Annotated in this window: 56 protein-coding genes; 35 read left to right on the forward strand and 21 right to left on the reverse strand. The window is 49.8% G+C overall.

Translation table 11 applies throughout. The annotated features are described in order from the left end of the window. Positions 1-214: 214 nt before the first annotated feature. Positions 215-1708 carry a hypothetical protein gene (locus tag ACQ76X_RS31780; protein ID WP_438497747.1) on the forward strand — a complete coding sequence of 498 codons (1494 nt, stop codon included), beginning with the start codon at positions 215-217 and terminating at the stop codon, positions 1706-1708. Positions 1709-1933: 225 nt separating this feature from the next. Here ACQ76X_RS31780 and ACQ76X_RS31785 read toward each other — a convergent pair whose 3' ends face one another. Then, a complete protein-coding gene (locus ACQ76X_RS31785) occupies positions 1934-2281 on the reverse strand; it encodes a helix-turn-helix domain-containing protein (protein ID WP_438497748.1) in 348 nt (115 codons plus the stop codon). Positions 2282-2436: 155 nt separating this feature from the next. Between ACQ76X_RS31785 and ACQ76X_RS31790 the strand changes: the two genes are divergently transcribed. From ACQ76X_RS31790 to ACQ76X_RS31805, 4 genes are all read left to right on the forward strand, one after another. Then, complete coding sequence (locus tag ACQ76X_RS31790) at positions 2437-2799, forward strand: hypothetical protein (protein ID WP_438497750.1); 363 nt, start codon at positions 2437-2439, stop codon at positions 2797-2799. A 71-nt stretch (positions 2800-2870) separates the two neighbouring features. Next, positions 2871-3242 carry a hypothetical protein gene (locus tag ACQ76X_RS31795; RefSeq protein WP_438497752.1) on the forward strand — a complete coding sequence of 124 codons (372 nt, stop codon included), beginning with the start codon at positions 2871-2873 and terminating at the stop codon, positions 3240-3242. Between the two features lie 145 nt (positions 3243-3387). Further along, complete coding sequence (locus ACQ76X_RS31800; RefSeq protein WP_438497754.1) at positions 3388-3948, forward strand: GNAT family N-acetyltransferase; 561 nt, start codon at positions 3388-3390, stop codon at positions 3946-3948. A 181-nt stretch (positions 3949-4129) separates the two neighbouring features. Further along, positions 4130-4390: a RidA family protein gene (locus tag ACQ76X_RS31805; protein ID WP_438497755.1), complete on the forward strand. Its 261-nt coding sequence runs from the start codon at positions 4130-4132 to the stop codon at positions 4388-4390. Positions 4391-4504: 114 nt separating this feature from the next. Here the strand turns inward: ACQ76X_RS31805 and ACQ76X_RS31810 are convergent, their stop codons facing one another. Both ACQ76X_RS31810 and ACQ76X_RS31815 read right to left on the reverse strand, forming a co-directional pair. Next, the gene (locus tag ACQ76X_RS31810) at positions 4505-5638 is read right to left on the reverse strand and encodes an SMP-30/gluconolactonase/LRE family protein (protein WP_438497757.1); all 1134 of its coding nucleotides are present in this window, start codon (positions 5636-5638) and stop codon (positions 4505-4507) included. Between the two features lie 12 nt (positions 5639-5650). Next, positions 5651-6436, reverse strand: coding sequence for an SDR family NAD(P)-dependent oxidoreductase (locus tag ACQ76X_RS31815; protein ID WP_438497759.1), 786 nt, complete (start codon positions 6434-6436; stop codon positions 5651-5653). A 257-nt stretch (positions 6437-6693) separates the two neighbouring features. On the opposite strand from ACQ76X_RS31815, the gene ACQ76X_RS31820 reads away from it, so the two are divergent. Together ACQ76X_RS31820 and ACQ76X_RS31825 are read left to right on the forward strand one after the other, a co-directional pair. Next, positions 6694-7368 carry a TetR/AcrR family transcriptional regulator gene (locus ACQ76X_RS31820; RefSeq protein ID WP_438497761.1) on the forward strand — a complete coding sequence of 225 codons (675 nt, stop codon included), beginning with the start codon at positions 6694-6696 and terminating at the stop codon, positions 7366-7368. 185 nt (positions 7369-7553) lie between these two features. Continuing rightward, positions 7554-8309: a sugar phosphate nucleotidyltransferase gene (locus tag ACQ76X_RS31825; RefSeq protein WP_438497763.1), complete on the forward strand. Its 756-nt coding sequence runs from the start codon at positions 7554-7556 to the stop codon at positions 8307-8309. Between the two features lie 107 nt (positions 8310-8416). On the opposite strand, the gene infC is transcribed toward ACQ76X_RS31825, so the two are convergent. Then, on the reverse strand, positions 8417-8932 hold the full coding sequence (gene infC / locus ACQ76X_RS31830; RefSeq protein ID WP_438497764.1) for a translation initiation factor IF-3: 516 nt from the start codon (positions 8930-8932) through the stop codon (positions 8417-8419). A 259-nt stretch (positions 8933-9191) separates the two neighbouring features. Between infC and ACQ76X_RS31835 the strand changes: the two genes are divergently transcribed. The 11 genes from ACQ76X_RS31835 to ACQ76X_RS31885 all read left to right on the forward strand — a co-directional run bounded on the left by ACQ76X_RS31835 (position 9192) and on the right by ACQ76X_RS31885 (position 21962). Next, complete coding sequence (locus tag ACQ76X_RS31835; RefSeq protein WP_438497765.1) at positions 9192-10520, forward strand: Imm51 family immunity protein; 1329 nt, start codon at positions 9192-9194, stop codon at positions 10518-10520. A 237-nt stretch (positions 10521-10757) separates the two neighbouring features. Continuing rightward, entirely contained in the window at positions 10758-13214 is a 2457-nt protein-coding gene (locus ACQ76X_RS31840) for a hypothetical protein (protein WP_438497766.1), read from the forward strand. 182 nt (positions 13215-13396) lie between these two features. Then, positions 13397-14293, forward strand: a complete 897-nt coding sequence (locus ACQ76X_RS31845; RefSeq protein WP_438497768.1) for an ABC transporter ATP-binding protein — start codon at positions 13397-13399, stop codon at positions 14291-14293. Beyond that, positions 14290-15525 (forward strand): ABC transporter permease, encoded by a 1236-nt coding sequence (locus tag ACQ76X_RS31850; protein ID WP_438497769.1) that lies wholly within the window; start codon positions 14290-14292, stop codon positions 15523-15525. The genes ACQ76X_RS31845 and ACQ76X_RS31850 overlap by 4 nt, the downstream gene beginning before the upstream one ends. Before the next feature lie 12 nt (positions 15526-15537). Then, complete coding sequence (locus ACQ76X_RS31855; protein WP_438497771.1) at positions 15538-16380, forward strand: SDR family NAD(P)-dependent oxidoreductase; 843 nt, start codon at positions 15538-15540, stop codon at positions 16378-16380. Positions 16381-16476: 96 nt separating this feature from the next. Continuing rightward, positions 16477-17214: a hypothetical protein gene (locus tag ACQ76X_RS31860; RefSeq protein WP_438497772.1), complete on the forward strand. Its 738-nt coding sequence runs from the start codon at positions 16477-16479 to the stop codon at positions 17212-17214. After that, positions 17215-17415: a DUF4177 domain-containing protein gene (locus ACQ76X_RS31865; protein WP_438497774.1), complete on the forward strand. Its 201-nt coding sequence runs from the start codon at positions 17215-17217 to the stop codon at positions 17413-17415. It abuts the gene before it with no gap. A gap of 248 nt (positions 17416-17663) precedes the next feature. Beyond that, on the forward strand, positions 17664-18581 hold the full coding sequence (locus ACQ76X_RS31870; RefSeq protein ID WP_438497775.1) for a polyprenyl synthetase family protein: 918 nt from the start codon (positions 17664-17666) through the stop codon (positions 18579-18581). Positions 18582-18749: 168 nt separating this feature from the next. After that, positions 18750-18923 (forward strand): competence pheromone ComX, encoded by a 174-nt coding sequence (gene comX, locus ACQ76X_RS31875; RefSeq protein ID WP_438497776.1) that lies wholly within the window; start codon positions 18750-18752, stop codon positions 18921-18923. Positions 18924-18949: 26 nt separating this feature from the next. Continuing rightward, the gene (locus ACQ76X_RS31880; protein ID WP_438497777.1) at positions 18950-21325 is read left to right on the forward strand and encodes a sensor histidine kinase; all 2376 of its coding nucleotides are present in this window, start codon (positions 18950-18952) and stop codon (positions 21323-21325) included. Next, entirely contained in the window at positions 21303-21962 is a 660-nt protein-coding gene (locus ACQ76X_RS31885; protein WP_076113545.1) for a response regulator transcription factor, read from the forward strand. The genes ACQ76X_RS31880 and ACQ76X_RS31885 overlap by 23 nt, the downstream gene beginning before the upstream one ends. A gap of 5 nt (positions 21963-21967) precedes the next feature. Here ACQ76X_RS31885 and ACQ76X_RS31890 read toward each other — a convergent pair whose 3' ends face one another. Then, positions 21968-22423: a VOC family protein gene (locus ACQ76X_RS31890; protein WP_438497778.1), complete on the reverse strand. Its 456-nt coding sequence runs from the start codon at positions 22421-22423 to the stop codon at positions 21968-21970. A gap of 159 nt (positions 22424-22582) precedes the next feature. Here ACQ76X_RS31890 and ACQ76X_RS31895 point away from each other — a divergent pair, with 159 nt between their 5' ends. Together ACQ76X_RS31895 and ACQ76X_RS31900 are read left to right on the forward strand one after the other, a co-directional pair. Continuing rightward, positions 22583-23017 (forward strand): Lrp/AsnC family transcriptional regulator, encoded by a 435-nt coding sequence (locus ACQ76X_RS31895; protein ID WP_438497780.1) that lies wholly within the window; start codon positions 22583-22585, stop codon positions 23015-23017. Between the two features lie 816 nt (positions 23018-23833). Continuing rightward, the gene (locus ACQ76X_RS31900; RefSeq protein ID WP_438497781.1) at positions 23834-24205 is read left to right on the forward strand and encodes a RidA family protein; all 372 of its coding nucleotides are present in this window, start codon (positions 23834-23836) and stop codon (positions 24203-24205) included. Between the two features lie 67 nt (positions 24206-24272). Here ACQ76X_RS31900 and tlp read toward each other — a convergent pair whose 3' ends face one another. The 3 genes from tlp to ACQ76X_RS31915 form a co-directional block, all read right to left on the reverse strand. Further along, complete coding sequence (tlp, locus tag ACQ76X_RS31905; RefSeq protein WP_438497782.1) at positions 24273-24497, reverse strand: small acid-soluble spore protein Tlp; 225 nt, start codon at positions 24495-24497, stop codon at positions 24273-24275. A gap of 139 nt (positions 24498-24636) precedes the next feature. Then, positions 24637-25929: a sensor histidine kinase gene (locus tag ACQ76X_RS31910; protein WP_438497783.1), complete on the reverse strand. Its 1293-nt coding sequence runs from the start codon at positions 25927-25929 to the stop codon at positions 24637-24639. Next, positions 25929-26606, reverse strand: a complete 678-nt coding sequence (locus tag ACQ76X_RS31915) for a response regulator transcription factor (RefSeq protein ID WP_076113538.1) — start codon at positions 26604-26606, stop codon at positions 25929-25931. Before ACQ76X_RS31915 ends, ACQ76X_RS31910 begins: the two co-directional genes overlap by 1 nt. Positions 26607-26860: 254 nt before the next feature. Between ACQ76X_RS31915 and ACQ76X_RS31920 the strand changes: the two genes are divergently transcribed. From ACQ76X_RS31920 to ACQ76X_RS31930, 3 genes are read left to right on the forward strand one after another with little or no spacing between them, the layout of a single operon-like run. Beyond that, positions 26861-27604, forward strand: coding sequence for a polyphosphate polymerase domain-containing protein (locus ACQ76X_RS31920; RefSeq protein ID WP_438497784.1), 744 nt, complete (start codon positions 26861-26863; stop codon positions 27602-27604). After that, positions 27597-28280, forward strand: coding sequence for a DUF4956 domain-containing protein (locus ACQ76X_RS31925; protein WP_438497785.1), 684 nt, complete (start codon positions 27597-27599; stop codon positions 28278-28280). The genes ACQ76X_RS31920 and ACQ76X_RS31925 overlap by 8 nt, the downstream gene beginning before the upstream one ends. A gap of 22 nt (positions 28281-28302) precedes the next feature. Next, complete coding sequence (locus ACQ76X_RS31930; RefSeq protein WP_438497786.1) at positions 28303-30450, forward strand: carbohydrate-binding domain-containing protein; 2148 nt, start codon at positions 28303-28305, stop codon at positions 30448-30450. Positions 30451-30527: 77 nt separating this feature from the next. Here the strand turns inward: ACQ76X_RS31930 and ACQ76X_RS31935 are convergent, their stop codons facing one another. Further along, positions 30528-31442, reverse strand: a complete 915-nt coding sequence (locus ACQ76X_RS31935) for a phosphatidate cytidylyltransferase (RefSeq protein ID WP_038601130.1) — start codon at positions 31440-31442, stop codon at positions 30528-30530. A 96-nt stretch (positions 31443-31538) separates the two neighbouring features. On the opposite strand from ACQ76X_RS31935, the gene ACQ76X_RS31940 reads away from it, so the two are divergent. Further along, entirely contained in the window at positions 31539-32081 is a 543-nt protein-coding gene (locus ACQ76X_RS31940) for a hypothetical protein (RefSeq protein WP_438497787.1), read from the forward strand. A 31-nt stretch (positions 32082-32112) separates the two neighbouring features. Here ACQ76X_RS31940 and ACQ76X_RS31945 read toward each other — a convergent pair whose 3' ends face one another. Beyond that, positions 32113-33009 (reverse strand): diacylglycerol/lipid kinase family protein, encoded by an 897-nt coding sequence (locus ACQ76X_RS31945; protein WP_438497789.1) that lies wholly within the window; start codon positions 33007-33009, stop codon positions 32113-32115. 101 nt (positions 33010-33110) lie between these two features. Beyond that, complete coding sequence (locus tag ACQ76X_RS31950) at positions 33111-33968, reverse strand: alpha/beta fold hydrolase (RefSeq protein WP_438497790.1); 858 nt, start codon at positions 33966-33968, stop codon at positions 33111-33113. A 225-nt stretch (positions 33969-34193) separates the two neighbouring features. Here ACQ76X_RS31950 and ACQ76X_RS31955 point away from each other — a divergent pair, with 225 nt between their 5' ends. Beyond that, positions 34194-34952, forward strand: a complete 759-nt coding sequence (locus tag ACQ76X_RS31955) for a MerR family transcriptional regulator (RefSeq protein WP_438497791.1) — start codon at positions 34194-34196, stop codon at positions 34950-34952. A 75-nt stretch (positions 34953-35027) separates the two neighbouring features. Here the strand turns inward: ACQ76X_RS31955 and ACQ76X_RS31960 are convergent, their stop codons facing one another. Beyond that, complete coding sequence (locus tag ACQ76X_RS31960; protein ID WP_438497792.1) at positions 35028-35192, reverse strand: hypothetical protein; 165 nt, start codon at positions 35190-35192, stop codon at positions 35028-35030. Between the two features lie 254 nt (positions 35193-35446). Here ACQ76X_RS31960 and ACQ76X_RS31965 point away from each other — a divergent pair, with 254 nt between their 5' ends. Continuing rightward, a complete protein-coding gene (locus ACQ76X_RS31965; RefSeq protein WP_076113530.1) occupies positions 35447-36265 on the forward strand; it encodes a methyl-accepting chemotaxis protein in 819 nt (272 codons plus the stop codon). A gap of 19 nt (positions 36266-36284) precedes the next feature. On the opposite strand, the gene nudK is transcribed toward ACQ76X_RS31965, so the two are convergent. From nudK to ACQ76X_RS31985, 4 genes are all read right to left on the reverse strand, one after another. Further along, positions 36285-37247 carry a GDP-mannose pyrophosphatase NudK gene (nudK, locus tag ACQ76X_RS31970; protein ID WP_438497794.1) on the reverse strand — a complete coding sequence of 321 codons (963 nt, stop codon included), beginning with the start codon at positions 37245-37247 and terminating at the stop codon, positions 36285-36287. Between the two features lie 39 nt (positions 37248-37286). Continuing rightward, positions 37287-38495, reverse strand: a complete 1209-nt coding sequence (locus tag ACQ76X_RS31975) for a MerR family transcriptional regulator (RefSeq protein WP_438497795.1) — start codon at positions 38493-38495, stop codon at positions 37287-37289. A 444-nt stretch (positions 38496-38939) separates the two neighbouring features. Further along, positions 38940-39986, reverse strand: a complete 1047-nt coding sequence (locus ACQ76X_RS31980; RefSeq protein ID WP_438497796.1) for a stalk domain-containing protein — start codon at positions 39984-39986, stop codon at positions 38940-38942. Positions 39987-40081: 95 nt separating this feature from the next. Beyond that, positions 40082-40510, reverse strand: a complete 429-nt coding sequence (locus tag ACQ76X_RS31985; protein WP_438497797.1) for a MarR family winged helix-turn-helix transcriptional regulator — start codon at positions 40508-40510, stop codon at positions 40082-40084. A gap of 120 nt (positions 40511-40630) precedes the next feature. On the opposite strand from ACQ76X_RS31985, the gene ACQ76X_RS31990 reads away from it, so the two are divergent. Further along, the gene (locus ACQ76X_RS31990; protein ID WP_438497798.1) at positions 40631-41218 is read left to right on the forward strand and encodes an NAD(P)H-dependent oxidoreductase; all 588 of its coding nucleotides are present in this window, start codon (positions 40631-40633) and stop codon (positions 41216-41218) included. Positions 41219-41287: 69 nt separating this feature from the next. On the opposite strand, the gene ACQ76X_RS31995 is transcribed toward ACQ76X_RS31990, so the two are convergent. After that, positions 41288-41836, reverse strand: coding sequence for a hypothetical protein (locus tag ACQ76X_RS31995; RefSeq protein WP_438497799.1), 549 nt, complete (start codon positions 41834-41836; stop codon positions 41288-41290). A 269-nt stretch (positions 41837-42105) separates the two neighbouring features. Here ACQ76X_RS31995 and ACQ76X_RS32000 point away from each other — a divergent pair, with 269 nt between their 5' ends. Continuing rightward, positions 42106-42972, forward strand: coding sequence for an SDR family oxidoreductase (locus ACQ76X_RS32000; RefSeq protein WP_038597919.1), 867 nt, complete (start codon positions 42106-42108; stop codon positions 42970-42972). Between the two features lie 163 nt (positions 42973-43135). Here the strand turns inward: ACQ76X_RS32000 and ACQ76X_RS32005 are convergent, their stop codons facing one another. The 3 genes from ACQ76X_RS32005 to ACQ76X_RS32015 form a co-directional block, all read right to left on the reverse strand. Next, on the reverse strand, positions 43136-43807 hold the full coding sequence (locus tag ACQ76X_RS32005) for a hypothetical protein (RefSeq protein ID WP_438497800.1): 672 nt from the start codon (positions 43805-43807) through the stop codon (positions 43136-43138). A 91-nt stretch (positions 43808-43898) separates the two neighbouring features. Next, the gene (locus ACQ76X_RS32010) at positions 43899-44489 is read right to left on the reverse strand and encodes a hypothetical protein (RefSeq protein ID WP_438497801.1); all 591 of its coding nucleotides are present in this window, start codon (positions 44487-44489) and stop codon (positions 43899-43901) included. A gap of 94 nt (positions 44490-44583) precedes the next feature. Then, positions 44584-45672 (reverse strand): UvrB/UvrC motif-containing protein, encoded by a 1089-nt coding sequence (locus tag ACQ76X_RS32015; protein ID WP_438497802.1) that lies wholly within the window; start codon positions 45670-45672, stop codon positions 44584-44586. Positions 45673-45876: 204 nt separating this feature from the next. Here ACQ76X_RS32015 and ACQ76X_RS32020 point away from each other — a divergent pair, with 204 nt between their 5' ends. The 6 genes from ACQ76X_RS32020 (at position 45877) to ACQ76X_RS32045 (ending at position 52873) form a co-directional block, all read left to right on the forward strand. Then, the gene (locus ACQ76X_RS32020) at positions 45877-46683 is read left to right on the forward strand and encodes a MerR family transcriptional regulator (RefSeq protein WP_438497803.1); all 807 of its coding nucleotides are present in this window, start codon (positions 45877-45879) and stop codon (positions 46681-46683) included. Positions 46684-46884: 201 nt separating this feature from the next. After that, a complete protein-coding gene (locus tag ACQ76X_RS32025) occupies positions 46885-48873 on the forward strand; it encodes an FAD-binding protein (protein ID WP_438497804.1) in 1989 nt (662 codons plus the stop codon). Between the two features lie 199 nt (positions 48874-49072). Beyond that, the gene (locus tag ACQ76X_RS32030) at positions 49073-49765 is read left to right on the forward strand and encodes a DUF6033 family protein (RefSeq protein ID WP_438497805.1); all 693 of its coding nucleotides are present in this window, start codon (positions 49073-49075) and stop codon (positions 49763-49765) included. Between the two features lie 74 nt (positions 49766-49839). Further along, a complete protein-coding gene (locus ACQ76X_RS32035; protein WP_438497811.1) occupies positions 49840-51252 on the forward strand; it encodes a hypothetical protein in 1413 nt (470 codons plus the stop codon). 79 nt (positions 51253-51331) lie between these two features. Then, on the forward strand, positions 51332-51613 hold the full coding sequence (locus ACQ76X_RS32040) for a hypothetical protein (RefSeq protein ID WP_438497806.1): 282 nt from the start codon (positions 51332-51334) through the stop codon (positions 51611-51613). A 423-nt stretch (positions 51614-52036) separates the two neighbouring features. Continuing rightward, positions 52037-52873: an EcsC family protein gene (locus tag ACQ76X_RS32045; protein WP_438497808.1), complete on the forward strand. Its 837-nt coding sequence runs from the start codon at positions 52037-52039 to the stop codon at positions 52871-52873. 122 nt (positions 52874-52995) lie between these two features. Here ACQ76X_RS32045 and ACQ76X_RS32050 read toward each other — a convergent pair whose 3' ends face one another. After that, positions 52996-53307 (reverse strand): putative quinol monooxygenase, encoded by a 312-nt coding sequence (locus ACQ76X_RS32050; RefSeq protein ID WP_340896028.1) that lies wholly within the window; start codon positions 53305-53307, stop codon positions 52996-52998. A 343-nt stretch (positions 53308-53650) separates the two neighbouring features. Between ACQ76X_RS32050 and ACQ76X_RS32055 the strand changes: the two genes are divergently transcribed. Next, the gene (locus ACQ76X_RS32055; protein ID WP_438497809.1) at positions 53651-55168 is read left to right on the forward strand and encodes a nitric oxide synthase oxygenase; all 1518 of its coding nucleotides are present in this window, start codon (positions 53651-53653) and stop codon (positions 55166-55168) included. Positions 55169-55323 lie beyond the last annotated feature (155 nt).

A 55323-nucleotide genomic window follows, 5' to 3' on the forward strand; every position in this document is an offset into this window, starting at 1 on the left:
GTAAATTGAAAGAAAATATATCAAAATTATATGAAGAAGCTACAAATTATAACCCGATAACCATCAGATTTGAAGAGTCAGTTAATAATGAGGTTCCTAAGTTAAGTGTTATTGACAAAGGAGCTGGCATGGATAAGTGGATTATTGAAAACTATTTTTTAAAATAGGGAAATCATATTATAATTCTTATGAATTTAATCGAATCCGCAGTGAGTTGCGTAAGAAGAATATTGATTTTGCTCCAGTTTCAGAGTTTGGGATTGGTTTTTTATCATCCTTCTTAATCTCAGATAGAGTTGAGGTAGAAACAGCGATGTGGGAGTCAACCAGAGGTGACAAGCTTAAACGAATCTTACAAATTGATGGGCCAACTCGGTTGGTTAAATATAGTGAACAAATTAACGAGGGACCTGGTCGATATAAAGGAACTCGTGTCACTCTTTATTTAACTAAAGATTTTAGTACTAATAGTGAATCAAGTTGGGAGTTCATAAAAAATTATTTGGAAGAAGAATGTGTTGATTTACCTTATAACTTGGAACTTCAGTATGTTGATGAACAAGGGGAAATGTCAACTGAATATATTAATCCAATAAAAAAGAATATGGAATTTCCAGATATTCTTAAAGAAAGTTCATTAACAATTGAAGTAGATGATAATGATACCGGATTAAAGGGTGAAATTGTACTATTTAATACAGAAATCTTACAGATGGAAATTGAAAAACACGTTGGTGAAAACAAATTTATTCTTAGTGATGAAAAGAGTTTTTGGAACGATGTGAAAAGAGGTCCTTATGAGTACAGAGATAACCCTCCATCAATTCTTATTAGAGGTGGTTTCAAAATCAGTACGGTTCCAGGGTTACCACAGTCTAGTGTATATAATATCTATAATTCGATTGCTCAAATTTATTTAGACTGGAAAAAAACGGATGATTTAAAATATCCCTTAACTAATCTAGCAAGAGCAGCATTAGCCGACAATAGCATCGTTAAAGATAGTATCACTCGGATAATTGTTACTCACTTAATAGAAAATAGTAACAATATTCCTATTGACTTTTTATCAACAATTATTTATAGACAGAAAGAGATTGAAGATAGAAAGTATCTTGAAAATTATAATGCTTTTGATCTATTTAATATTTTTTTTAAATGCTTAATTCATGTGATGGAAATTCCATTTGAAGATTATATGGCTTGGAAAAATGGTGGACAAAAACTCTTGGTGTATTATCATTACAAAGCTAGAAAAGAAAGTGAGCATGGTCTATATAGAGTTATTCTGGATATGCTGTTGATAAATATTTCAAAACCTGTAGTTCGTGAAAATATGGTGCTTCTTAAACCTCCGATCAAAGATTGGGAGGATACTTTAAAGAATCTTGTCGGATTTCAAAGTCATAATGAAAAATGGGGGCTATTTGCAGAGTTTGATGAAGGTTATAAAGACGCACTATATATTAACACTTTAATGTATGAATTTTTTAATGAAAAGTATAGAACTGTTCTTGAAAGCAATTTTGATAAAAATGAGTTGCAATTATCTATGAGGATGCTGTCACGCTTAGATGATTATGTGAACCAGAAAGTAAGTCAAAAAGAACTAGAAGTGTTAAATCGATTAAAGAATTTAGTTGGAGACGTTAAAGTCATACCATTTTCTGGGAATAAAAAATGGACTTTAAATGAGAGATTAAATTAGTTTCAAAAATATTATAATATTTATAAAAAAATAAAATCAGAGGTCATTAGAAAATTCATGTTTTAATGTTTTTCTGTTCAATCTCCCATAGCAAGCAATCACTTTAGATTGACTCTAGTGATTGCTGCTATTTATGTTGTTGGCGTATCTCACAAACAAATCTTTTGGTAAAATGAAGGGAACGCTTTTATTTTTCTGGAAAGAGTGAACATCTCTATTCCGATTTTAATCCTCGAAAGCTCCCCGAACTTCTCTAACAACCCTCTTCAACGTATCAATTTGCTTCACACTCAACTCACTAACAGTAACCGCATATTCATCAAGTGCTCTACGCTGCGCAGCCTCTGTCTCACTCAAATCATCATGATTTTGAAATAATTCTGTTGGTTGGATTTTTAGTGCTGTAACTATTTTCTCCAGTGTATCAATAGAAAAATTCCGTTCGCCGCGTTCTACTGCCCCTATGTATGCATCATCCAAGTTGGATAGTTCCGCTAACTGTTGTTGTGTTAATCCCTTTGCTTTTCTTATAGCCCGAATTCTGTCTCCGACTGTATTCCGTAAGTCTGTCATGGTAATCACCTCTCCTAAAGGTTAGGAGAGTATAGGCATAAATAGCAGGGTTATAAAGGCGGTAAAATGTATTGATAATACTACTTTATAGTAGTATATTTGATTTATTGTACTACTTCTTAACTAATAGATAAAGAAAAAAGGAGGCCCCACCCGTGCGCCCTTCCATTCTGAAATCACTGAAGCCGGATATTATGGTTGAAATGCTGGAAATGGCTTATCGCTTCGAGGATTGGGACAAGATGCTGAATACGGCGGGTATTCTGTACAGCTATGCGCAGTGCATCTATGAGGAGCGGCAGTATCACAAGGCTAAGAATCTTCCGGTGCCAATTGTGGATATGGAGCGTCCGCTGGTTTATTATTTTGGGTTCAGTCATCTGATGCGGGGCATCGTGTGCCAGAAGCAGGGGAAGTATGATGAGGCCAGAGAATCCATATACCGCTATGCCGAGCTGGGCTGGATGGAGGATTTGGGGGAGGAGGGCAAGGGATTGCCGAAGAGTTTAGATGTCTAGCTCGTGCTAACCTGTATATCGTGGAGATTCTGTCTGGTAAGACGGAACTGCTGGAGGGGTACGTACGATTCTTGCAGGATAATCCCGAGGAGCTGCTGCCGGGCTTGGGGAATATTTTACAGGCTGCGGTACAGTACGGACTTGATGTGGACGATCTGCTGCATACGTTTGCGGAACAGAGTGCCGGGTTTGGGGACTATGAGGATGCAGGCAATATCTCGCATTATTTCAGCTATTGTTATCACTTGGCGTTATATCATGAACGGGCAGGTAGGCTGTCGGAGGCGCTGGACTGGACGATACAATCTTTAATGCTGGCCCACCAGTCCAGGCATGACGGCAATTTCAAGCGCTGTTTGGCGCTGTTCGAATCACTGCGTGAAGGGGTGACGGAAGAGCAAGCTCGGCGATATCATAAGGCGGTGGCAGAGTGTCTGGGCTAGTTGTTTTGAAGCTCCCCGAACGGCGTCATGTGGGTGTCTAAGGGTCCCTTTGAGCACAAATTGAATGGTGCGGGAGTTTTCCTGAATATGTTTTAATATAGGTATGATTGAATCATTGGAAACATGAGGATAGAGGTGTTATTTCATGAGTGGCTTAAACAAGGTTTATATCGAAACAGAAAGATTGATTGTCAGAACCTTTAGTGAAGGTGATTTTGAGCAGTTTAATAAGCTTTTAGATATGCCTGAGTATGAAGGATGGCAAATGCAGAAGCCAAGGGCAAAAGAATTTTTTGACTGGCAACTTTCAAATTATGAAAAGATGGATATTGTAACTGGAACAGTGTGCTTAGGAATCTTTGAAAAGGAAACAGGCGATGTTGTTGGGCAGGTTGCTGCACAAGAACATGATGACCTACATGAACCTGAATTTGGCTATGGCATACTTCCATTTGCAAGAGGGAAGGGTTACGCAAAGGAAGCTGCAAAAGCAACTCTTGAATGGGTAGAGGATCAGTATGATATTCCATATTTAATAGGAACGGTGGCAATTGATAACATTCCATCCCGGAAGGTTTTGGAATATTGTGGTTTCCAGCTTATTGATGAGCGTAATTTGCTTGTTCATATTATGAATGAGCCGCATGATTTTAAGTATTATAGATATCATTTGGATAAGTCATGTACAAAATTTGTTCGTCACTAACCACGACACACAGTTGTCCGATTTTCCCTCCTATAATGAACATATCTTATATGAATAAGGAGACAACAGGCATGGGCGAGATCGTTAGGCATGATGTGAATGAGGAGTACGCGTATTCCGGATTTGTGGAGGCGGGGATTTTATTTTCCTCAGCTTCTGTGTAGGCAATGTGGGGGGAACGGTGGAGGAGCAGGTGGAAGGTGCGCTGAATGATATGAGTGGCCGGCTGCAGCAGGTGGGGTTAACGCTGGCGTCGGTGGTGAAGGTGGATATTTTGCTGCGGGATGTGTGGGATATTCCGGTGATGGAGCAGGTGTTCAAGCGCAGATTCCAGGGTAAGTACCCTGCCCGGAAAACGATCTCCACGGAGTTCGCGCATGTAGGCGGGCCGGATGGGCTGAAGGTTCAGATAGATGGTGTGGCGTATCGTCCACGCGCGTAGCGTTTGGAGGGTAGGAAGAAAATGCTCCCAATATGAACAGCAGCCCCTCCTGTCGGAGTGAGCTGCTGTTTGGGATGCCTAAAAGTGGCAGTGGGGTGATGAATATAACAACCCTTACGGATTCAAAAGCACCCGGTGAACACCCTGGCTTCCTCCCGGTGCGGTTCCGAGATATAGATATCCGCCTTGGCTTACGGCAGTGGTGATGCCGTACAATGTTCCTTCAGGATCATGCCAGCTATTCACAAGTTCTCCTTCTGGTCCATATTCCGCGACAAGTCCATGTTTCACTGGCTTACTTGCTCCATTTAACAAGGACTGTGGAACTTTGGACATCGTCGCCGCTAACCAAGGATGACTATGCATGTAATCGGCAAAAGGCAGACGGGTTGTGAATACCCCCACCCAGAAATGTCCCTGCGCATCACGTGTGATGTTGTCCGGGAATCCAGCAATATTATCTGCAAAAATATCCGAGGTGCCCTGCTTGGGCCCCTTCAGCCAGTATCGGGTCAACTGATAATGATACGATTCGGCCACGAGCACGAAATCTTCTTCAGCAGACAAGGCTACCCCATTGGCAAAATATAAGTCCCGAAGCAAAACAGTCGTCTGCTTGGTCCGCGGATCATATTTCAGCAAGCGTCCATGCGGCTTGTTCTCAGCAATTTCTTTGAACATAACCTTGCCATAGTTTGAAGTATCGGAGAAATAGATTGAACTGTCCTGCGCAATGTCTAGCTCGTTCGCCAGATAGATCGGTCCTCCATCTACTTCAGTGGTCAGTACTTCAACTTTTCCCTCTGGGTCAATCGACAGCAGCCCTTTCTGAATATCCGTCACAATCAGATTCCCTGCCGCGTCGAATTTCAGTCCGTTAGGTGTTCCATGGGTATCGGCGAACACTTCAGCCGGCTGCGCCTTACCCGCCGCGTCAAAAGCTACTCTGTAAATTTTGCCATCAGAGTCCCCTGTGTATAGCCGTCCTTGTGCATCAAAAGTTATAAATTCCGGGTACTTGGCGCGGTCTGTAACCAGCTCTGCCGAGCTGAGTTTGTTGTTTTCTTTCCAGGGGCCGTCTTTCTCAAAAGAAGGAGCCGCAGGTGCAGACCATACAGCTGGATCTACCGGGGCCGGTATCAGCAGAAAAACAGCGATTCCCAGGACAATTACCCCGAGCAGGGCCAAGCTCCATCTGCCGACTTTTTGACGTGTTGAACGTTTGCGTTGCTTTGGTTCTGTGGACATTATAAATCCTCCTTATTGTTTCCGGGGGCGAAGCATGCCCCCAACCAGCCGCAGACTTTGTCTGCGGGTCATGAAGCGGGAAATCTGTGCGCCCAGATAATTCTGGAATCCTGGAACAACATACTGTTTCCCTTTTTTCATAGCGCGGAGTGTGACTGCGACTACACGCTCCGGCGTGTCCTTCGCACCGACAGAGGCATCCTCCGTGCCAACGACATTGAAGAAATTCGTCTCCGTCGAGCCAGGGCATAGCGCAAAAAATTGAACGCCACGGTCACGATTCTCCCACCAAAGGGCGTCAGTAAAGGATAAGACAAAAGCTTTGGTCGCCCCATAGACGGCCATATAAGGCAGCGGCTGAAAGCCTGCGGTAGACGAAACATTGATAACAGCACCTGCCCCTTTTTGGAGCATCCCTGGAAGGAATAAATGAGTCATATCCACTACAGCGGCGACATTAAGCATCACTTCTTCATGCTGGCGCTCGCCGGAGATTTGCTCGAACAGACCATGGGTGGCAAAACCCGCATTGTTGACCAACAGATCAATGTTCAAGTTGAGTTGCTGGCACTTCTGATACAGATTTTCGGCAGCACCCTCGACGGATAGATCCAGGGGAATGACTTGAGATTGAACCCCATAGCTTCGGGTTAATTCTGCTGCAAGCCTATTAAGGCTATTTTTAGATCTGGCCACAAGCACCAAATGACTACCTTCCTTTGCCAATTGTCTTGCAAACTGTTCGCCGATTCCCGAAGAGGCCCCGGTGACCAGTGACCATTTCCCTTTAATATTCATGATCCTGCTCCTTTTAATACAATGTTTTTATTTAGAAACAACGTTACCTAAACTCCAAAAAAAGATGATAAATCCCTATGTGCACAAAATCGTTTTGGTAACACTGTTTCTTGTTAGAATCATAGTAACCGAGATGATACATTGGTGTCAAATCTTTTTTTCAGCGTGATGGATCAATTGACAACCTTTCTGCAAATGGTTAGAATGCCTGTTAGATGCCCAGTAACCTTGTTTCCTGCCAATAGCATGATAACCGAATGAAGGTGATCCTTATCAGTAACGAAGACAAGCCCTCATCATCCACAGGGCGGGTACTAAAAACATATCAGGAGGCTCGTCTGCAAAATACAAAGAATCTCCGTAAGCTTGTGGTGGATGCGGCTGCGGACATTTTGCAGGAAGAAGGGCCTGAAGCTGTCACTGTGCGTAAAGTATCGGAAAAAATGGGTTGCTCCACCAAGATCATTTACAGTTTGTTCGTCAATAAAGAAGGACTGGCCCAGCAACTGTATCTGGAGGGCTGTAAATTGCTGGCCCAGCGTTTTGAAGAAGTACCGCCGTCCTCTGATCTCTTGCAGCATTTGCTGGATTTGGGCGAAGCCTTCTGGCAGTTCGGGCAGGATTATACCAGCTACTACAAGCTGATGTTTGGAGGGGCTTTTGCCGAGTTCAAGCCGGATGCGGAGAGTATGCAGGGAACGATGACAGCCATACGCCGTTTGCTGATTCTAATCAGCACTGCCCAGCAGCAAGGGCAGATTTCGGACCAGGAAGAGACTGAGACCCTTGTCAGCACCATATGGGCTTCGCTGCACGGTGTAATCCACCTGTATATGGGCGGGTTCCTTGGCGATGTCGAAGCAGCTCATACCGTATACAAACAAACAATGACTTTGCTGTCCCAATCCTTATTTGCAGTATCCAAGCCATAGCGGATTAAATTATTTCATGCTCCTGACAGCCCATCCCTTCAAGGGATGGGCTGTTCGATCCGTTCCAGTACAAGCGCAATCAGCTTATCGCGAAGGCGGATTTTGCAGCAGCAGCAGGCTTGGCTGTCCGTCGCCGGTGGTATATAGTAGAGGGACATTTTCCAAGGTAGAGGAGCGAACAGGGTATGATTGCATTAATCTTGGCTGCGGGGTATGCAACCCGTCTCTATCCATTAACCAGGGATACGCCGAAGCCGCTGCTGCCGGTTCAAGGAAACCGTACAATTCTGGATCTGCTAATTGACCGTCTGGAGGTACTGGAGGAGATTACGGAGATTCTGATTGTGACGAATGACCGCTTCTTTCATGCTTTTGAGCAGTGGCATCAGCAGTACAGGGGGCCGAAGCCGATTCGTATTCTGAATGACGGAACCTCTTCCCCTGAGGGGCGGTTAGGAGCGATTGGCGATATCCAGTTTGTCATCGGGCGGGAACAACTGCAGGATGATTTGCTGGTGCTGGCGGGCGACAACGTGCTCGGTTTTGGCCTTGAGGGGTATCTGAATTATTTTCATAAAGTGGATACAGACTGTATTCTGGTCCGGACAGTGGACGATATCGAGGAACTGCAAAGTGTTGGCGTGGCGGAGCTGGATGAACAGATGCGTGTCCTTTCTTTAGAAGAAAAGCCGCAGTCACCCAAGACGAACATTGGCGTATTTGCACTCTATATCTACAAGCGCTCTACGTTGCCGTTATTCTCCCGTTATCTTGCCGAAGGGGGCAACCCGGATGCGCCGAGTTATTTTCCCGAGTGGCTGCATTCCCGCCAAGAGATGCGGGCCTACTATACGGAGGGCACGATTGATGATGTGGGAACCCCGGAAGCTTATGCCCAGATGCGGGCTAGACTGGGGAACGTCCAAGAGGAGCAAGGTTAATCTTCAAGCTGTAAGCAGTTCATCCTGTAGGGGATGGACTGCTTTTTTCGTACACCCAGCATGGGCGTCAGCTCTTGGGGAGAAGTCCCGAAACGGGGGCTTACCGCTTATCGGGGATTTACTTTTACCTGCGAGCCTTTGCCGCTGGTTTGGATGCCACTTTCCTTCGTTCCGGCTTCCTTCAAATCGCCCAGCAGCCGCTCCAGCACTGCCTTGGCTGCTGCAGCCTCCTTCGCTCCGTTCGCCTTCACGACCAGTTGCACCGGCTTGCCGGAGCGCAGATGCTTGTCTGCCTGACGCAGCTTGGTATCGTAATCATGCTCTTCGATGTGAGCGGTGAAACGAAGCTCCTTGACCTTCCCGCTGCCGCTTTGGCTTCCGGCATGTCCAGCGCCCGCTTTGCGGGACGCGGCTTCCTTCTGCGCAGCAGATTTTCCCTTGCCCTTAGCGATCAGGCTGCAGGGAGGGGGGCTGCTCATCAGCGAGGTGCAGACGAGGTCTGCACCGGCAGAGCGGGCCATCGCCAGCGCTTCCGCTCGCGATAACGTGCCGAGCTTCTCCCCCTTGAGGCCGGTCAGCACCACCTCGGATGCTTTGATTTGCTCGTTGATGAATACGGCCATGGAAATAGGCCCTCCTTTGTAAACAATGTTAAACCTATTTTATACGAAATGAGGCTGCGGTTCACCTATGCGCTAAGGTTGATTTTATTATCTAAACGGTTAGAGTAGAATTAAACACTTCTATGCGGGAGGAACAGCCATGTCTGAACAAACTGTAGCCCAGAGATTAGAGTTATTGGGGATCGTGTTGCCTAATGTCAGTGAGCCGGCCGCTAAGTACGCAAACTATGTCAAAGTGAATAACCCGGGAGGGTAAACTATGGACAATCATTGGATGAAACAACTAACGCTTTGGCATGAGGCGGATGAATATCAACAAATCGTCGACAGCATTATGGAGGTTCCTGCACAAGACAGAGATTATGCGGTCATTGGCCAATTGGCGAGAGCGCTGAATAATCTGGAGCGATACGAAGAGGCGCTGGAACAGCTTTTGGCTATTGCCGGGCAGGGAGCGAATGATCCGTTATGGCATTTTCGTGCGGGATATTCCTACTACTATTTGAAACAATATGAGGAAGCTGCCAGAGCTTTTAAAAAGGCCGACGAACTGGATCCCGGAGACCAGGATACGCTAATGCTATTCAATTGGAGTGTGCGCGGCGCCGAGAAGCAGAAAAGGGAGCGGAAGCGTTTTGCGGCTGCACAAATGGCCAAGGAACAGAGCGGTGATAGCGGATCCTTTGAGCCAGCGGATTTCTCGGATTTTTGGGAGAACAGCGATTATGCTATAAAAGAATATGTATCCGAGCCGCCGACGGAGGAGATGATTGCCTCAGTGGAGCAGGAGCTGGGTTACAAGCTGCCGGCCTCCTATATCGAACTGATGAAGCTGCAGAATGGGGGAATCCCGCAAAACACCTGTTTTCCTACCGGGGAAGCGACGTCATGGGCGGAAGACCATATTGCCATTTCAAGTATTATGGGAATCGGGCGGGAGAAAAGCTATTCACTGTGCGGAGATTTGGGCAGCCGCTTTATGATAGAAGAGTGGGGGTATCCGGACATTGGGGTGGTAATTTGCGACTGCCCATCTGCCGGCCATGATGTAGTGATGCTGGATTACCGTTTATGCGGCAGGGAAGGCGAACCTGCGGTTATTCATGTCGATCAGGAAGGCGATTATGAAATTACGTTTCTGGCCGGCAGCTTTGAGGCCTTTATCGGTGGTTTGGTGAATGATGAGGAATATGATTATGATGTGTCTGAGGATGACAGGGATGATGGGCTTACTCAGGAGGCAATTGAAGGAGGAGAGCAGTTGAAACCCTTTATTCTGGTAGAGCAGGACAACGGCGGCATGTCAGTCATCTTAAACGCAGGCTCTTATAAAGCAGAACTATTTCAGACACGGGAAGACGAGGGCTTCGAAGGGAGCGGTTATGACTGGGCTTCCCTGGCCTCTGTCTTTCTGGAAGAGAAGATGCCCGAGCTCGCGGACAGCATCCATTTTGACCCCGAAGCGGATATGTTCTGCGCGTATTCCAGCAATAGAGAGGCTGTGCAGAGCTTTGCGGAGGGCTTCAAAGCAGCTTGTGAGGACGACACTCTTATCCGTGACTTATTCTCCCGTGCAGAACTCGATTAGCTAAACTACTATTAAGAAGGAATGAGAGCCGCTGCCAAGCGGCTTTTTTATTTAGTTAAGAATTCTATACCTGCTTAGTTTTGCCAGCTGTTGCGCTTTTTGCTGCTGCATTCCGCAAGATGTTTGTGGGATGACGAAGGGTGCTTTTCGGTGTAAAACCTAAAAATATGAATTATGATTAGTCCATAAGAAAAATAAGACGGCCCAAAAGCTACATAAGACGGCGAGGAGAGATGAATGGTGCTTGGACTATCCTTCGGGAACGGGATCACGCTGATACACTTCGAACAGCAGGAACCCAGGTTGTTCACTGCCGGTGATCATCTGGATTGCAGATATATCAGAGCCTTCTTCAAAAGACAAGGAATGACGGCGACTCAATATATCGAATCTAATTTATCCAATATATATGATACAACTGCAGATATTGCGGCAATGGGGAATGAAATTATTGCACTTCATGTAACAACGTCAAACTACCGGTTATGTAAGCGGTTGACCTCCACCCTTAAGGAACAGGAGGGGCGGAACCGGGTCATCTGGTTTGGTAATCTGGCAGCGGTGATCGGTGAGGAAGTGTTCGGCGAAACAGAAGTGGACGGTTTGGTAAGGTGGAGCCCTGAGCGGACGCTCTCCCGGCTGGTGAATACAGCGGTAGAGGGCTGGTCTGCTGTGAATGGGTTTACCTCCCGGGCCATGGTTGGCAGAAAGCCTGGTGGAGATTCGCTGGCCCTTCCCACGGAGGAGGAAGCCGGGACTTCAGCAGGCGTCATGGAGCTGGATGAGCTGACCGGGGTATGGGAGGACACGTCAGACCGGAGGCAGGCGGCGATGCTGTCAGTGAAATGTGCGGATCAGCTCGGCAATCCTCAGCATGTTACCCAAGGGATACGGAGGCATTCTCCGGAGCGGCTGCAGCGTGATCTGGAGCTTGCGGTTCGGACATCCAGACAGATGGCACCCGTCTTTACTATTGAGGGATTCGACCTGATTCGGGATGGGGCGCAGAGAGAGCAGATTCTGGAGGTTCTGGAAGAAGCGGAGTTCAAGGCCGGCTATAAGCTGACTGTTCCGCTGGAAGCCTGCACATATTCAATGCTGGAGCGATTTAAACAGTGCGGCGTAGAACAACTCCAGATCAAGGTTCCGCTGGGTATCACGCCGGATGCCTTCCCGAAAGAAGAAGCAATTAATTATATGATATGGCAAATGCAAACCAGTCAGCCGATGACCTTCTCCGTTACGCTTACCGATGACGGAAACCGGGAAGAAGACACTAGCCTTACGGCAGAGCTGCTGCACAGGTGGATCACTGAGGGAGTGGTTGAGGCGATGTCTGTACGGGCAGAACCGATGGACCGGGCCAAAGCTATTCAGCCCGTCATTCTCCCGGAAGCCTTAGCCGCTGTAATGCTTGAGCATCTGACCACAGAGCAGCCTCGGGCCTTATTAAACGAGTATACCGCCTATATGACCGGATATTATCCGCAGCAGGCGATCGGTGGTGGGGTCAAGCATATCGGGCTCACAGAACCGCTAGAGGAAGAAGTGCCAAGTAATTATTTTGGGGAGTACACAGTCCTCAATAGCGCACTCATATACGAATATAACCAAGTATACAGGGAAGACAACCCAAGCTATATCTATTATGATTCCGATGGGGTATGGAAGCGCAGCAACCGGAGATTTGAGGAATTGTCGGAGGCTGCTGACAAAGAAGAATACTATTTATCCAATGCTCACCAAGTGGTGCAGACGGAAGGAACTGAATATATTCTGCAGCTGAATGACTTTCTCCAGGTGGAGCCGATCCGCATCCGGCAAATGGGCTATTCAGAAGCGGCAACCAGGGAACAGGATAAGAACAACGTGGAGTTCCAGATGCTAAGGATAACATCCACAGAAGATCTGGAGGCCTATCTGGAGGATGTGGACCATTTCAGCCGAACAGGAACCTTCCGGCACGGATATGAAATCCAGTCGTATCTGGTGGATAGCTGCCGCTGGTCAGGAGCCCAGACTTGCACAGTGAAGCAGCTTCCGAGGCTGTTCGTAGACGGCAATCAGGCGGTATCCGGGTGCAGAGGCTGCGGCGCTATCGGCACTCTGGATGATTCTATGGATAGGTTGCTGTTGCAGACTGCGGTGGTCTCGGATCGGGAGCAGCTAGTAAGAGGCTGCGCAACTTGTGAAATCAACGCTTCTTGCACCAAATGCAGTTTCCTGCCCGCCTACATGAACCGCCAGCAATATTGTAATATCCGCAAAAAACATAACACAATGCACTTATATATGCAGACCATTGAACTGCTCAAAGGGCTTAACAAATACTCGCAGGCTTTAGACGGTCTTAGTGTGGACAACTTCCGGATGTCGCTGCCAACCTGCACACACAAATACCCCTATGAGCGAAGAGGAAATGTCCGCTCGGCAGTCGCAGATACCGTATTTCTGTTCTTCATCGGGGAAACTCCGACGGTCTACCAGACTACCAGCCAGAAATTACTGAAGCTGAGCGAGCCTATGGCACTGCTGCTGGAAGGAATGATGGCGGGTGCCAATCGCTTTGAATTGAAGCAGGCCCTTAGGGACCGCTACCAGGTCGAAGAAGAACAAGCCCACCAAATCATATCCCAGGCTACAGATTTATTTATGCAGGAGGGTTGCCTGAAACATCCAGTCGCAGTTTTGTGAACGTAGCTTGCCACCTCACAAGCCTACAGCCCTATGGCTGTAGGCTTTCATAAATCCGAAAATAACAGTTTCTTAGTTATACATACATTGACTAACAAATATAGAGACGGGCCTGCCGGGAATCGGATATGTTCTGCTCTGCCACTTAACCCGAATTAAATAGATGTAATGGAGGAAACAGCATGGGACTACAGATTAATGGATTAATGAAGCAATATGGGAACAACCGGGTCATTCACGATATTACCATTGAGGCGCCTACCGGCAAGGCTTTTGGACTTCTGGGAGGAAACGGGGCAGGTAAAACAACGACCATCCGTTCCATCCTCGGATTAGTGGATTATGATGCGGGAAGCATTCTGTGGGAAGGGAAACCGATCCTGGAGAACCGTCCGAGCATTGGATATTTGCCGGAGGAACGGGGCCTCTATCCAAAGGAAAAGGTTAGTGAACAGCTGGTTTATTTCGCCAGACTGGAGGGCATGTCACGGCTGGCGGCTATAAAGGCTATGAAGCATTGGCTGGAGCGGCTCGGGGTCACAGAACATGAACATAGACGCGTAGAGCAGCTGTCCAAAGGGAACCAGCAGAAGGTGCAGATTATCTCTGCCCTGCTGCATGACCCCGAGCTGATCATACTTGATGAGCCATTCAGCGGCCTTGACCCCATTAACTCGGATATGCTTGCGATGATCGTGAAGGAGCAGTTGTCGCTGGGAAAGACCATGATTTTCTCCAGCCATCAGATGGGGCATGTAGAACAGTTCTGCGAGGATATATGCATTCTTAAGCGTGGAAGAATGATAGTATCGGGCAGCATAGCAGACATTAAACGCTCCTATGAGCGCTGCAACGTGCTGCTGCGCAGTGATGAAGATCTCAGCCGGCATCTGGTGGCAACACATCTTCAGCCGCTTACTGCAGATGCAAAGGAATGGCAGATGAAGGTGCGGGATGAGGATGAGGCCAATGAGCTGTTGCTGCGCTTGACCCAAATGGGCATCCGGCTGCTGAAGTTCGAGATTAAAGAGCCAACACTGCATGAGATATTTGTGGAAAAGGTAGGTGAAATGTCATGAGGAATTTTGGTCTGGTATTTGCTTACTCCTTCAAGGAACGCTTGCGTTCCAAAGCCTTTACCTATTTGACACTGATTATGATTGTGGTTGTGGCTGCGCTTGTACTGGTTCCAAAATTAACTCAGGATGACGGGAATTCCGCGAAGGGCGAAATTGATGTGCTGGATAGGACAGGGGCCATCCCGAACGCAGATAGTTTCAAGGAGAACGTATCAGCTTCCTATGACTGGCGGATGATCACCGAGAATGAAAGGGCTGGTGAGCTGAAGCGTCTGGAAGAGAAGGAAACACTTCTTGGGATTGTTCAGATTGAGAATCAAGGCAGCCAGCCGGTCCTTTCCTTAACCGTAAACAAGGCGGATGATGCTCCTTATATCCGTGAACTGAACAGCTACGTTCAGAATCAATATACGATATTTCAAATTCACCAACTGGGCCTGGGACAGGAGCAGCAGAAGCAGCTGACCTCAGCGGTTCAGATGCAAATACAGGAGATGGAGGCCGGAAGCAAATCTTTAACTGCCACGTATTGGCCGGTCTATATGGTGACGTTCATGCTGTATCTTCTAATCTACATGTTCGGAAGCAATGTAGCGGTATCCGTCTCCGTAGAGAAGGGCTCCCGGGTTAAGGAGATCCTGATTACGAAGGTTAAGCCGGTACAGCTTCTTTTCGGCAAGATGTTTGGTGTCGGCCTGGCGGGCATTCTGCAATTTACCATTATTGTTGGCGCGGTGTACCTGATCCTGAAGGTGTCGGGTACGGGCGGGGTGCTGGAGCTGTTCGGCATGCCGGTGGATTTCTCCATTCTGGGCGGAACCACAATTATGCTGTTAACTCTCTTTTTCATTCTCGGTTATTTCTTCTTTGCTGCCTTGTTCGCAGCAACAGGATCGATGGTTAGCCGCAGCGAGGAAATCAACCAGGTGACTCTGCCTATCTCGATTTTGCTTATGGCAGGACTCATTGTTGCTATGTTCGCTATGCTGAACCCTGATGGCATACTGGCAGTGATAGGCTCATACATTCCTTTCTTTACCCCGTTCGTTATGTTCGCAAGAATTGGCGCTTCAGATCTGACAGCCTTGGAGATTGTAATTCCGACGCTGATCCTGTCCGTATCTACCCTGGCTGCTTGCTGGCTGTCGGCGAAGATTTATCAGGTGGGTGTCCTCCTGTATGGACAGAAGCTGAATCCTAAACTGCTCTACAAAGCTATAAAGGCCTTATAGAGGGGGGATGAGATGATGGGAAATGCAATGAAACCGGAGAAGTTGAAACCCGGCAAGGCACAGTGGAAAGAACGTCCGATTCGTGCTGTTGAAGGCAAGAAGCTGCTTGGACAATGGGCAATGGTGACCGGTGCCGGAAGCCGGATAGGGGCAGAAATCGCTGAGCATTTTGCGGAGTCCGGCGCTTCTATAGTGCTCACGGAGCTGCCCGAATTTCTGGAGAATGCCGAGAATGAGGCTGAACGGCTTCAGCGCTTATACGGTGTTGAGGTGCTGTGCAAGCCCCTTGACCTGCGCAGCGTGGAGGACATCGAGCGGTGTGTGCGTTCTATCGAAGAACAGGTAGAGAGCATCGATATTCTGATCAACAATGCAGGCGTGAACCTGCTGTCGCCTGCGCTGAGTCTGAGCGAGGAGCAATGGGATTTCGTCGTAGATATTAATCTCAAGGGCACGTTCTTCCTGACCAGAGAGGTCGCGAAGACGATGGTCCGCCATAAGCGGGGCTCCATCATTATGATTGCTTCCCATGACGGTGTAGTAGGCAGTGAGAACCATGCGCCCTACAGCGCCAGCAAGGCAGGCCTGATTCATCTAACACGCTCCCTGGCTGCTGAATGGGCGAAACACGGGATTAGAGTCAATGCGGTGTCCCCAACCTTTGTCATTACCGATGACAATGAGCAGGTGATGGATGGTCCTCAGTTCCGGCGCACGAACCTGCCGCGTATTCCGCTCCGCAAGTTTGCGGTACCGGAGGATATTGCGAATTCAGTACTTTTTCTTGCCACAGATTCTGCAAGCATGATCACCGGGCACAATCTGGTGGTCGATGGCGGTTGGACCGTAGTTTAACCTGTGGTTATCCTGGACGCTCGTCAGCGCCTGATCTCTCCTCCATCCTTTTCCATCAGACTCCAGGACCAAATCTATTACAAGGATGTGTTAAGAATGCAGGTTAAATCTATGGATTGGCGGTCGGAGCGTGAACTTGAGGAAGAGCAGATGGCGCTGAACTATCATTTCAATTCCAATGTGAATCCGCAGCTTGAGGTGCTGACCCGCTCGCGGATGAAAATGCTGAATCAACTGTTTGCCCAGAGGAATGTTGAGGTGAAACCGACAAAACGTTATTTCTCTTCCCCTTCCTTCGGGCTGCGGAAGAGCGAGCTGGCAGAGCATCCGTTCATGATGAAATTGCTTGTCCATTTGCAGGAGCTTCAGGTCCAGTCCAGACCGTTTCTGGATTATGAACCCTTAAGGGAGCTGGGCGGGGCCAAGCTGGACGGTCCGGAGCTGTATATCTTTTCGAGAAGCCCGGTATCCGGCAGGCATGAGCTGTTCTACTGCAATCCGGCAGAAATGGTGGTTAAGCGAGTGAAGGAGACAGACCCCGGCATTTGGAACCGGCTGTTCCATTCCGATCTGATCCAGGGAACGGCGGAGGCAGCCGTATTTGTAACGGCCAACATCCAAAGCTCCATGAAGTTGTTCGGAGAACGGGGGTACCGGCTCAGCTTGCTGGAAGGCGGGCGGTTAACAGAGCGTTTATCACAGTGCACCCACAAATTCGGGTGGAAGTTCCAGCCTGTTGCCACTTTTTATGACCGGGCCGTTCAGGAGCTGCTGGAAATAGACGGGCATTCTGAAGTGGTGCTTTCCTGTATGATTCTGGAGGAGGTGAAATAGATGTACCAATACAAATTTGTCAAAGTCGATTTAAAGGGAATCCTGCAAAGCAAGCCTGAGGAGGATTATCACGAACTTATTCATGAGCATGCCCGTGAGGGGTGGAGGCTGTTTCAAATTTTTGCTCCGAACACCTATGGCTTTGGAACTGCGGCCTTTTTGGAATTGGTTTTTGAACGTTCAATTACTGACTATCACTGAAGCTTGAGGCATATTCCTGAACCGGTATTCCGGTTTGCGGGCTCGGCCGATAATGGCCGGGTCTTATTGTTCGACAGCGGAATTAGAGCGATGTTGACAAGAATATCGCATGTTATACCATCCACAAGAAGGAAATACTAAGAGAATATAGAATACCCTTCTATTAGAGGAATCTGCTTGACGCGCGGCAACTTTGGCGTACCCCATGATGCGTTTAGGAGACCGAAATCGATTGGGGGCTTCTGAGGATGGATGGCTGTGCAGAAATGATAGAGCTGGAAATCAGGGCGGGGTTGCGGTCGTTTTTCACCGTGCCGCATTTATTGGAGCAAGGAACAGCCTGTGTGGAAGAGAAACTGCGGGAATCACTGCTGTTCAGCAGAATGACAGTGCTTCATTACCGGGCGTTTGGCGGAAGCGGTAAGGCGATTTACCGTGCCGCCGCTGCTGTGGAGCTGATGATCCTGAGCCTGGATATCATTGATGATCTGCAGGACAAGGATAACAAAGAAACGGTATGGAGCCGGATGAGTCCGGAAATCGCCCTGAATATTGCCCTTGGGCTGTTGACGCTTTCCCAGCAGATGCTGTTGACCGGCGATTTCCCGGAGGAGCGGGCGAGCGGTGCCGCACGGCTGATGAATGAGCAGGTGCTCTCTGCCATTAATGGCCAAACAACAGATCTGCTGAACGATATTGAGAGCGAAGAAGAATACATAGAGATGGTAAGGCAGAAATCTGCGGGTCTGCTAGTGGCTGCCTGTATGATTGGAACACTGCTGGCAACCGGCGAAATCCATGAAGAGGTAAGGAAGTACGCGGAGGAACTCGGAATTGCAGCCCAAATGAAAAATGATATCCGTGACCTGCTGAACTGGGACAACAAAAATGATTTCTGGAACCGCAAAAAGACACTGCCGACACTGTATCTGCTTCAGTCCATCCCGGAGGGAGAGGGCTGGATCACCGATTATTTTGAGGCACGTCTAGAATTGGAGGAGGTGGCACACCGCAAAGAAGAGATTGAGCGTATTATCGAGCAATCGGGAACGTTCCTGTATTCTTCTATCCGAATGAGAACTCACTATTATAATTATCTGGATTTAGTAGGCAAGCTTGGGCTTGCCCCCGTCTGGCAGGAACAGATGCTTGCGATGGCAGACTGAGCCAGAGGGTACCGTAAAGCCCGCCACAAACCACCGCAAAAGCCCGCAATCACACCGCAATTACATTTGCGGAAAGTACTGGCATGGTTGTCGTTTCCAGTTGGGACAACACCTGGTATATTGAATTCAAGAGGAAGACCTCTTATAAACCGATTGGGGGAATGTTAAATGTTGAAGGAAATGGTTCAAAAGTTGATGGCAGATCCAAGTGCGTGGACTCGTGTACAGACTGGACAACTTCAATTGGCGGGAATGAGTGAAACAGAACATAGAGCATTTATTGACGTGCTGGGCAGCAGAGAAGGCAAAGCTGAACCCCGCATGGCACTATATTGGTGCTAATCTAGCTTTATTTGGAGGAAACCGGATTGTCGAGAAGAATGAACGTTGCCGCTTTCTCAGTCATTGTCATCATTCTTGCCGTCTATCTTTCCCAGAGCATATTGCAGCAGAGAATGATTGGGACTGACCTCAAAAAGGATGGCCAGGGACGTTACGTGGTAGCAGATACTACTGCTGGCTACTGGGGATATGGGAAGATTCTTTCGGGCGATATTATAGAAGAAATTGATGGAAGCTCCGCCTCTTCATTTCATTCGGTTAAGCGATTTGATGTAATAGAAGGGGCTTCCACCATCACTCTGATCCGCAATCAGCCTGATGGCGGACAGGAGCGAATCAAGCTTGTTGTAGCGAAGGGAATTGGATCTGAGAATCTGCTGCTGGAATTTATTTTGCCGGTATCCTCATTACTGTTATTCGCCGGATTCTCACTGTTTGTTTACAAGCGCAAGAAAGAAGACAAGGCGGCTATATATCTGATCCTGTTTTTCTTATCGACCGGTTTTGCCTATTTCAGCGCTGCTTCTTCCGGGAGAGCGGATATTTTAGGCTACCTAATCTTTTTTGCCACCTTCTCGTTGGTCCCGGTATTTTTCCTGCAATTTCTCAACCAGTATTTGAAACAGTATCAAGAGCCTTTGGTTCCCAAAAGCGTATTTATTGGCTTTTATTGTATTGCTGGTGCGATTATCATTGTGCAGATCATCACAATATTAACGGGATATAACTTGCTTTTCTTCTTAGAAGCACGACCTTCGTTACCTTTTTTTATCTTTACAAATCTCTACACTATTTATAAATTGATTCAGAAATTTGTGGTACACCGCCGGGATTCACTGCGAAATTTATTTAAGCTGACCTTACTGGGTCATTTGCTTGGATTTATGCCGTTTATCCTGTTATTTGGCGTGCCGAGATTATTTGGTATAACCCTGCTTACTCCGCAGGTGGCCTCGATTTTTCTATTGGCAATTCCCGTAGTGTACTTGTATATGTTCACTACAAGACAGCTGTTTGATATTGATTTTGTTCTGAGCCGTTTTCTTTACCATATTATTATTGCGTTTATCCCAACTTCGCTAATTACCACCTTCGGGGCTCTGATTACCCAGCAGCACAATTATACGTGGGTTCGATGGGTACAGTTGTTTCTGATGGTGTATTTTATTGTTACGATCCTGTTATTCAGCAAGGAGTATGCCGATTTTCGGTTCAGACCAAGTTTTAACAAGAACCTGTACAGCTTCCAGGGAAGCCTGGACCGGTTCTCTACCCGTATTTCACGGGTGATGAAGCGGGCCGACCTGGAGCGGTTGCTGGTACAGGAGGTCCTCTCCATATTACTGGTCAAGAAAGTGGCCTTTCTGGAGGTGAACCGGGAATCGGGTCCCCGGGGAAGCTCGAAGCCAGATTCCGGTGAGGTGCCTATCTCTGTAATATCTAGCCTAAGGGATGCTGCTCATAAACTGGCCGTTGGAGAGACTGTGGCCGTTCCTTCAGGATTATGCATTGTTATGGGGCAGAAAGGCTCTACCTTTCACGTCCTCTGGCTGGCGGATAAGGAGAACCGCACCAAATACAATCTGGATGAATTGAGCTGGCTGAAAACCTTGGCTAATTACAGCGCCATCGTGTACGAGAATCTATATCTGATCGAAAATTTGATTGAAGATCTTGAACAGGAATTTCAGAAGCAAAAGGGAGCTTCACCGTGGGTGATGCGTCTGATCTTTAATCTCTCGGAGACGGAACGGCGCCGGCTGGCTGCTGACCTGCATGATTCGGCGCTGCAGGACCAGCTGATCTGGTACCGCAAGCTGGAAACGGTCATGATCGACCATCATATGCCGGAGGATATCTATCACGAGCTTGAGACTGTACGGGAAGGTCTGCTGGATGTTATCCACCAGATTCGCGAGACCTGCAATGAGATGAGACCGCCGCTGCTTAAGGAAATGGGGATTGTCGAAGCGCTCGGGCAATTGTTCGAGCAGGCTCAGATCCGTTCAAATTATGTGATCAATTTCCAGGTGACGGATCATATAACAGAATTAAGTGATGAACAGACATTAGCGCTGTTCCGCATCGTTCAGGAACTGCTGCGCAACGCCAATAAGCATGCCAAAGCTACAGTGGTTGAGATTGGACTTGAGCAACGGGAGTCGATCCGGCTGATGTATAAAGATAACGGGGTTGGGATGGAATTGGGTGAATTGAATGATTCCTACCAGCACATGGGTCTGTCAGGCATTAAGGAGAGAGTGCGCAGTCTGGAGGGCGAAATCTTCTTCCAATCGGTAGTCGGTGAAGGACTTGAGGTCTGCATCACGCTGCCGCTGGAGTCAGCAAGTATGACAAGAGAGGGTGGGGACGATTTAGATGATAAAAATCTTGCTGGTTGATGACCATCCTTCCGTGGGTGAAGGAACCAAAAATATGATTGAGCAGGATCCGGAGATGAAAGTCACGGTGATTCTCTCAGCGATGGAGGCACTGGAGCTGGTCAAGTCGGAGAGCTTCGATGTCATGCTGTTTGATCTGAATATGCCGGTGATCAGCGGTCTTGAGCTGACCAAGCGGATGATGAGCGTCCAGCCCGAGAGCCGGGTGTTAATCTATACAGGGTATGAGATCAGCCCCAACTTCAACTTGCTGATTGACTCCGGCGTATCAGGCTTCGTGAGCAAGACGGTTACCCGCGAGCAGCTCCTTAACGCGATCCGCTGCGTTCTCCGGGATGAAGCAATCATCCCGGTCTCCCTGCTGCGGCAGCTGCGGCGCAGGGATATCCGTCTCAATGAGTCCAAGGAAGAGAAAATGCTGGAGGAAGTATCCATTAACGAACGGGAGCAGGAGATACTGCAGGAAGTGTCCAACGGGAACAGCAACAAGGATATCGCTTCCAAGATGCTGATGAGCCAGCGGACGGTAGAATATAACCTGACGCGTATCTTTGAGAAGCTGGGCGTCCGTTCCCGCGCCGAGGCGGTAGTGGAGGCCCGGCGGCTGAAGCTGATCAATTTCAATGATTTTATGTAAGGAGATCATCCCTCAGCGGAACGAGTCCAATCCACCTCTTCAATGAATTCGATGATCTCCCCGTTCGGGCTGTGAACGAGCGCGTTTCGCACAATGAGCGGCGGTTCACCGAGCGACAATTCGTCGGGCTCTATACAGGCCTTTGCTCCATGAGCAAGGGCTTTTTGATATGTTTCCCGGGCATTGTCGACATAGAAGGCCAGATGCAGCAGCGCACCGTGAGCAACATCCTCTTCGCGCTTCGCTTTTTTTCCTTGAGCCGCAATCACCGCTTCATCGTCAAAAAGCTCAATGCAGGTTCTTTGATCCGGTGAGAGCAGCATGCAAGCCTCGTTGATCTTGAAAGCAGGCAGGCTCCAATGATGCGTCACCTTGAACTCTAACACTTCTGTATAAAAAGCAAGTGTTGCCTGATAATCCTTCGCTTGGATTGCCACATGGGCAAGGCCCTTAATACTCACGTATAATCTCCCCCTAACTAAGATGCAATTAATTATAGGGAAAAGAAACATTGAATTACATACGAATAATAAGGGTTTTATAGTAAAATGATTATTTATTATAAGGTTTTTCAGCTGGAAAGCGTTATTTTGTTAAAACTTGCTCAGGAGGTGCCCTATATGGAGTATCCAATGGATGAAATTGATAAACAGATTATGCAGTTGCTGCAGCGCAACGCGCGGATGCCCGTGTCCCAGATCAGTAAAGAAATTTCCATGTCCCAACCCTCCGTAAAGGAAAGGATCATCAAGCTGGAAGAACGGAACATCATTTCCGGGTATACTGCGGCGTTTAATTTAAATAAGCTGAACCGGGGCACGACTACGTTCATCCTGCTCAAAACAGAATATTGCCAGGAACTCGTTGATTTCTGCGAACAAGCCTGGGAGGTGACGGACTTGTTCCGCATCAGCGGAGAATACAACTACCTTATCAAAGTGCAGACGGCATCCATCGGCGAACTGGCGGAATTCCAGGACTCCCTGATGAAGCTTGGACCCTCCAAGTCGCATATCAGCCTGAAAAATATTTTGGAAAACCGGATTCTGCTCTAGAGCATGTCTTCAAACTGGAAGAGCTCTGGGGAAGCAGGGATTTAGTATTGAAAGTAGGGGACCTAAAAGCCCGCAACGGGTTCGTTTACTCGTAACGGACTCAGGAGGCGCTATGGAGAGTAAAACACCTGTTAATTCTCTTTTGCGGACCCAGGCGACCTTATCTGCTCTGCATTCTATCTAAAAACGGCCAGTAGGGAGAAATAACTGCGCTGGAGTCCGTTTTCCTACTGTAACAGGCTAAAAGCCCCAATTAAGTGCAACTCGGTCCGTTCGTGCTCAGAGCCAGGAATACACTTTCCGGACGCACACACACGCCTTCGGAAAAAGAGCGAAGTCTTTGAAACACCGAGACGTAAGCCTCCACCGAAAAAACTACCTAGTGGCGAAACGCCTTTCTCCGCGTGTGATCAGAAAATGCTATTGTACCCATGATTCCTTAGGGCATACAGCAGCAGGTTTTGGCGGGGAAGCGGTTTGAAGATACGCTCTAGATCAGCCTCTGAGTAAATATTTCTTTGCTATACAGATTGAACTTGGAATTTAAAAAGGGTGGAAGTGACGGAGGGGAAGTTTGGATACTTACGGAGCGACAGCGTCCGCCTTTGTCTGTGGATTTCAACCGCAAACTGCGGAATAAAATCAAGAAATCTGCAGACAACAGCGGCCGGAAGTCCAAACATTCTCCGCAGTTACGACAATAACCCAAACCAGAAAGATCTTAAGTTCAAACTATATAGTTGCGATCTGCGACAAACTGTTGTCCGATATCACCCTATATAATCGGTGTATCTTGTATAGGGAGATGGTAATTAGATGAGCGAAATCGTTAGACTTGATGTAAATGAAGAGTATGCCTATTCGGGCATTGTTGAGGCGGGGGATTTTATCTTTCTCAGCTTCTGTGTCGGCAATGTGGGCGGATCGGCAGCGGAGCAGGTTGAAGGGGCACTGAATGATATGAGCCAGAGATTGCAGCAGGTGAATTTGCAGCTGGATGCTGTCGTAAAGGTGGATATCCTGCTTAGGGATGTATGGGATATTCCGGTCATGGAAGAAGTGTTCAAACGCAGGTTCAAAGGTAAATATCCGGCCAGAAAAACCATTTCCACCGAGTTTGCCCATGTGGGGGGTCCGGATGGACTCAAGGTACAGATAGACGCAGTGGCCTATAATCCCCGCAAGTAGTGAAATATCGACGTACAAACGGCGGTCCAGCCCGGGATAAACCGGGTGGGCCGCCGTTTGCGGTCAACTACTCCTGGGAATGAGCTGCCTCGTCCTTAACTTCCTCGCGGAAGCCACGGATGCTTTCCTTGCGCCGTTCATTCTTTTCTTCAATCTGGCTCCGTTCTTCACTGCTGATTTCTGAAGCAAACTCGTTTAAATAACCTTCAGCTTCTTCAAGGTTCTGCTCTGTATTCTGAATGCTCTGCTGTAAATGCTCTACATTGTCTGCACGGTTATCCGGTTTTGCCATAGGTTGATCGCCTCCTGTTATTAACGCGCTCCGTAAGAACGCTAACCAGTAGGTTGACCTTTACCGGATGATTTCATGCATGGGAAGCAAAAAAGTCGGACCGCTGACACAAAAGGATAACCGTAGTCTATGTTTCTTCTCAAGACAGCTGGACATAAAATGTAGTGGATTCTCCCATCACACTTCGGGCGTAAATTTTGCCCTTATGCTGCTGCTCGACAATGGATTTGGCAATGGCCAGGCCAAGCCCATACCCGCCTTGCTTGCGTGCCCGGGAAGCATCGGTGCGGTAGAACCGGTCGAAGATCCGCGGGAGATGCTCCGGGGCGATGCCCTCTCCGGTATTGGTAACGGCCAGCACCACATCATTATGCTGTTTGCGCAAGGATAGGCTCACCTCACCTTTCGGACCGGTATATTTCACAGCGTTGTCCAGCAGAATCATGACCACCTGCTTGATCTGCTCACTGTTTCCCTGAATGGTCAGATGAGGCTCAATATCATACTCCAGAGCAACGTTCTTCTCGAAGATTACAGCTTCCATCGTCAGAATGATATTCTCGACCGCTTCGCTGATATCAAAAGGGGTATGGATCATGCCCGTCCGTGAATCATCTATTTCCGTTAAATAGAGCAGGTCATTCGTCAGCTTGGCCATCCGCTCTGTCTCCGACTTGATATAGTGCAGCCACTTCGACTGCCGGTCAATCGTGTCCTCCCCATTGGAGAGCAGCACATCGGTATTGGTACTAATGATGGCGAGCGGTGTCTTCAGCTCATGGGAGGCATCGGCGATGAACTGTTTCTGCTTATCAAAGGCTTCTTTGACCGGCTGGATTGAGCGGTTGGCAAAATACCGGCTGGTGAAATAGAGAATAATCAGCATGACCACGCCTACGATAGTAAAAGTATAGTTGAGATTGGTCAGAATCTCCTGCCGGGCGGTGATGTCGAGGAAGACCAGCATATGCCCGTTAGTGGTTGGCTGTATCTCAAAGGTCCAGTCGCTGCCGTCGAGGGTGAAGCGCCCGGTATTTTTGCCTGTGGATACCGCTTCCTGCAGCGCCTGCTGATAGAACTCGTCTTCCATGGTAAATTGTGATTTTGGCGTCCCTGTTTGGTTCCACTGATCATCCGTTTCAATCATGAAGGACACGGAACGTTCCGGCGGGGGATTTCCGCCGCCCATGCTGCCCATGTCCCCGCCATCCAGCAGCGGCATTCCGGTGACAGTGCCGTTATCCCGCGGCCCGTCAGAATTGTTGCCCTTCCGTTTCTGGTACAACTCTACACTCCGGTGCAGTTCCATTTCATTCTTAGCCTGCACATCCAGGTAGGAAATGATGTAGATGGCGGCGAAGGCGGCAAGCATCATCACGGAGATAGTGACCAGATTGACGATCAGGAACCGGTTTCTGAGCTTTTTGAACATCAGGTATTCACCTCTAATACATAGCCGACGTTCCGGATTGTGCTGATGCGTATGGCCGAACCCAGGAACGTGAGCTTTTTGCGCAGAAAAGAGATATAGACCTCCACATTGTTATGCTCCGCCTCGGAATCGAATCCCCACAGCTTCTCAATAATCTGCTCCTTGGAGGTTACGGATTGTTTCCGTATGATCAGCAGCTCCAGCAGCTCGCTTTCCTTGAGGTTCAGCTTCATTTCCTTGCCGTTCACCGTAAGCCGCAGATTGGTCGTATTCAGCTCCAAATCCCCGAACTTCAGCGCATCATCCGGCAGAACCTCGCCTTTGCGCCGCAGCACCGCCCGTATCCGGGCCAGCAGTTCCTCTGATGAAAAAGGTTTGGCGATATAGTCATCAGCCCCGTAATCGAGCCCAGTTACCATATCCGTAATTTCGCCTTTGGCAGTCAGAAAAATGACAGGTGTAGCCACTTCCTTATTCCGGAGCGCCCTCAGCACGCTGATTCCATCCATCTCCGGCATCATGATGTCGAGCAGCAGCAAATCATAGATCCCGCTTAACGCGTAATCAAGCCCCGATCTGCCGTCATGCACGGCGTCTACCGAATAATTATGTTTCTTCAAGATTTGCGTGACGGCCTCCGCCAGATGCACCTCGTCTTCTACTATTAATATTCTCATAGGGTTAAACATCCTCTGCATAAATTATGTGCTTGCTGCTTACGCCATTATAACAAGATTACCTTTAGCGAACCTTAATGGAATCTCTTTCTTCATATATAGCAAGCGCCGCTATGTCCCCTTTTGTTAAGCCGGTGTAAAAAAATTAAACCTGTGTAAAACCATTTAAGCTTCACTAAAGGTTCGGGGACTAAGATACATTCATAAGCAAGCGGGACACACGAAATATTCGAATAAGAAAGGATCTGAACCCCATGGCGATCGAAGTTTTCAACCGATATGAGAACAAGTATTTGTTCGACAATGAAGCCTACCACCACCTTTACAATGAATTGCTTCAATATATGGAGCCTGACGATTACAACAAGCAGCATGAATATTACTCCATCACCAATCTGTATTATGACACGGCGCACCATACGCTGATCCGCAACAGCCTGGCTAAACCGAAATACAAGGAAAAGCTTAGGTTAAGAGCTTACGGGATACCAAGTGGAGAGACGAAGGTCTACCTGGAAATTAAGAAAAAGGTGTTCGGCCTGGTCAACAAAAGAAGAACTTCGCTGACACTGCACGAGGCATATGATTTTGTCCGCACAGGAGTCGAACCGGAATACAAGGATTACATGAACAAGCAGGTTATTGAAGAAATCAAATACTTCCTGACACGATATGATTTGCAGCCTATGGTGTATCTGTCCTATGACCGCAAAGCGATGTTCTGCAAAAATAACCGCGATCTCCGCATCACGTTCGACACGAATATCCGCAGCCGGCGGTACGATCTCAAGATGGAGCATGGCACTCACGGCGAACCGCTGATGGAGCCGGGCCAATGGCTGATGGAAGTGAAGGCGGAAAAAACGATCCCGGTCTGGCTCTCCAAAATGCTCTCCGAACACCAAATGTACCGCACGAGCTTCTCCAAATACGGCAATGAATATAAAAAAATGCTAAGAAACAGTAAAACAGAAAGTGAGAGTGTCCTGTATGCTTGATAACCTTTTTTCGGCGGCTCTGACGAGTACAGAATTAACGTTCACAAACGCCATTCTAACCATCCTGACCGCTATCGCCCTGGGCGCGATTATTAGTCTGACTTATATGAAAACAAGCCCGACGGGGTATTCGCAAAGCTTTACGCTCACGATGGTGCTGCTGCCGGTCATTGTGGCCATCATCATCCTGCTGATCGGCAGCAATGTCGCCAGAGCCTTCAGCTTAGCCGGGGCGTTCTCGATCATCCGCTTCCGAAGCGCGCCGGGTGATCCGAAGGATATCACTTTTGTCCTGTTCACCATGGCCTCCGGCCTTGCCTGCGGCGTAGGCGCATTCGGTTACGCTGCACTATTTACCATTATTCTCTGCATTATTATGTTTATCCTGAACCGCACAGGTTTTGGTGTGAGAACAACAATGCAAAAAACGCTGAAAGTGACCATTCCTGAGAACCTGGGTTACGAGGAAGCTTTCGCAGAGGTTTTTGCCAAATTCAATGTCGCTTATGAACTGAAAAAGATCCGCACCACTGAGCTTGGCAGCTTATATGAACTGGTCTACGCCGTGACGATTGATGAGCACACGAGCCAGAAGGAACTGCTGGATGCGATCCGCTGCCGCAACGGTAACCTGGATCTGTCACTGACGATGAGCCCGACTCTCACAGAATACTAAAAGAATGAAGGGATTGATTGATATGAATAAATTTATCATGGGAGGTAAAGTAGGACTGGTGCTGTTGCTCGCTGCTGTAATGTCGGCTTGCGGCGCAGCCAGTTCCGCAACACAATCGGCCTCGACCCCTGCAACATCAGCAGCCGTAACGACGGCATCCGCGCAGAGCACAACGGCTTCCAGTGTACAGCTGGCAAGTGTCAAGGCAGCGGATCTGGTTACCTTTGACGAAGAAGATACCGCTACAGCTTGGAACGCGGACAGCTCCACCGCGATAGTGCTGAATGGAACGGGCGCAACCGTTAGCGGTTCCGGCGCAGCAGCCTCCGAGGGAGTAGTAACCATTACAGCGGCAGGTACTTATGTTGTCAGCGGAACGCTGAATGAAGGGCAGATCATTATTGATGTTCAGGATAAAGGAAGTGTTCATCTCGTGCTGAACGGCGCTACGCTTCATAACAGCAGCAGCGCACCGGTCTACATTAAGGAAGCCGGCAAGGTCATTATGACCCTGCAGGAAGGCACGGACAACAAGATTACCGACGGCACCACCTATATCTTGGCTGATGACACTACCGATGAGCCAAGTGCGGCTATCTTCAGCAAGGCAGACCTGACGATTAACGGAACAGGCAAGCTGTCGGTTACCGCCAGCTACAAGGACGGAATCACCAGCAAGGATGACCTGAAGATTGTGTCGGGCACGATTGAAGTGCAGGCAGCCGATGACGGGATTGTCGGCAAAGATCTGATCGCCATTCAAGACGGCACAATGACTATCAATGCCGAGGGAGACGGGATCAAATCGACCAACGATGAGGATGCCGACAAAGGATTCATTGCCATTACGGCCGGAACGTTTGATATTGTGGCCGGCAACGACGGAATCCAGGCCGAGACAACGCTGGTTGCTGATGGAGGGACATTTAACCTTCTGACCGGCGGCGGCAATGCTAACGCCGAAGTGAAGACGGGCGACCAAGGAGGAGGCATGGGAATGGGCGGCGGCCGGGCCGGTATGAGAGGTACTCAGGCTCCCGCAGCCGGTACGGGTTCGGGTCAGGCACCGGCAGATCAGGCAGCGGAACCTGCTGCAACCGCTGGAACCACTGCAACGACTGCAACGAGTGACACGACAGCCGCATCAGCTGATACGGCAGCTGCAACAGAAACCGAATCCACGAGCGCTAAAGGGCTGAAAGCCGGAGGAGATCTTACGGTGAACGGCGGAAGCTTCACGATTGATTCCGCTGATGATGCGGTGCACAGCAACAGCAATGTCTCCATATCGGGCGGAGAACTCCAGATTGCCGCAGGAGATGATGGTATTCATGCGGATAGCCTGACAAGCCTGTCGGGTGGAACCGTTAATATTACAAAGAGCTATGAAGGAATTGAAGGCGCGAATATCACCATTGCAGGCGGTGAGATTGATGTGACTGCGTCCGATGACGGTGTGAATGTTGCCGGAGGCAATGATGATAATTCTGCAGAAGGAACACAGAGACAGGATCAGTTCACCAGCTCCGGCAACAACCTGCTCACGATTAGCGGAGGCACACTAACCGTTGATGCTGCAGGGGACGGATTGGATTCGAACGGATCGGTCGTGATGACAGGAGGTACTGTGATCACCAATGGTCCAACAGCTGATGGCAATGGCGCTTTGGACTATGACGGAACCTTCGAGATCACCGGCGGTTATCTGGTAGTAGCGGGAAGTGCGGGTATGCTTCAGGCTCCAACTGATGCATCCAGCCAATACTCGATCGCCATGACGTTCACGGATTCGCAGGAGGCTGGACAACTGGTTCATCTGCAGGACAGCGACGGCAATACGATCGCTACGTTTGCTCCATCGAAGAGCTACAGATCAGTAGTCATCAGCTCGCCGGATCTTAAAGAAGGCGGGTCGTACACCCTCTCCACCGGCGGAAGCTCGACAGGTACGGCAGTGGATGGCCTGTACACTGACGGCGCTTATAGCGGCGGTACCGAAGTGGTATCCTTCGACATCTCCAGCAGCGTAACCTGGTTGAATGAATCCGGAGTAACCACTGCCACGAGCGGTATGGGCGGCGGCATGGGTGGCGGTGGAACGAGACCTGAAGGCGGATTTGGCGGCGGAGGTACTCCGCCGACCGGAGCTGAGGGCGAAGTTCAGCAGTAAAAGAAGGTAGTACAATGCAGCAAGCAGCACGTCTCCGGTCAGCGGAGGCGTGCTGCTTGCTGTTTGGCGGTTTCTTCCTACATGAAATCGAAGAAATAACGGATGACATGGAAGAAGACCGGCGAGGTGTAAGTCAGGCTGTCGACCCGGCTTAGATAGCTTTTTTTGAGCGCATCGAACTTGTCATCATCTCCGATCAGCAAATCCCGTTTCAGCACCGAAACCGTTAAGCTGCCGAAGTAACCGCTGAGACTGATCAGCATGCCGGACAAAAGTCCGAAGGTTGGGTTAAGCGGCGTCAGGTAGGGATAGATCAGATAGGATACCCCTGTTGTTACCACAAATGCGCAGATGAACCCTTCCCAGGTCAGGTTGGGGTTGGCGGTCGGAACCACCTTGTGTTTGCCGAAATAGATCGAGGCCAGATAATGAATGACATCATTGAGCTGGGTTAATACGACCAGGAACAGGACGAGTCCGGCCCCGTATTCCGGGGTGGCAAATTGAAAGTAGGCCAGATGGCTAAGCCCGAACACCATTAGCATAAGTCCCCATTGGGTGGAGCTGACGCTACGCAGAAAGCCGAGCGTGCCTTTGTTGATCAGCCGCGGGAGCGGCAGGAGCAGAAATACATACACGGGAATGAAGACGATAAACATCCCGTACCACTCAATATAAATCCAATAGAACTGCAAAGGAATCGCCAGGTACGCCCATAGGAACAGCCGGCGGTCGGCTTTTCGGGTCCGGATCATCGAGAAGTACTCTTTTAGGGCAAAGAAAGTGAGTGCCATCAGCGACAGCAGCGAGACGACCGGATTGAACAAGGTGGCCAGGCAGAAGATGAGGAGCATGCCCCACCAGGTTTTGATGCGGAAGCCGATGCCGGTATAGTCCTTGTTCTTTTGGAGTCTGCTCACTACAACATAAATTAAATGGATGGCCGAAAGGGCAGCGAAAATAAGCACTAATGTTAATAAGGAGCGGTCTATAGCTATCACCAACTTGTCGCAGGGTAGGATTCCATTAAAGGAATCATATGTTATTATGAAGGAAACTTCCAAACTTGATAAGGGGAAATTTTGTAAATGACAGGTAATCAATCGGTCTTTATCCTGCTTACGAATACCGGCACGTTATTTACGAAGCTCATTCAAGGCTACACGAAAGCGCCGTATAATCACGCCTCGGTCGCTTTTGACCGCGGGCTTTCGGAAATGTACAGCTTCGGGAGAAAGCATCCAAGCAATCCTCTGAACGGCGGATTTGTGAAGGAGGATATTCAGACAGGCACATTCAGCAAATATCCGAATACAACATGCGTCATCTACGAGCTTCAGGTCACGGACCGCGAGGTGGAGAAAATGAAACGTGTGCTGCACATCTTTATCCGCAGCCAGCAGAAGTATCTATATAATATCCTCGGTGTTATCGGTATTGCACTGAAGGAACCGGTCGAATTCAGCAACTCCTACTTTTGCTCGCAATTTGTTGCAGAAATTCTGGACCGTTCCGGCATTAAGCTATGGAACAAGCTGCCAGCGCTCGTTACGCCCGATGATTTTCGGCAGAGCGACCGGCTGCAGTTGATTTACGAAGGGAAATTAAATCAGTATAAGCCTGTAGTATGAGGAGGGGAGGGTATTCCCCTGGGAGCGCCCGCTACTCCTCTTCAGGCACGATTACCTGAACATAACGGGGAAGGGTGCTTAACCGGATCGGCAGAGCCGGGCCCTCTTCGCCATCTACATTGGTCCGGACGGGGGCGGGTGAGCTTACGGTGACATGGCTGGACGTGAAATAAATGACATCCTTATGATCCTTCAGGTTGCCCAGCAGCAAAGAGATGCTGACTGTAAGCGTATTGAAGATATTGAGGTCTTTGATGATAAAGCAGTGAAGCAGGCCATCGTCAACTTGAGCACCCGGCGCCAGCTTTTCGAATCCGCCTACGGAGTTGGTAAGAGCGGCGACAAACAGCGGAGATTCGCCTTCCCATATCCCGCCATCATACTGGATGGTCAAGGAATGAGCCGGGTTGCCGCTTCCGGCAAGCTCTTTGAAGCCTTCTTTGAAATAGGCAAAGGCTCCCAGCCTTGATTTGTCATCTGACGATACGCCTGACAGCGTTTCGGCGAGTGAACCGGCGGCGACGACGTTTCCGAATAACCGTTCATTTAGGCGGCCGGCATCGACTGGTTGAATCCTGGAGGAGGTGAGCGCAGCGATGGCCTGTCCGGGATTCAGGGGAACCTGCAAGGCGCGGGCAAAATCATTGACCGTTCCAAGCGGAACTATACCCAGACGCGGGCGGTGCTCCTGATCAATCAGCCCGTTAATGACTTCATGGAGCGTGCCGTCGCCGCCGATGGAAACGACCAGCTCATAACCTTCCCGGCATGCAGTAATGCAGAAGCGGGTGGCGTCGCCTTCTTTGGCCGTCTCATTGATCGTAACCATGTATCCGTTATTCTGTAGAGTCTCTTCTGCCTGACTAATATATTCGAGTGCGTCCTCCTTGCCGGAGGAGGGATTAATGATGATCATAGCCTGCAGCATGCACAACATCCTTTCTGTCCAGCTGATATAGGATTCGTTGCATACCTTTACCCGAAAATACCGGCTTTGATCCTTCGCTCAAATCATTTATTTCCGCATGGCTACAGCAGTTTGGAGTTAAGCCAGGGAATCAGGATGGGCAGGACGTGTGACGCCTGCATGGCCCCGGTATGGTCGAGCTCTGGCAGCGCCGAGACCTTCCAGCCCAGCGCTTCGAGCTCTTCACGCTGCCGGAGAAAAGGCCCGGCGATGTCGACCCTCACACCTCCCCAGCGTTCATCATAATCAATAGTATCGGCAGCCCCGGCAAAACACATCCGGGGACAGCTGAGCGCGGTTTGCGCAGCACGGTCATCGAATGGCTGCAGCGCCTCATACAACGTGACGAATTGCCGCGTCTGGGCTTCGGTCAGGGTGACTTCCACCGTGGACCAGTCGAAGTCATTCCAGGTTTCGCTCTGGCTGTCGGGCGTAGGGGACGGGTACTGATGTGAGGCTTGAGACAGCTCATGCGTAGCCATCGTTACCCGGAGCATCTCCTTGTAGGGTCCGCCGATGGGAGGGAATCCTCCCATGACAAGCGCGGTGATGCGGTCTGTGTGAAGAGCCAGCTGCAGTCCGCTAAGCGCCAGCCAAGAGTAGCCGTAATAGGCGAATTTCGGCGCTTGTGCAGCATCGGCAATGGACAGAAAGTCCTTGGTAACGTTGGCGGGTGTCAGCGTATCCGGCTTCGGCTTGCTCTGGACATGCCCTTCATAGTCAAAGGCAATGACCCGGTACTTACCGCTGAGCGCGTCGATCAGTGAACGTCCCAGTGCCGGATCAGCCCCCCATTTGAGCATTTCCGCTGCCTGGGGACCTATAACAGGATACGGATTAACCGGCAGCAGCAGGTTTGGTCCTTCACCCGTAATTACGACCTCGATTTCACTTCCATCATGCAATTTTGCTGTAAGCATGATCAGCCCTCCATTTCCGCTATTTGTTACTGCATAATCTATTACACCAACCAATATACAACATTGATGCAAGAGAGAAGCTTTAGCAGAAGGCCCCTTGCCCCCAGAGGTTAAATTATTCCCGAAGGCTATCAGAGCACTTTAAGGTTATGATTGAAGGTTTGCCATCACAGGGGTGTTTTGCTACTGTTACAATTATCAGGTATGCAGAGAGGTGAACGGCAGATGGTTATTTACAAACCGGCTGAAATTGCCAAGGCGCTTGGCATCAGCACCAGTGCATTAAGACATTACGAGGCTTGGGGCGTGGTTCCGCCACCGGAACGGGCTCCGAACGGCTACCGGTTGTACACCGGGCTGCATATGGCGTATTTCCGTTGTCTTCGGTCCATGGTTCCCGGCTTTGGCTACCCGCTGACCTATGAGGTGCTTCGCCATATTCAGAAAGGGGAGCTGGACACTGCCTTATGGCTGGTAAGCGCCGAGCAGGCCCGATTGCAGGAAGAGAAAGTCACTGCGGGCAGAACGCTTGCCTTGCTGCAGGACCCCGGACTCCATCCGGTTATGGGCAAAGGAATGAAGCATAAGATGAGCATCGGAGAAGTGGCGGCTATCACGAATGTGCAGACCTCCGCCATCCGGCACTGGGAGAAGGAAGGTCTGCTGTCCCCGGAGAGAAATCCGGAGAACGGCTACCGCCTGTACACTCCGGTGCACGCAAGGCAAATCATGCTGATTCGAACGCTTAGAACCACGGTGTATTATTTGGATAAGATGAAAGAGCTGGTGCAAGCCCTGGAGCAGAATAGTGTGGAGAAGCTGAAGGAGGTTACAGTGGAAGCAATGGTCAAAATTGACCGGCGCAACCGTCAGCAATTTAACGGAGTGCATAAACTGGTGGAGTTATGTGTAGAGGCCGGATTCATGGACGGGAGTGAGGTTTCGCTCACGCTGACCAGGCCAACTTACAATAAAGATCATTAAGGAATAAATAGAAGCGCCGAAGCCCCAAAGGGTGTCTCTGACGCTTCTTTGTGCTTTGTTGTGGAGGGCAAAGATTTATAATTCCCTGCTGCGTCTCTGATGGGAATCAGCATAGGCGGTGCGGCGGAAACCGGGATGGACGCCGGACAGATCCTCGATGGCATCTACCGCTTGTGCAGCAAGGGCGGACGGGTGTAACTCATTATCAGGAAGAGCACCTGATGAATTCGTCTCTTTCATGTTCGCAGTCCCTCCTCGTATCATTGCACGGTCTAATCAGTCTCTCAATTATTACCACATTATTTTTTTTCTTAAACCCGGAGCAGCTTATCAATCAAGATGTCTTTCATTCTTGTACACATGACTGGGATCGGTAGGGCTGGATAATTAAAAAAAAACTAATGAAAATTCGATATATTAAAAGTAAGGATGAATATAGCTTGGGAGCAGTATTTGCATTGAGCCCGGGTTCAGCAATTAGGGGGACATAGAAAATGAATAAGGTGGATTCACTTGAGAATATTGTAGCATTAATTCCGGTGCTCAAAGCAGCCGTTCCGGCGGACCTGTCTATCGCAATATGCGATCTGGAGAAATTTATTGCTTATTGGCCGGGGGAGGATATTAATCTGAATATTAAAGTAGGGCAATCTCTGCATCCGGAAGAGCCGCTGACTGGGGTTATTCAGAGCAATATCCCGCTGAGAGCCGAGGTGCCTGCGGAGTTTTACGGGTTTGAGTTCACGGGGACGGCTACGCCGCTTCATGACCGGGAGGGGCAGGTCATCGGGGGGATAGCAGTGCAGCTGAGGCGTCAGAGTGAGCTGAGGAAGATATCGGATCAAATCTCAAGCTCGCTCACCCAGGCCGCCGCAAGGCTTAGTGAGGTAGCGGAAAGTTCCAATGAGCTGGCGGGTTTCACCCAAAAGCTGCTGGGGCTTGCACTCCGCACCGGGGAGCAGGTGAACGAAACTGATCAGGTGGTCTCCATTATCAAAAATGTTGCCAGCCAGACGAACCTGCTCGGTATCAATGCGGCCATCGAAGCCGCCCATGCCGGAGATAAAGGCAGAGGATTCGGTGTTGTCGCGGGTGAAATCCGCAAGCTGTCGAATGAAACCGTGAATTCTACCAAACGGATTCAAGGCACATTGCTGTCGTTCAAAGAGGCAACGTCGCAAATGGGGACTTCCATTGAACGCATTGCCTCAATTATTCAGGAGCAGGCGGAGTCCTCCGAGCAGATGTCCGCGTTCATTGATGAGATTCAGGGAATGTCTGAGAAGCTGAATGAGTTCGCTAAGAAACTGTAGGCTTTAGGGGGACAGCATCTTACATATGGCATAAGGAAGTGTTCGCATTCTCTAACCCATACAGGATTCTTTTCCCGCTCTCCTTGGCAATCCGCACCATTTCATCAGCGCCTTGGGAAGGCCCGCCGATCCGCAGGACGGCATCGCAATGGCCGAGCAGCCGCACGGAGGAAGGGTGGAACATTTCATTGAACACCTCGTCGCCGATGGCTGTTGAGCCTGCCGCCTCCATCAGCGGCAATGCGTACCACTCGCCCAGCACCGGCAGATGGCCGAGCCTGTACACCAGCAAGGCAGCTTCATTCATGGCTTGCAGATTAGCTGCAATTAATGCCGGATCGTCTCCGGTACCTGAGCGGTAGGGACCGGCAATGAGGATGTGCAGAGGTTTCGGCTCCTCCGGTTCGACCAGCCGGTGAAGCTTCGCATGCTGCAGCAAAAGAATGGTCTTGGCATCCCTGATCTCACCGCTCTTCACCAGCTCCATCGCTTTGCCAAACGGAAGCTCCAGCACTTCGATGTTCTCCTGTTCCTCATCCAGTCCGCCGCCGCGCCCCGTCTTCATCTCGTCGGAATATTCCGCGACGAATAAATGCAGCATCTCCGTTACCGAGCCTGGCGACATATACACTCCGCCGATGCTGTGCACCTCCGACAGGCGGTAGCCGGTTTCCTCCTCGGCTTCGCGCTGGATGCATTCTTCCGGGCTGTCCTGATCCAGCAGTCCGGCGCAGGCTTCGATCAGCATGCCGGATGCATTACCGTTAATATAGGTCGGCAGACGGAATTGCCGGGTCAGGACAACCGTCTGCTTCTTGCGGTTGTAGAGCAGAATGGCAGCGCCGTTACCGCGGTCATAAGCCTCGCGCTGCTGCTCTTCCCAGGTCCCGTCGCCGCTCCGGTAATCCAGGGTGTATTTCTTCAATGTATACCAGTTATCTGATAGCAGGTCAATTTGCTTGATTCGCACGTTAGGGTTCATAGGTGAAGCCTCCTTTTTTTGTTGTATCCAGCCGCTCCGTCATAGTTTGCGGCATGTAAACACGCCCATATCCTTGGCAATGACCAGGCTTCCCTGGTCCGCCATCTTACGCTCTACAAAAGCCATAAATTGTTCCAGCGTCTCACCCTTCAGCACCTTGCCCGCATTCATGGGCGTAGAGGTCATATAGCTGATCAGCGGACCGGTTTCCGTCACAACGAGAGAGTCCGGATAACGTTCAACCCGTGCAGCCGGGAACCAGGGCTGCAATAGCTTTGCGCCATTATCCAGGTTGAATTGTTCCAGCGTGTCATCCAGTACCCGGAGGGCTGGATCGAATTCGCGGGCGAGTTCTTCCATCTCCCGCAAATGCCTGCTGCTCATCGTGGAGGCGAAGAAGCTTCCCCGGGGGCTGAGCACTCTGGAAATTTCCGCGAATGCAGGCGTCAATTGCTCCACATGGTACAGCATGTGATTGGCAATCACGATCTGAAATTCGTTATCCGCAAAAGGCATGGCCATAACATCGGCCTGGCGGAACTGAAATCTCCCGGCAGCTGCCCCAAGTGCGCTGCGCGCAGCTTCCAGCATCCCCGGGGAGGCATCAGCAAGCGTGATCTCCAAGCGGGGCGGAATCCGCTCCTGGTTTCGAACCCAAAGAGCCGCATCGCCGCAGCCGATATCCAGCACCCGCAAAGTAAGGGTAGAGGATGAACGCAGTTCCTGCGTTGCCTCCAGCATGTATTCAAAGAACCAGCTGTGCCACCCTTGCGGATTCGTACTGAACTCATCATACAGCCGGGTTCGCGCCTGAAGCCGGGCGGCATTCTGATACTGCCGGCCCCAATCCCTTTCCGTGCGGATCATGTGGATGATCCGGGCCAGCTCTTCCCAGTCCGCTGCCTGCTCTTGTTGCTCCACATAGTCCATAGAGGCGTCGATGGCCTGGACCACACTCTCCATATGATCTATTTTCTGGCGGATAAGCTGCTTCTGGAGCTGCAGAGCGCTGCGCAGATCACTCCCGCTGCCGATCTCCATCACGGTGCTCATTTCTTCCAGGGAAAGCCCAATGAATTTAAGCACCGAGAGCTTCTGGAGTCTGGCGATATCCTCCTCGTTATACAGGCGGGTGTCTCCTTCGAAATGAGAGGGCTTCAGCAGTCCGATCCGGTCATAATACCGCAGCGCCCTGACGGTCACCCCGGTTATCCGGGAGATTTGTCCGGTGGTTAAGCCTTTGTGCATCCTGTCCATCACCTCAACTTTGCGGCAGAATAACAATCATTACTTCAAGTATAACGGGTGACGTAACGTCACCTGCAAGAGATAAATTCATTTGGAATGAAGTGAACCAGCTTATTCACCCGTTATATAGAATGAACTTGAAACTAGAAGAAAGGGAGCGGAGCGACGGAGGGGGATTTTGGAACTGTAGGAGCGATAGCGACCGCCTTTGTCTTCGGATTTCAACCGCAAACAGCGGTCATAATCAAGAAATCGGAAGACAACAGCGGCCGGAAGCCCAAATTTTCACCGTAGTTGCGACTGAACCTTTACTCTAAACTTTTCAGTTCAATCTATATATTGTGATTTTGTTCGCTTAGTGCTGCCAACGGCGAAAAGACAACACCCCCTCAAAGGGCGCAGTAAGGATCTAATTCATGCGCCTTGGAGGGGGTGTTAATTGTTCTATAGAATTCTGCGGGCAGTCACAAACCGTTTTCTCCACTGGCCGTCAAAGGCTTCAACGTGAACATTCAGGTCTTTGGAATAGGTATGCAAAATCTGATTGTTTCCGGCATAGATGGCCACATGGCCGATATCGAGGCCGCGTGCGCTGAAGAACAGCAAATCACCTTTGCGCAAGGAGTCGATGCCGACTTTCTTGCCCTCTTTGGCCTGGTCGTAGGATACGCGCGGAAGCTCAATGGACAGGGTGTCCCCGAATAATCGCTTCACAAACGAAGAGCAGTCAAAGGTTTTCGTCTGATCCGGAGAAGCCCCGAATTCATACGGGGTGCCTAGATAGGTCTTTCCGTAAGATATCAGCGCATCGGCCTGCTTGTCCAGCAGAGAAGCACTGGTATAATCGCTGTATTTCGGTTTCGCCGATATGTACCCTCTTTGGTTGTCTTCGGTCCGCACTTCCAGCCATAAAGCGTTAACCTCACGGATCACATGAACCTTCGCACCGCTAGGCAGCATTTCTGACTGGACGGAGCCGCTTTGGGCGTCCGGGGCACTCCGCAAGTTGACACCCCAGAGGATGGAGGTTTCATAGGTTATTGGAGAAAAGATCCGCACTGACTGGGTGACCGGCTCCCATGTTACGCTGCTTCCGAGTGCTTCGCTGACGAAGCGCAGTGGAATCAAAGTGTAGCCATCCGTAATTTGGCCGGGAACATCCAGCGTGAGCGATTGCCCGTTCAACTGGGCGGTGGTATCCCCGATGCGGTAGGTTAGCTTTTTGTCACCCTTGGTGGCAGTAACGATCTTTGCCGTGTTATTCCAATTCAACTTGGCCCCTTGCTCTTCGAACAGTCCGCGCATTGGAACCAGCACAGCGCCACGTAGGCTGACCGGCGGAACCTCGGCTTGGAGCTGCCTGTCGTCCAAATAGATGGAGATCTTCTTCGGCGTGATTTGCGTCTGGGTCACCGTTTCTGCATGAGCAGAAGCCGAGTAGAAGAGGGACAGGCCCAATAAAGAGAATAGTACAGTTTTGCTTTTCGTCATGTATTCATCACCTTACTGATAGATTTGATTCTATACAGTTGGACGATGACAAGCCGAAATGGTTTTGTGTTAAATGTTGGTAACGGAACTTCCGCTCAATAAAATACTTTCTCCTGCAGCAGATCGAGCGCGCGCTCGATCTCTTTGCGTTCCTCTGCTGTAACATGTGCGAGGCGGTCAGCAAACCGGACGGCAATGTGCAGGAAGGCCTCGTTCATCATGGTTTCGCCTTCAGGAGAGAGGGTGATGCCCTGCTTGCGCCGGTCGGCGGGATCGGTGATTTTGTGACATAGATGTTTTTCGCTTAATTTCTTCAGCTCACGGCTCGTGTTGGGCATGGACATATGCATGCAGTCGCTGATTTCGCTGAGCGTGACGGGCTGGCTGACGGCAATGTATTCAAGAATTTTATACTGAACAGGCGTTAGTGCCTCGGATTTCACGTCTTTGGAAATATCGCTTGTTATTTGATGGACAGCGGTGGTGAAAGTCACGAATTTCTGGAATAAATTATTCTGGTCCATAGGATCACCTCTACATGACACCATAGCAAAATAATTATCAAAAAACAATTATCATTTGACAACTAAATTCGGGGTATGTTACTCTTTTGTTATCAAATGATAAGTAAAGGGGCAGCGCATATGAACACACTGGTTATCTATACACATCCGAATCACAAGAGTCTCAGTTATGCTTTTTTGCAGGAAGTGATCCGGGGGAGCAAGGAGAATGGCAAGATCAAGGAAATTAAGGTGCTGGATTTATATGAGGAAGGTTTTGACCCGGTGCTGGTCTTTAATGAGCACAAACGCAGGAGGGATATGCATAGTGATCCGGCATTGGCGAAGTACAGGGAACAGCTGATCTGGGCGGACCAAATCGTGCTGGTCTACCCGATCTGGTGGGGACGGCCTCCGGCAATGCTAATGGGCTATATTGATCAGATGTTTGCTTCGGGATTTGCGTACAAGGATAAGGGCGGGCTTCTGCCGGAAGGGCTGCTGAAGGGGAAATCGGTGGTATGTGTATCCAGCATGAAAGGTCCGGCGCATTATCCGCTGCTGTGGCTGAATAATTCGCACAAAGCCCTGATGCGTAAAGCGCTGTTTAACTACGTGGGTATCCGCAAGGTGAAATTCTTCGAGTTCGGCAGCATGGAGAGCCCGCGGGGCAAGCACGCGAAGAAGCTTGAGCAGGTGTACCGCTATTTCAAGACGGTCAGTGCATAATCCGCTCTCCGTTCTAAAAGATCACTCCCCGTGCCCGCCGGTCATTTGGCGGGCACGGGAGCCGGGCGATTAATCAATCGCCCGCAAACTCCAGTGATTGTCCGCGTCCTTCATGAAATAGTAGAACGAATTAGGCTCTTTTATTTCACCGCTGTCTTTAACTTTCCCTCTAATTTCTACGATTACTCTTCCTTCTTTATCTTGATCAACGGTACCTATAGTATCAAAATAATAATCTCTCCCGAACAAATACATAAATGCATCCGCGGACTGACTGTCTTTGAACACGCTGCGGAAGGCCTCCTCCTTTTTATTAGCCAAGGCCTCCAATGTTGTATTCAATAGATTCTTAATCTCCTCGTTAAATAAGGGATCTTCGAGCGTATCTAAATCTACAAACACACCTGTAGTAAAAGTCCCCTGAATGGGCTGAGGGGTAGTTGCGGGCTGATCAGTCGCTTGTGCGGTTGGTTGAGCCGTTGCCTGAGGGGATGCCGAAATCTCAGTTTCAGCGTTCACCGCTGGAGATGCAGCATTTGTGCCGGATTTATCACCACAAGATGCTATAATTCCAATTGTTAAGATTCCAGCCAACGAATAAACAATCAGCTTGTTCATGAATAACCTCCTAAAAGTTTTGTGAGCATAACATCCTTGAATCGACTTCGAACAAAACTCACTTCGGAAGCATGAGCTTCGGTATTTAATTATACAGACGCTATAAAAGCGGAGTAGTTCCCTTTTTTTTGCAAATAATAAAGGCTGGAAACAATATATTTGACATTTCGTCTACATGTAACTACAATAGTTACAGGATCAATGAAACCTCAACACAGCATGAAATACAATACGGCATTCAAATAAATATATCCAATGGAGGAATTAACATGACAATCGCATTAACGGGAGCAACAGGACAATTTGGTTCTATCGTGGCAGAAACCTTGCTGAAATCCGTACCGGCTGAGAAGCTTGTAGCCAGTGTAAGAAACCCGGAGAAGGCTGAGAGCCTGCGCGCTCGTGGAGTCGACGTCCGTCATGGTGACTTCGACCAGCCCGAGACGCTGGATGCGGCGTTTGCCGGTGTGGACCGGCTGCTGATCGTATCGGCAGACGGAGACAATGATACCCGGATCCGCCAGCACAAGGCAGCTGTTGATGCCGCTGTGCGAGCAGGCGTAGGTTACATCGTGTACACTAGCGTTGGCCATGCCGACAACAGTACCTTGTTCCTCGCTCCGGTGCACCGTGCAACGGAACAATTCATTATTGAGTCAGGCATTCCTTATGCCTTCCTGCGCAACAACTGGTATCTGGAGAATGAGATCGGCTCCATTCAAGCCGTTCAAGCCGGAGCCCCTTGGCTGACTTCGGCCGGCGAAGGCAAGGTTGGCTGGGCTACCCGCCGCGACTATGCAGAGGCAGCAGCCGTTGTTCTGGCTGGCGAAGGTACAGAGAACGCCGTGTACGAATTGTCCGGCAAGCCGGCAACTCAGGCAGAGCTGGCTGCAACAGTCGGCAGCGTGCTGGGCAAGGACGTTGCTGTGCAGCAGGTGGATGATGCCACCTACTCCAGCGTTATGGCCGGAGCGGGCGTGCCGGAAGCGGCGCTCCCGATTGTGGTCGCGATTCAAGCCGCGATCCGCGAAGGCGCTTTGGACATCGAGAGCGACGATTTCGGGAAGCTGCTGCAGCGTCCGCTCACGACGCTTAGCGAAGGTGTAAGTGAAATGTTGAACGGTGCGAAGGCGTAAACACTGGCCTGAACCGCACAAAGCCAGCCTGTCAATGATCAGGCTGGCTTGAATATACGAATAGGCTGCCCTCTGCCGGTCACATAACCGGAGGGCAGCCTATTTTTTGGATAACGTCAGCAATGCCATGCCGCATATCTGCATAGGTAGTTAACTTAACAGTTCATCGAAATCTGGCAAAATATGCCGCCCTTCTTTTAGCAGGCTTGATTTGGATAATATGTGGCGGATTTGCAATTCTGCGAACAACGATAACAAGTGCAATGAATAAGGCAATCCCGGTAAAAACCATTACCCAGACGGGATTAATCAGGCCCAGTAAAAAATAAAGAAGACGAACTCTAGCTTTCAAAATGCGGCCTTCCTGAATAGGCTCATTATGAGCATTGATTGAAAGTTGGGTCATAACAGCCCCTACCCCCAGAATTATAAGCACATAAAGTAAGGGTTTTAGGGAAGCTGTGACGCTTGTTAGCTGTTTTTTGTTAAATTTATATCCACTACCCATATGTATGTGTAATAGCGTGATGAAATCTTCGCGAATTTCAGGATCCGCAATTACGATAAAGTCAGTCTCTGTTTTCCCGAAACTAGATCTAGTTACAAAATTGGTAAACATCCCCTTTTTGTTTGAAGATACAGATTCGATATCTTTGATTGAAAATATTTTTCCATGACGGACTTCTGCCGGAAAATCCTCTCCCTTCGCAAGTGCTTGGACGACAAGTGCTTCATTCTCTTTCCCAATCTCTGAATAGACGTACTCCGGTGTCAAAATATGAAATTCTTCCGCATTGCTCTCGAACAGCTTAAAATCCTGGAAAAAATCGCTCATACCAACCTCCTAAATAATGTAATACATTATTTAATCGGAAGTTATTATAATAATTGTTAGTTTCTGTATCTGTATATTCCTTCATAAGGAACTATTTCATAGTAGTGGCTGCCTGCCCATCCAACAGTATGATTATCGTGGCTTTTCCTTCCTCATCATAGACTGTTGAAACCATATGTATGCCTCTGAGCGCTTCCCCCGAGAGCGAATTCAACTGCTTTACAGAACTTTTCACAAGTTGACGTGTTTCTGTATCGTAGTAATAATCCATATAATTCTCAGCATTCTCTATCGCATATTTCTCTCCATATAACTCTTTAATACCCGCATGGCTCATGCCGGCTTCAGCTCCTCTGGCAGTTCTATATACCCCTTGAGATTCTTTCCGCAGCGCGATGGATACGACCTTATCATCCCTGTAGATCACGCTCACTCCGGGATCATATGTATACGAATTCGGAATCCCTTTATTTCCGGTCCCCAGCACCTTCTCCGCATCCTTGCGGCTCATGCCGTAGCTGACGCGTTCCTTGCTGTTAACCGCCTTGTAGATGGCCATGTCCTGCTTGGAGAAAGTATCCGGCTCCATAGTGACGGGCTCGGCATTGCCGCTGCTGCATCCTGCCAGTACAAGAAGTAGAAGAGCTGCTGTTAATAAGGTATAAGTTCTTTTGAGATTCAATTGTTTTCCTCCTAGAATTTATTATTCTATAAAATATAGCAGAAATCGTACGAATCTCGATATGAACTCCGACGATTACATTCAGCCGTTTTTGTTACAGCTTGAAATAATTCTCCAGCAGTTCACGCACCGCCTCACGAAGAGACGATTGATGCTCTGGATGAAGCAACTCCTGGGGAACAAGGATGTAACTGCCGGAATTGCTTTTTAAATAGCTGTAGATGATTTGAGCTTCGTCAATTTTATGGCGGTTGACCGCTTCCGGCGGTTCCGGTGTCAACTGGGTGAAGGTCTCGGCAATAGCGGATTGGATGCCGGCCTGCAGCTGCGCCATATCCGGATGTCCGGTTTCCAGCTTGGCCCGGAAGAGAATGCGGCTGCCTTTAATCAGAATAAGCTTTAGAAGTTGTTCGTTTACCGGTTCCAGGACGACGATGTTCTGGTTCTCTGACGTGAAGCGGGTAACCTTCTCCTTCTGAAGCAGGGACTGGACAGCCCCGACATAGTCGCGATATTTGGCCGCCTCCTCGAAATCATATCTCTCCGCCGCCTCATCCATTCGCCGCTCCAGATCCTCAAGGATACCCGTGTCCTCTCCATTCAGCAGGGCGATGATCCGGTCGATAATGCCATTGTATTTCTCCAGCGCTTCTCCGCCTCCACACATCCCGATGCATAGGCCCAGAGAATGGTTGAGACAGAGCGTCTGTTTGGCATGCGGACTGCTGCAGAGGATCTTCTGGCATTCCTTAATGCCTTGCACCGCCCGTTCCACCGTGCTTCTGCTGGTAAAGGGACCAAAGGATAGGCTGTTCTCAGCCTGTCCTGGATCATAGCCCACTTCGAGCTGCCGGTAGGCGGTATCATTGCGAATGGTGATGTAGGTGTAGGCGAGCGGATTTTTCATTTTTTTATTGTACATCGGCTTAATTTCCTTGATGAGCTGGCACTCCAGCATAAAGGCTTCAAATTCCGTATCGGTCACCCTATATTCAAGATCCCTGATGTTGCTGACCAGCCGGTTTACCTTGGGAGAATGCCCCTTGGAATTGTAGAAGTAGGACTGAACCCTTTTCCTCAACTGCTTGGCTTTGCCGACATAGATGATATGGCCGAGGCTGTCCTTCATCAGATAGACTCCGGGCGATAAAGGGAGGGCTGCCACCTTTTCTGTTAGATTCATAGGCATGAAATCTCCTCCGCTGATTACGTTCTCTAGTAAATTCTAGTATAAACGATGCTATTGGCGGCGGCGACTGGAAAAGTCCGATTTCTGCTCTACGGTGTGAGAAATATGTCGATGTGATATAACCCACAAAGGCTCCCGTCAAAACCCCTTATCATTAAGGATATAAAATATAAATTTCGACAAAACTGGGGGGATTTCATGAAATATTCAATCGGCGAGTTCGCATCCATTCTGGGAATAACGGCTGATACGCTGCGGCTGTATGAGAAGCATGATATTGTCAGACCAATGAAGGATCATCATAACAACTACCGTTATTTCGATGATTTGGATGCCCGGAATCTGTTGTCCAGCCGGTGGTACCGCAGTATGCAGATTCCGCTTCAGGATGTCGCCGAGCTGATTAATGATGCGCCTTCGGAGCAGGTAGTGGAGTCGATCGCCGCCGCGCAGCTGCAATTGGAGGCGGAAATCAGGCGCAGCACGATGCTGCTGAACAAGATCAATGAGATCCATAAGGAACTGAAGGTGATCAGCCATTCTTTCTATAAGTGCCGGATCAAGCATCTTCCGGGAATATACAGAATCCAACAGACGAACAAAAATCATTTGCTGCAGAAGGATTGCCTGAAAAGAACGGTCCAAGCCTGGATGGAGCTGCTGCCCTTTACGTTCTATTCCTTCCGGATTGAAAATACGGAAAGTATCTACGGGAGCGCGGAGCTGGATTACAGCTGGGGCTTGGCTTTGCTGGAGGAGGATCAGGAGAAGCTTGAGGTGGGCCTGAATGAAAGTGTTGAATATCTTCAGCCGGCGACCTGCATATCTTCGGTGATTGCTACCTCTTGTGAAGAGTACATCGAGCGGAGTGCTTTTCAATTCATGCTGGATTATGCCGAAGAGCACCGCTATGCCATCACGGGTGATATTATCGGAAAAATCCTGTTCACGGAACGAAGGAGCGGAACGAACAAAACCTATCTGGAGATTAATATTCCTATCTGAACCTGCCCATTGGATGACAACCTGACTGCTGCGTCAAAAAGCAGAGGGTTGCCCGTTTTATCCCCCACTTTGAGAAAAGTTTCACATATAATTCATTGACCTTGGTGCTGCACCAAGGTTTACACTCTGGACATACGCATGGGCGGTCCGAGAAAAGAGAAATAAGGACGGCCACAAAACTATACTGGGGGCAAATAAGCAATGCGCAAGCTATCCATCACCAAAATGTTCATGTTATCGCTGTGCCTGGTTATGATCCTGTCGATCATCGGAGGCTGCAGCGGCAATTCGAGTGAGCCGGCCGCTTCGGAGCAGCCGTCTGCATCACCTGAAGCGACGCAGCCAACAGCCGATTCCAATGAAATCCCGGCTTCTTTCAAAGCGGGAACCTACAAGGCGGAAGCTGATGGCAAAGACGGCAAGGTTCAGGTGGAAGTTACACTGGACGCAGCCCAGAAGATTACGGACATTCAGGTCGTAAGCCAGAATGAGACGGCAGGCATCGGCGTTGAAGCTATCAATAAAGTGAAGGAAGAAATCATAGCCGGCCAAACCTTGGCCATTGATGCCGTCAGCGGCGCTTCCGAATCCAGCACAGCGATTCTGACCGCTGTTGAGGATGCGCTGAAGCAGGCAGGCGGAAATGTGGAAGCCTTCAAATCCAGAACTGTGGCCAAAGCGGGCGAAGGCAAGACAGAACAGCTGGCCGCCGATGTTGTCGTTGTGGGCGCGGGAGCCTCTGGCGTGTCTGCGGCGGTATCCGCAGCGGATAAAGGTGCAAAGGTCATTATTATCGAGAAGACGGCAACGATCGGCGGAGCGAGCAATTTATCCTGGGCGGGTAAATTCTACAATTCTTCGGCTGCCGTCAGCAGCGGGCTTAAGATCAGTGTGGAGAAAGAAATTTCCGACTGGATCGTCAATAACCATTGGCGTGTGGACGCGGCGGCCATCCGCCAGTATGTGACGAAGTCCGGGGATACCTATGATTGGCTGAATCAAAAAGGCTACAAAACCACCTTTATCAATTTCGCAGGTGAACAGCTGCATATGCTTCCGGCCTACGAGACCCGCCAGGACCTGCTCCGGGCCATGCTCGCAGAATCGGTGGAGAAAAAAGGCGGACAGGTGATCACAGAAACTACGGCCAAGAAGCTGATTACAGGTAGTAATGGAGAAGTGACCGGTGTAGTAGCCGAGAAGGCAGACGGTACAACGCTGGAGATTACCGGCAAAAGCATCGTGATGGCCACCGGCGGTTATGCCGCCAACAAGGAAATGGTTAAGGAAGCCTTCGGGTTTGAGGGCGTAAACGGCGGACTCGGCCAGAATATCGGAGAAGGCCTGGAAATGTCCTGGGCTGCCGGGGCCAAGGTTCCTGATAACTTCGGCGGACAAATGCTGCACCAGACGCTGGCCAGAGCAACAGAGAAGCTGAAGACACAATATGAGCCGTTTGAGGCCAGCTACCCGCTGATGCTCTCCTACCTGCCGAACTTTATGAATGTAGGCTCATCCGGGGCGAGATTCAGAGACGAAGCGGCTACGCTTACCGCAGTGGCAGCTGCCAATACGAGTGCATTTAACGGTGCTTATCATTATGTGATTGTCTCCAAGTCACAGATCGACGCTTTGAAGGCTAAAGGGATGAATGGTGTAAAAGCACCTAGTCTGCCGGGAATGCCGCCGGAATTCTACGCAACATTTGCGAAGCAGTTCACGCTGGAGAACCCTTGGAAGGATGCGGACATAGTCTTTGACTCCATGGTAGAGAATGGAGATGGCTATAAAGGCAGCACCATTGAAGAGTTGGCTAAAAATTCCGGAATGGACGCGGCTGTATTCGCAGAGGCCTTCAGCAAATACCAGGAAGCGACCAAGACAGGCGTGGATACTGAATTCGGCAAAGCGAAGGACTATCTGCTTCCTATGGGAGAAAGCGGTCCGTACTATGCGATTATTGCCGAGATCAACAACTTGGGCTCTGTCGGCGGATTGCTCGTCAATACCCAGTTCCAGGTGTTGAACGACAAACGTGTGCCTGTTAAAGGTCTGTACGCTGTCGGACTGGAGTCGGAAGGCGTGTTGTTCAACGATACCTATGTGGGTAACGGTGTCGGCATCGGCTATTCATTCACTTCCGGCCGTCTTGGCGGTGAAGATGCTGCCAGCAGCGCCTTGGGGAAATGAGTTTCCCCAATACTTTTCTGAATGAACCATTTCGGCTAACCGCCGGGGTGGTTTTTTTTTGCGGATTCAGCGCAGTTACGACTGGACTGTAGGGATTTCTTTTAGATTTTGCGTGGAGCTTGCACGGTTTAATAACTCTTTCTTATGCGCCGATAAATAGGGTATAGTGCATTGTTTATGCAGGAAGGAGGAATGCTGAATGAACATTTCAATATCCAGAGTTCAGCGAAGCTCAATAAAAAGACCACCGCAGTCCAAGATCAGGGATACCGCAGCAGCGCCCTCCCTTGGCTTCTCTGAAACCTTGGCTTCAGTTACGGCTATGACTGAGGAACAGGCGCAGAAGATTAGGGATATTTACGACTTTACAGTCAGTATCGAAACCATTCCGGCAGATGATAAGGACATTACCAAGCGAGGTACAAGCGGCAGCCTGCAGGAAGTGGTGGTGGCACCGAACATTCTGCATCTAATGAGCAAGGACCCTTCCATAAAGAAGAGGGTTTACGGTTATATTGATAGCTATATCCATGAAGATTTGAAGAGTCTGGCCCAGATGGAAGAGATGCATGGGGTCACAGTGACAGGGCACAGTCTGATTATACACAAAGATGGTACATATACAGTTTGGTCTGCATCGGTAGCCTCTCCCGAGGATGTGGAGAGAGGCAGACGAATCGAGGCAGACAAGCAAAAGGAAAAAGCGGAGCAGGCACATATTGCTGCAGTAGCGCGGAGTGAAACCGAATCGGCCATGCCGGGAGGGTACGGGAAGCAGCCTGTTACCCAGCCAGGGGAGCCGGCGCTTCCTGCTGCCATCAGAGCTTTGTCCTCCAGGGATTTGCTAAAGCTGAGTTTGCTGATCAGAAACAGTAAGTCAGACAAGGTGTAGTAGAACAATAGCCCAACCCTCCGCATAGCATATAGCACCATCTTGCTTGAGGAGGAAAGGGGGCGCCAAAGATGATGAGCATTCAGTTATCCGCGGTTCACTGGGTGTATCTGGTCTTTATTGTGTTTATTATGACGCTGCTGATCAGGCGGCGCGATACAACGATGATTTGTGTGACCGGAATTTTTGCCCTGGGGCTGCTTGCAACAAGTACGCTCAGCGGTTCGGTGTCAGGAATCTTCAATTCATTTGTCTATGCGACCAAAGAGCTGATGAGCACAATTATGATCATCTCCATTATTGTGGCCATGAGCCGGATACTGATGGTTACAGGCATTAATGAAATGATGGTGGCTCCGCTTACCCAGTTCCTGCGAACGCCGGCCATGGCCTACTGGGGGATCGGGCTGATTATGATGGTTACCTCGCTCTTCTTCTGGCCTTCACCAGCGGTGGCGCTGGTCGGGGCCGTACTGCTCCCGGTGGCTGTCCGGGTGGGTCTGCCCGTCCTTGGCGCAGCGATGGCGATGAATCTATTCGGCCACGGGATTGCCTTATCCGGTGATTATATAATTCAGGGGGCACCGAAACTGACCGCAGATGCCGCTGGCCTTCCGGTGTCTAGTGTTATGGAGGCGAGCCTACCGCTTGTTATAGTGATGGGACTGGTCACTACGGTCACGGCGTTCTGGATGATGCGCAGAGATCAGAGAAATGGAACCTGGAGAGACGGGCTGGTGTCGGTCAAAGGTTCTTCAGGCCCGTTGTCAGCAGGAGCGGAGGATACAGCTCCGGTATTGATGAGCCCCGGTCTGAAAAAAGGGCTGGCTATCGCCATCCCCCTGCTGTTCCTGCTCGATGTAGTCGCGATGTTTATCCTTGACCTGCAGGGTGGAGATGCTACGGCCCTGGTTGGCGGAACCGCCGTGCTGATCCTGATTACGATCACTTTGCTGGCCCATCATAACCAGGGGCTGGAGAAAATCACTTCTTACCTGATCGAGGGATTTGTCTTTGGTTTTAAAGTATTTGGCCCGGTCATCCCCATCGCGGCCTTCTTTTATCTCGGTGATTCGGCCTTCACCGAGCTGTTTGGGAACACGCTGCCCGGCGGCTCGCACGGCATCGTGAATGATCTTGGCGTCGCCCTTGCAGATCACGTTCCGCTGAATGGCGCGGTAGGAGCCGTAACATTAACGGTGATCGGCGCGATCACTGGCCTTGACGGCTCCGGTTTTTCCGGCATCTCGCTGGTCGGCCCGATTGCCCAGATGTTTGCCGCCGCGATCCATTCCGGCGCGGCGACCTTGACCGCCCTTGGACAGGTGGCCGCCATCTGGGTCGGCGGCGGCACGCTGATTCCGTGGGCGCTCATTCCGGCAGCCGCCATCTGCGGCGTCAGCCCGTTCGAGCTGGCCCGGCGGAACCTGAAGCCGGTGCTGCTGGGCCTCTCGGCGACGACGATTGTCGCCATGTTCCTGATGTAGATATTGTGCATAAGAAAACCTCCCCTTATCCATGCTAAAGAGGATCGGAAAGCGTGACAGAAGGGGGAGTATTCAACTTATGAGGCACTATGAATCCAGTTTGCGGACGAACAGCACGGTGGACCAGGCGCAAGATTCTGTGACCAAGCTGCATAACTCAGTAACGCAGGCTTTAAGCCATCCTAATGAACAGACTCTTGCCCAAGCCGAGAATAGTCTGGAGCATGCCGAGAATGCAGTCCAGCATGCCCCGGAGGGCTCGGTCGGCGGCCATGGTGTTGATCTAACCGAGGAAAGACTAAAGGATGAGAAGGAAAGGTTAGCCGCTCTGGAAGAGCAGCAGAGCCGGATTAAGGATTAGGAGCCCAGCTCAATGATGGTGTTTCCTAGGCAGTATGTGCAGCCGCAGGCATTTCCGGTGACTCTCCGGAAATGCCTGTTTGGCATGACCCGGGAAACGAATAGTAGGATGAGGGCAATCAATAGCCGTAAATTCGGTTATAAAGTTAAGAGACGGTCTGTCACACTCAGACTTGCTCGGTCCTATGCGAAACCGACAGCTCTCCTGGAGCGTAGAACTTTCTAAGTGAATAATTTTGAATTAAGGCGTAACTGTACCCAATGTATAACGCTCACAAAACTAAGTGTATGTCCAGAAGTCAGTTTTGTACGAAGTAGACCAGTGAAGCAATGCTCACAAAACTAAGCGTATGCTTTCGAAGCAAGTTTTGTACGAAGTAAACTCAGTGAAGTAACGCTCACAAAACTTTTAGGAGGTTACCCTATGCCGGAAATTGCTGAAGGCTTGCAACGCTTTGAAAAGGCTGCGGAGCTGCAGGCCGCGCTTGCCGTAATTGTGAAATGGGAAAAAGAGCAGAATAAGCTGATGATTTGGGACCGGATCACCCGCTTGCCGTTCAAGCTATTGGACAAAATCACGCCAAAGGTGATACACGAGAAGCTGGGCAAGCTGCTGGATGAACTGGGCAGTTATATCCAGAACGGGGGTAACTATCTGGTGGCTGGACGTAAAGTGGGCTCGCTCCTGGAGTCGTCCAGCCGGGCTGCCGGGGGAAGCGAGAAGGGACCGTTTCCGCTCGCTGTTATGGATGAAGCCGCACTGAAGCTGAGTCAGAGCAGCCGGAATGTAGCAACGGCGCAAGGGGCTACAACCGGGTTCGGGGGTTTCTTCACGCTTGCTGCCGATATTCCCGCTATCTTGGGCCTGTCGCTGAAGGTCATTCAGGAAATCGGTCTATGCTATGGCTATAATCCTACGGACAAGGCGGAACGGATTTTTACGGTGAAGGTGATGCAGTTCGCGTCTTCGGATATTGTGGGGAAACGGACGATTTTGCAGGAGCTGAATCTGCAGGCCGGAGGCAACGGCGATATCACCCCCGGAACGAATGCTGCCGTCTCCAAGATCCAGGGCTGGAAGGAGGTTATTACGGTATACCGCGATAACTGGGGCTGGAAAAAGATGCTGCAGGCCGTTCCCGTCGCCGGGATGTTTTTTGGCGCATATCTTAACCGGAAGGCGCTGGAGGATGTGGCTGAGGCAGCGCGGATGCTGTACCGCAAGCGTAGAATTATCGCCAGGCTGGCTGAAATGGAATAGATCAATGGCTATAGATATTTTTTGAATAGCTGAGTCGAGATACGCTAAAAAGGCAATGAATGCGGCCGTCGCAGGCTACGCTTATTGCCTTTTATATTCTTCACTAAAGGTTCGTCTGCGTTTTAATTAAACGACAGCCCTTTGCCTCCTACAGGCTTGAGCTTTGTGGACTCCACACCGGCAATCAGCGGCATGGCGCGCTGGATAGCCGCTTTGGTAGCTTCCAGGCTGAGCGAGGCCGCATGCGCCTCCGGATTGCTCCATACCTCGGTAACCCAGAGAATATCCGGTTCAGTCTCCGAGAAATTGATGATGTAAAGCTCACACTCTTCGACAGTCTCAGCAGCCGCCGCGCTTTCCAGCAAGATTTCTGCCAAAGCATCGCGTTTGCCGGGTTGTGCAGTAAATTTAGCGTACATCCCATATTTGCTCATATGTATCACTCCAGATTCCTATTTTAACATTAAATCCTAACATATAGCTTGCTCCCCTCTCCTGAAATCTACATAATGCCAACTGAAGGTTCCATACTATAATATACAAAATTAGGTTTTTTTCAGTTTATATTTTTATGAGCTGGCTGGTCTCCTGCATATAAGCATTCAAAGGATCGCCTGAGTCTCATTGTCCACAGCCTGTCCGATTCTTGCTTATTCCCGCAGGAGTTACTATGATTATGCTATTAACTTCAGGGACACAGGAATACAAATTCATCCCGCTTTGAGAAAAATATCACGAACATCCGGCAGAACCGGATCAAGCAAGGGAGTGGACGGTATGGGGAATAATGACTGCGGAGTTTTGCGCGAAGACTTAATAGATCAGGCCGAATCGTTCATCCGGTTATGCTACGGGGAGCTGGAGAAATCCGAGCCTGAGATCCTTGAACGGATGTCGGCCATACGTGAAGAAGTGCTGCAAAGCGGTACCTATAGGCATACCGAAGAAGAGCTGACACATGGAGCAAGGATGGCGTGGCGGCATAACAGCCGCTGCATCGGGCGTCTGTTCTGGCATACGCTTGAGGTGATAGACGCACGTGGGAAGGAAACCGCAGAGGAGGTGGCCGAAGCGCTGCTGGCCCACATGGAGCGGGCCAATAACGGAGGACGCATCCGTCCGGTGATGACCGTGTTCCGCAGCGGTGAAGATCCTGCGAAAGTGATCCGTATCTGGAATCATCAACTGATCCGTTATGCCGGGTATCCCGGGAATGCAGAAGATCCGCGCGCTGGCGACCCAGCGTCCGATGCTTTTACCTCGCTCTGCCGGAAGCTTGGCTGGCAAGGGACCGGCGGCGACTTCGATGTGCTGCCGCTCGTAATCAGTATCGGCGATGAACAGCCGTGCCTTTTCCCTATTCCTAAGGGAATCGTGCAGGAGGTACCGCTAACCCATCCGGAAATCGAATGTTTCCCGGAGCTTGGGCTGCGCTGGTATTCGGTGCCGATCGTTTCGGACATGCAGCTGGAAATTGGCGGGATCCGGTATACGGCTGCTCCTTTTAACGGCTGGTATATGGAAACGGAGATCGGTTCCCGCAATCTTGGTGATACCGGTCGCTATAACCGGCTGCCGGCTGTAGCGGATCTGCTTGGACTGGACCGTTCGACCAATACTTCGCTTTGGAAGGATAGGGCTCTGCTGGAGCTTAACCGTGCCGTATTGCATTCCTACAAGCTAGCCGGAGTAAGCATAGTGGATCATCATACCGCTGCCGATCAGTTCGTCCGCTTTCAGAAGCAGGAGAAGCAGCGGGGGCGGGAAGTATCCGGCAAATGGCATTGGCTGATCCCGCCGATGTCACCCTCGGCTACGCCAATCTGGAATGACAACAAGCTGAAAGAGCTTAACCTCAGCCCGCGCCTGGTCTACCAAAGTTCTGCTTATGCAGGGTGGCTGGAGGAAGCGGATGGTATGCAAAAAGGTATGCTGGAAGGTGTGCAGGAGGACGCGCTGGAGGGTACGCGAGAAGGTGCGCATGAGGGGGCACTGGAGGGTGCGCGAGAAGGTGCGCAGGGAGTGGCGCTGGAAGGTACGCAGGAAGGTACCCGAGAAGGTATCCAGGGAGTGGCGCTGGAAGGTACGCGAGAAGGTATGCAGGTGGGTACGCAAGAAGGTACTCAGGAGGGTATGCAAGAAGGTGCACAGGAAGGTAGGCGAGATGGCGCGGGGCATACCAGTTCTGCGACTGCGGCGGGCCTGGACATCATGGAGCATCAGAGCGAAGAAACTCCTGCTGAACCTGGACATCCAGCGGCGGAGATGGCCTGCCCTTTTCACCACCAGCAATAATTCCGACGGGCTATCAGTTTCCCGTTTTCTTTAACTGCATCTCATACACCTAAAAACCAGCATTTTGGAGCAGTAGGAGATAGCTGTATTCTGTACAATTATTTAGGCGTGATTTGGGCAAAACGTTGCTTTCGCCAATTTTAGTTGTAAGAAAT

Source organism: Paenibacillus sp. IHBB 3054, assembly GCF_051594305.1.
Taxonomy (GTDB): Bacteria; Bacillota; Bacilli; order Paenibacillales; family Paenibacillaceae; genus Paenibacillus_AQ.

Coding starts and splice junctions, on each gene's coding strand:
- ACQ76X_RS31785 (WP_438497748.1), bottom strand. CDS start 2,281: ATGACAGACTTACGGAATACAGTCGGAGACAGAATTCGGGCTATAAGA.
- ACQ76X_RS31800 (WP_438497754.1), top strand. CDS start 3,388: ATGAGTGGCTTAAACAAGGTTTATATCGAAACAGAAAGATTGATTGTC.
- ACQ76X_RS31810 (WP_438497757.1), bottom strand. CDS start 5,638: ATGTCCACAGAACCAAAGCAACGCAAACGTTCAACACGTCAAAAAGTC.
- ACQ76X_RS31815 (WP_438497759.1), bottom strand. CDS start 6,436: ATGAATATTAAAGGGAAATGGTCACTGGTCACCGGGGCCTCTTCGGGA.
- ACQ76X_RS31820 (WP_438497761.1), top strand. CDS start 6,694: ATGAAGGTGATCCTTATCAGTAACGAAGACAAGCCCTCATCATCCACA.
- ACQ76X_RS31825 (WP_438497763.1), top strand. CDS start 7,554: ATGATTGCATTAATCTTGGCTGCGGGGTATGCAACCCGTCTCTATCCA.
- infC (WP_438497764.1), bottom strand. CDS start 8,932: ATGGCCGTATTCATCAACGAGCAAATCAAAGCATCCGAGGTGGTGCTG.
- ACQ76X_RS31835 (WP_438497765.1), top strand. CDS start 9,192: ATGGACAATCATTGGATGAAACAACTAACGCTTTGGCATGAGGCGGAT.
- ACQ76X_RS31840 (WP_438497766.1), top strand. CDS start 10,758: ATGGTGCTTGGACTATCCTTCGGGAACGGGATCACGCTGATACACTTC.
- ACQ76X_RS31845 (WP_438497768.1), top strand. CDS start 13,397: ATGGGACTACAGATTAATGGATTAATGAAGCAATATGGGAACAACCGG.
- ACQ76X_RS31850 (WP_438497769.1), top strand. CDS start 14,290: ATGAGGAATTTTGGTCTGGTATTTGCTTACTCCTTCAAGGAACGCTTG.
- ACQ76X_RS31855 (WP_438497771.1), top strand. CDS start 15,538: ATGATGGGAAATGCAATGAAACCGGAGAAGTTGAAACCCGGCAAGGCA.
- ACQ76X_RS31860 (WP_438497772.1), top strand. CDS start 16,477: ATGCAGGTTAAATCTATGGATTGGCGGTCGGAGCGTGAACTTGAGGAA.
- ACQ76X_RS31865 (WP_438497774.1), top strand. CDS start 17,215: ATGTACCAATACAAATTTGTCAAAGTCGATTTAAAGGGAATCCTGCAA.
- ACQ76X_RS31870 (WP_438497775.1), top strand. CDS start 17,664: ATGGATGGCTGTGCAGAAATGATAGAGCTGGAAATCAGGGCGGGGTTG.
- comX (WP_438497776.1), top strand. CDS start 18,750: ATGTTGAAGGAAATGGTTCAAAAGTTGATGGCAGATCCAAGTGCGTGG.
- ACQ76X_RS31885 (WP_076113545.1), top strand. CDS start 21,303: ATGATAAAAATCTTGCTGGTTGATGACCATCCTTCCGTGGGTGAAGGA.
- ACQ76X_RS31895 (WP_438497780.1), top strand. CDS start 22,583: ATGGAGTATCCAATGGATGAAATTGATAAACAGATTATGCAGTTGCTG.
- ACQ76X_RS31900 (WP_438497781.1), top strand. CDS start 23,834: ATGAGCGAAATCGTTAGACTTGATGTAAATGAAGAGTATGCCTATTCG.
- tlp (WP_438497782.1), bottom strand. CDS start 24,497: ATGGCAAAACCGGATAACCGTGCAGACAATGTAGAGCATTTACAGCAG.
- ACQ76X_RS31910 (WP_438497783.1), bottom strand. CDS start 25,929: ATGTTCAAAAAGCTCAGAAACCGGTTCCTGATCGTCAATCTGGTCACT.
- ACQ76X_RS31915 (WP_076113538.1), bottom strand. CDS start 26,606: ATGAGAATATTAATAGTAGAAGACGAGGTGCATCTGGCGGAGGCCGTC.
- ACQ76X_RS31920 (WP_438497784.1), top strand. CDS start 26,861: ATGGCGATCGAAGTTTTCAACCGATATGAGAACAAGTATTTGTTCGAC.
- ACQ76X_RS31925 (WP_438497785.1), top strand. CDS start 27,597: ATGCTTGATAACCTTTTTTCGGCGGCTCTGACGAGTACAGAATTAACG.
- ACQ76X_RS31930 (WP_438497786.1), top strand. CDS start 28,303: ATGAATAAATTTATCATGGGAGGTAAAGTAGGACTGGTGCTGTTGCTC.
- ACQ76X_RS31940 (WP_438497787.1), top strand. CDS start 31,539: ATGACAGGTAATCAATCGGTCTTTATCCTGCTTACGAATACCGGCACG.
- ACQ76X_RS31945 (WP_438497789.1), bottom strand. CDS start 33,009: ATGCTGCAGGCTATGATCATCATTAATCCCTCCTCCGGCAAGGAGGAC.
- ACQ76X_RS31950 (WP_438497790.1), bottom strand. CDS start 33,968: ATGCTTACAGCAAAATTGCATGATGGAAGTGAAATCGAGGTCGTAATT.
- ACQ76X_RS31955 (WP_438497791.1), top strand. CDS start 34,194: ATGGTTATTTACAAACCGGCTGAAATTGCCAAGGCGCTTGGCATCAGC.
- ACQ76X_RS31960 (WP_438497792.1), bottom strand. CDS start 35,192: ATGAAAGAGACGAATTCATCAGGTGCTCTTCCTGATAATGAGTTACAC.
- ACQ76X_RS31965 (WP_076113530.1), top strand. CDS start 35,447: ATGAATAAGGTGGATTCACTTGAGAATATTGTAGCATTAATTCCGGTG.
- nudK (WP_438497794.1), bottom strand. CDS start 37,247: ATGAACCCTAACGTGCGAATCAAGCAAATTGACCTGCTATCAGATAAC.
- ACQ76X_RS31975 (WP_438497795.1), bottom strand. CDS start 38,495: ATGCACAAAGGCTTAACCACCGGACAAATCTCCCGGATAACCGGGGTG.
- ACQ76X_RS31980 (WP_438497796.1), bottom strand. CDS start 39,986: ATGACGAAAAGCAAAACTGTACTATTCTCTTTATTGGGCCTGTCCCTC.
- ACQ76X_RS31985 (WP_438497797.1), bottom strand. CDS start 40,510: ATGGACCAGAATAATTTATTCCAGAAATTCGTGACTTTCACCACCGCT.
- ACQ76X_RS31990 (WP_438497798.1), top strand. CDS start 40,631: ATGAACACACTGGTTATCTATACACATCCGAATCACAAGAGTCTCAGT.
- ACQ76X_RS31995 (WP_438497799.1), bottom strand. CDS start 41,836: ATGAACAAGCTGATTGTTTATTCGTTGGCTGGAATCTTAACAATTGGA.
- ACQ76X_RS32000 (WP_038597919.1), top strand. CDS start 42,106: ATGACAATCGCATTAACGGGAGCAACAGGACAATTTGGTTCTATCGTG.
- ACQ76X_RS32005 (WP_438497800.1), bottom strand. CDS start 43,807: ATGAGCGATTTTTTCCAGGATTTTAAGCTGTTCGAGAGCAATGCGGAA.
- ACQ76X_RS32015 (WP_438497802.1), bottom strand. CDS start 45,672: ATGAATCTAACAGAAAAGGTGGCAGCCCTCCCTTTATCGCCCGGAGTC.
- ACQ76X_RS32020 (WP_438497803.1), top strand. CDS start 45,877: ATGAAATATTCAATCGGCGAGTTCGCATCCATTCTGGGAATAACGGCT.
- ACQ76X_RS32025 (WP_438497804.1), top strand. CDS start 46,885: ATGCGCAAGCTATCCATCACCAAAATGTTCATGTTATCGCTGTGCCTG.
- ACQ76X_RS32030 (WP_438497805.1), top strand. CDS start 49,073: ATGAACATTTCAATATCCAGAGTTCAGCGAAGCTCAATAAAAAGACCA.
- ACQ76X_RS32035 (WP_438497811.1), top strand. CDS start 49,840: ATGAGCATTCAGTTATCCGCGGTTCACTGGGTGTATCTGGTCTTTATT.
- ACQ76X_RS32040 (WP_438497806.1), top strand. CDS start 51,332: ATGAGGCACTATGAATCCAGTTTGCGGACGAACAGCACGGTGGACCAG.
- ACQ76X_RS32045 (WP_438497808.1), top strand. CDS start 52,037: ATGCCGGAAATTGCTGAAGGCTTGCAACGCTTTGAAAAGGCTGCGGAG.
- ACQ76X_RS32050 (WP_340896028.1), bottom strand. CDS start 53,307: ATGAGCAAATATGGGATGTACGCTAAATTTACTGCACAACCCGGCAAA.
- ACQ76X_RS32055 (WP_438497809.1), top strand. CDS start 53,651: ATGGGGAATAATGACTGCGGAGTTTTGCGCGAAGACTTAATAGATCAG.